General features: G+C 41.4%; 58 protein-coding genes, 1 tRNA gene and 2 pseudogenes (2 of these 61 cut by a window edge). 26 read left to right on the top strand and 35 right to left on the bottom strand.

Annotated elements, in window-relative coordinates:
- From H6G26_RS10095 to H6G26_RS10105, 3 genes are all read left to right on the top strand, one after another.
- Nucleotides 1-1,369, top strand: partial view of a diguanylate cyclase gene (locus H6G26_RS10095; RefSeq protein ID WP_190729119.1) — the 3' portion only. 419 nt of this gene lie to the left of the window's left edge; only the last 1,369 of its 1,788 coding nucleotides appear in the window; the start codon falls outside the window, past its left edge; the stop codon is at nt 1,367-1,369.
- A gap of 748 nt (nt 1,370-2,117) precedes the next feature.
- Nucleotides 2,118-2,954: a 4-hydroxy-tetrahydrodipicolinate reductase gene (dapB, locus tag H6G26_RS10100; protein ID WP_190729120.1), complete on the top strand. Its 837-nt coding sequence runs from the start codon at nt 2,118-2,120 to the stop codon at nt 2,952-2,954.
- Nucleotides 2,955-2,986: 32 nt separating this feature from the next.
- Nucleotides 2,987-3,679 carry a phosphate ABC transporter permease gene (locus H6G26_RS10105; protein ID WP_190729121.1) on the top strand — a complete coding sequence of 231 codons (693 nt, stop codon included), beginning with the start codon at nt 2,987-2,989 and terminating at the stop codon, nt 3,677-3,679.
- Nucleotides 3,680-3,812: 133 nt separating this feature from the next.
- Here the strand turns inward: H6G26_RS10105 and H6G26_RS10110 are convergent, their stop codons facing one another.
- Both H6G26_RS10110 and H6G26_RS10115 read right to left on the bottom strand, forming a co-directional pair.
- A complete protein-coding gene (locus tag H6G26_RS10110) occupies nt 3,813-4,442 on the bottom strand; it encodes a precorrin-8X methylmutase (RefSeq protein WP_190729198.1) in 630 nt (209 codons plus the stop codon).
- A gap of 135 nt (nt 4,443-4,577) precedes the next feature.
- A complete protein-coding gene (locus H6G26_RS10115; RefSeq protein WP_190729122.1) occupies nt 4,578-5,387 on the bottom strand; it encodes a TPM domain-containing protein in 810 nt (269 codons plus the stop codon).
- A 376-nt stretch (nt 5,388-5,763) separates the two neighbouring features.
- Here H6G26_RS10115 and H6G26_RS10120 point away from each other — a divergent pair, with 376 nt between their 5' ends.
- Entirely contained in the window at nt 5,764-6,081 is a 318-nt protein-coding gene (locus H6G26_RS10120; RefSeq protein ID WP_190729123.1) for a DUF2281 domain-containing protein, read from the top strand.
- Nucleotides 6,082-6,083: 2 nt separating this feature from the next.
- Nucleotides 6,084-6,338 carry a type II toxin-antitoxin system VapC family toxin gene (locus H6G26_RS10125; protein ID WP_190729124.1) on the top strand — a complete coding sequence of 85 codons (255 nt, stop codon included), beginning with the start codon at nt 6,084-6,086 and terminating at the stop codon, nt 6,336-6,338.
- Nucleotides 6,339-6,503: 165 nt separating this feature from the next.
- Here H6G26_RS10125 and H6G26_RS10130 read toward each other — a convergent pair whose 3' ends face one another.
- The 3 genes from H6G26_RS10130 to H6G26_RS10140 form a co-directional block, all read right to left on the bottom strand.
- Nucleotides 6,504-7,043: a DUF948 domain-containing protein gene (locus tag H6G26_RS10130; RefSeq protein WP_190729125.1), complete on the bottom strand. Its 540-nt coding sequence runs from the start codon at nt 7,041-7,043 to the stop codon at nt 6,504-6,506.
- An 11-nt stretch (nt 7,044-7,054) separates the two neighbouring features.
- Nucleotides 7,055-7,405, bottom strand: a complete 351-nt coding sequence (locus tag H6G26_RS10135; RefSeq protein ID WP_190729126.1) for a YtxH domain-containing protein — start codon at nt 7,403-7,405, stop codon at nt 7,055-7,057.
- Nucleotides 7,406-7,640: 235 nt separating this feature from the next.
- Nucleotides 7,641-7,976: a hypothetical protein gene (locus H6G26_RS10140; protein WP_190729127.1), complete on the bottom strand. Its 336-nt coding sequence runs from the start codon at nt 7,974-7,976 to the stop codon at nt 7,641-7,643.
- Between the two features lie 892 nt (nt 7,977-8,868).
- On the opposite strand from H6G26_RS10140, the gene H6G26_RS10145 reads away from it, so the two are divergent.
- Nucleotides 8,869-9,864 carry a zinc ABC transporter substrate-binding protein gene (locus H6G26_RS10145; protein ID WP_190729128.1) on the top strand — a complete coding sequence of 332 codons (996 nt, stop codon included), beginning with the start codon at nt 8,869-8,871 and terminating at the stop codon, nt 9,862-9,864.
- Nucleotides 9,865-9,954: 90 nt separating this feature from the next.
- Here H6G26_RS10145 and H6G26_RS10150 read toward each other — a convergent pair whose 3' ends face one another.
- The gene (locus H6G26_RS10150; RefSeq protein ID WP_190729129.1) at nt 9,955-10,488 is read right to left on the bottom strand and encodes a DUF4330 domain-containing protein; all 534 of its coding nucleotides are present in this window, start codon (nt 10,486-10,488) and stop codon (nt 9,955-9,957) included.
- A gap of 378 nt (nt 10,489-10,866) precedes the next feature.
- Here H6G26_RS10150 and H6G26_RS10155 point away from each other — a divergent pair, with 378 nt between their 5' ends.
- Nucleotides 10,867-11,730: a M48 family metalloprotease gene (locus tag H6G26_RS10155; RefSeq protein WP_190729130.1), complete on the top strand. Its 864-nt coding sequence runs from the start codon at nt 10,867-10,869 to the stop codon at nt 11,728-11,730.
- 102 nt (nt 11,731-11,832) lie between these two features.
- Here H6G26_RS10155 and H6G26_RS10160 read toward each other — a convergent pair whose 3' ends face one another.
- Nucleotides 11,833-12,588, bottom strand: coding sequence for a metallophosphoesterase family protein (locus H6G26_RS10160; protein ID WP_190729131.1), 756 nt, complete (start codon nt 12,586-12,588; stop codon nt 11,833-11,835).
- Between the two features lie 251 nt (nt 12,589-12,839).
- On the opposite strand from H6G26_RS10160, the gene H6G26_RS10165 reads away from it, so the two are divergent.
- Nucleotides 12,840-13,124: a DUF2470 domain-containing protein gene (locus H6G26_RS10165; protein WP_190729132.1), complete on the top strand. Its 285-nt coding sequence runs from the start codon at nt 12,840-12,842 to the stop codon at nt 13,122-13,124.
- A gap of 61 nt (nt 13,125-13,185) precedes the next feature.
- Here H6G26_RS10165 and H6G26_RS10170 read toward each other — a convergent pair whose 3' ends face one another.
- A complete protein-coding gene (locus H6G26_RS10170; protein WP_190729133.1) occupies nt 13,186-16,332 on the bottom strand; it encodes a plasmid replication protein, CyRepA1 family in 3,147 nt (1,048 codons plus the stop codon).
- A 415-nt stretch (nt 16,333-16,747) separates the two neighbouring features.
- Here H6G26_RS10170 and H6G26_RS10175 point away from each other — a divergent pair, with 415 nt between their 5' ends.
- The 5 genes from H6G26_RS10175 (at nt 16,748) to H6G26_RS10195 (ending at nt 19,180) form a co-directional block, all read left to right on the top strand.
- Complete coding sequence (locus H6G26_RS10175; protein WP_190729134.1) at nt 16,748-17,029, top strand: DUF2281 domain-containing protein; 282 nt, start codon at nt 16,748-16,750, stop codon at nt 17,027-17,029.
- Nucleotides 17,026-17,400 (top strand): type II toxin-antitoxin system PemK/MazF family toxin, encoded by a 375-nt coding sequence (locus H6G26_RS10180; protein ID WP_190729135.1) that lies wholly within the window; start codon nt 17,026-17,028, stop codon nt 17,398-17,400. The genes H6G26_RS10175 and H6G26_RS10180 overlap by 4 nt, the downstream gene beginning before the upstream one ends.
- A 288-nt stretch (nt 17,401-17,688) precedes the next feature.
- Nucleotides 17,689-18,078 (top strand): hypothetical protein, encoded by a 390-nt coding sequence (locus tag H6G26_RS10185; protein ID WP_190729136.1) that lies wholly within the window; start codon nt 17,689-17,691, stop codon nt 18,076-18,078.
- A 429-nt stretch (nt 18,079-18,507) separates the two neighbouring features.
- Nucleotides 18,508-18,765: a hypothetical protein gene (locus H6G26_RS10190; protein WP_190729137.1), complete on the top strand. Its 258-nt coding sequence runs from the start codon at nt 18,508-18,510 to the stop codon at nt 18,763-18,765.
- A 106-nt stretch (nt 18,766-18,871) separates the two neighbouring features.
- The gene (locus H6G26_RS10195) at nt 18,872-19,180 is read left to right on the top strand and encodes a type II toxin-antitoxin system VapC family toxin (RefSeq protein WP_199326762.1); all 309 of its coding nucleotides are present in this window, start codon (nt 18,872-18,874) and stop codon (nt 19,178-19,180) included.
- A gap of 181 nt (nt 19,181-19,361) precedes the next feature.
- Here H6G26_RS10195 and H6G26_RS10200 read toward each other — a convergent pair whose 3' ends face one another.
- From H6G26_RS10200 to rpmI, 9 genes are all read right to left on the bottom strand, one after another.
- Complete coding sequence (locus H6G26_RS10200; protein ID WP_190729138.1) at nt 19,362-19,715, bottom strand: hypothetical protein; 354 nt, start codon at nt 19,713-19,715, stop codon at nt 19,362-19,364.
- 16 nt (nt 19,716-19,731) lie between these two features.
- A complete protein-coding gene (locus tag H6G26_RS10205; RefSeq protein WP_190729139.1) occupies nt 19,732-20,118 on the bottom strand; it encodes a hypothetical protein in 387 nt (128 codons plus the stop codon).
- Nucleotides 20,119-20,277: 159 nt separating this feature from the next.
- Nucleotides 20,278-21,804, bottom strand: a complete 1,527-nt coding sequence (bchB, locus tag H6G26_RS10210) for a ferredoxin:protochlorophyllide reductase (ATP-dependent) subunit B (protein WP_190729140.1) — start codon at nt 21,802-21,804, stop codon at nt 20,278-20,280.
- Nucleotides 21,805-22,279: 475 nt separating this feature from the next.
- A complete protein-coding gene (locus H6G26_RS10215) occupies nt 22,280-22,849 on the bottom strand; it encodes a peptidylprolyl isomerase (protein WP_100899212.1) in 570 nt (189 codons plus the stop codon).
- 120 nt (nt 22,850-22,969) lie between these two features.
- Nucleotides 22,970-24,952: a primary-amine oxidase gene (locus H6G26_RS10220; RefSeq protein ID WP_190729141.1), complete on the bottom strand. Its 1,983-nt coding sequence runs from the start codon at nt 24,950-24,952 to the stop codon at nt 22,970-22,972.
- Nucleotides 24,953-25,114: 162 nt separating this feature from the next.
- Complete coding sequence (locus H6G26_RS10225; protein WP_190729142.1) at nt 25,115-25,639, bottom strand: tetratricopeptide repeat protein; 525 nt, start codon at nt 25,637-25,639, stop codon at nt 25,115-25,117.
- Nucleotides 25,640-25,747: 108 nt separating this feature from the next.
- Nucleotides 25,748-26,563 (bottom strand): transporter substrate-binding domain-containing protein, encoded by an 816-nt coding sequence (locus H6G26_RS10230; RefSeq protein ID WP_190729143.1) that lies wholly within the window; start codon nt 26,561-26,563, stop codon nt 25,748-25,750.
- 12 nt (nt 26,564-26,575) lie between these two features.
- Nucleotides 26,576-26,932 carry a 50S ribosomal protein L20 gene (rplT, locus tag H6G26_RS10235; RefSeq protein WP_069069781.1) on the bottom strand — a complete coding sequence of 119 codons (357 nt, stop codon included), beginning with the start codon at nt 26,930-26,932 and terminating at the stop codon, nt 26,576-26,578.
- 19 nt (nt 26,933-26,951) lie between these two features.
- Nucleotides 26,952-27,149, bottom strand: coding sequence for a 50S ribosomal protein L35 (gene rpmI, locus H6G26_RS10240; RefSeq protein WP_190729144.1), 198 nt, complete (start codon nt 27,147-27,149; stop codon nt 26,952-26,954).
- 113 nt (nt 27,150-27,262) lie between these two features.
- Here rpmI and H6G26_RS10245 point away from each other — a divergent pair, with 113 nt between their 5' ends.
- Nucleotides 27,263-27,622, top strand: coding sequence for a GrpB family protein (locus tag H6G26_RS10245; protein ID WP_199326763.1), 360 nt, complete (start codon nt 27,263-27,265; stop codon nt 27,620-27,622).
- A 289-nt stretch (nt 27,623-27,911) separates the two neighbouring features.
- Here H6G26_RS10245 and H6G26_RS10250 read toward each other — a convergent pair whose 3' ends face one another.
- The 4 genes from H6G26_RS10250 to H6G26_RS10265 form a co-directional block, all read right to left on the bottom strand.
- The gene (locus H6G26_RS10250; RefSeq protein ID WP_190729145.1) at nt 27,912-29,972 is read right to left on the bottom strand and encodes an RNB domain-containing ribonuclease; all 2,061 of its coding nucleotides are present in this window, start codon (nt 29,970-29,972) and stop codon (nt 27,912-27,914) included.
- A 98-nt stretch (nt 29,973-30,070) separates the two neighbouring features.
- Complete coding sequence (gene rpsR, locus H6G26_RS10255) at nt 30,071-30,286, bottom strand: 30S ribosomal protein S18 (protein ID WP_012411240.1); 216 nt, start codon at nt 30,284-30,286, stop codon at nt 30,071-30,073.
- A gap of 2 nt (nt 30,287-30,288) precedes the next feature.
- Nucleotides 30,289-30,483 (bottom strand): 50S ribosomal protein L33, encoded by a 195-nt coding sequence (gene rpmG / locus H6G26_RS10260; protein ID WP_012411241.1) that lies wholly within the window; start codon nt 30,481-30,483, stop codon nt 30,289-30,291.
- Between the two features lie 43 nt (nt 30,484-30,526).
- Entirely contained in the window at nt 30,527-31,084 is a 558-nt protein-coding gene (locus H6G26_RS10265) for an RDD family protein (RefSeq protein ID WP_190729146.1), read from the bottom strand.
- 986 nt (nt 31,085-32,070) lie between these two features.
- On the opposite strand from H6G26_RS10265, the gene H6G26_RS10270 reads away from it, so the two are divergent.
- Entirely contained in the window at nt 32,071-33,738 is a 1,668-nt protein-coding gene (locus H6G26_RS10270) for an MBL fold metallo-hydrolase (protein WP_190729147.1), read from the top strand.
- Between the two features lie 77 nt (nt 33,739-33,815).
- On the opposite strand, the gene H6G26_RS10275 is transcribed toward H6G26_RS10270, so the two are convergent.
- The 8 genes from H6G26_RS10275 to H6G26_RS10305 all read right to left on the bottom strand — a co-directional run bounded on the left by H6G26_RS10275 (nt 33,816) and on the right by H6G26_RS10305 (nt 39,978).
- Entirely contained in the window at nt 33,816-34,127 is a 312-nt protein-coding gene (locus H6G26_RS10275) for a DUF6679 family protein (RefSeq protein WP_012408115.1), read from the bottom strand.
- A 218-nt stretch (nt 34,128-34,345) separates the two neighbouring features.
- Nucleotides 34,346-34,498, bottom strand: a complete 153-nt coding sequence (locus H6G26_RS10280; protein WP_190729204.1) for a hypothetical protein — start codon at nt 34,496-34,498, stop codon at nt 34,346-34,348.
- Nucleotides 34,499-34,745: 247 nt separating this feature from the next.
- Complete coding sequence (locus H6G26_RS42465; RefSeq protein ID WP_242053653.1) at nt 34,746-34,964, bottom strand: hypothetical protein; 219 nt, start codon at nt 34,962-34,964, stop codon at nt 34,746-34,748.
- 300 nt (nt 34,965-35,264) lie between these two features.
- On the bottom strand, nt 35,265-36,053 hold the full coding sequence (locus H6G26_RS10285; RefSeq protein ID WP_190729148.1) for a Nif3-like dinuclear metal center hexameric protein: 789 nt from the start codon (nt 36,051-36,053) through the stop codon (nt 35,265-35,267).
- Between the two features lie 38 nt (nt 36,054-36,091).
- Nucleotides 36,092-36,841 (bottom strand): hypothetical protein, encoded by a 750-nt coding sequence (locus H6G26_RS10290; RefSeq protein WP_190729149.1) that lies wholly within the window; start codon nt 36,839-36,841, stop codon nt 36,092-36,094.
- A gap of 277 nt (nt 36,842-37,118) precedes the next feature.
- Entirely contained in the window at nt 37,119-37,532 is a 414-nt protein-coding gene (locus tag H6G26_RS10295) for a secondary thiamine-phosphate synthase enzyme YjbQ (protein ID WP_190729150.1), read from the bottom strand.
- A gap of 74 nt (nt 37,533-37,606) precedes the next feature.
- Entirely contained in the window at nt 37,607-38,713 is a 1,107-nt protein-coding gene (locus H6G26_RS10300) for a glycosyl transferase (protein ID WP_190729151.1), read from the bottom strand.
- 71 nt (nt 38,714-38,784) lie between these two features.
- Nucleotides 38,785-39,978 carry an aminotransferase class V-fold PLP-dependent enzyme gene (locus H6G26_RS10305; protein WP_190729152.1) on the bottom strand — a complete coding sequence of 398 codons (1,194 nt, stop codon included), beginning with the start codon at nt 39,976-39,978 and terminating at the stop codon, nt 38,785-38,787.
- A 121-nt stretch (nt 39,979-40,099) separates the two neighbouring features.
- Between H6G26_RS10305 and H6G26_RS10310 the strand changes: the two genes are divergently transcribed.
- The 10 genes from H6G26_RS10310 (at nt 40,100) to H6G26_RS10355 (ending at nt 53,117) form a co-directional block, all read left to right on the top strand.
- Nucleotides 40,100-41,560, top strand: a complete 1,461-nt coding sequence (locus tag H6G26_RS10310; RefSeq protein ID WP_190729153.1) for a TM0106 family RecB-like putative nuclease — start codon at nt 40,100-40,102, stop codon at nt 41,558-41,560.
- Nucleotides 41,561-41,905: 345 nt separating this feature from the next.
- Complete coding sequence (locus H6G26_RS10315; protein ID WP_190729154.1) at nt 41,906-43,090, top strand: esterase-like activity of phytase family protein; 1,185 nt, start codon at nt 41,906-41,908, stop codon at nt 43,088-43,090.
- 286 nt (nt 43,091-43,376) lie between these two features.
- On the top strand, nt 43,377-44,999 hold the full coding sequence (locus H6G26_RS10320) for a serine/threonine-protein kinase (RefSeq protein ID WP_190729155.1): 1,623 nt from the start codon (nt 43,377-43,379) through the stop codon (nt 44,997-44,999).
- Between the two features lie 102 nt (nt 45,000-45,101).
- Nucleotides 45,102-46,625, top strand: coding sequence for a protein kinase (locus H6G26_RS10325; RefSeq protein WP_190729156.1), 1,524 nt, complete (start codon nt 45,102-45,104; stop codon nt 46,623-46,625).
- A 109-nt stretch (nt 46,626-46,734) separates the two neighbouring features.
- Nucleotides 46,735-46,808: transfer RNA gene (locus tag H6G26_RS10330), tRNA-Asp, on the top strand.
- Nucleotides 46,809-46,945: 137 nt separating this feature from the next.
- A complete protein-coding gene (gene gltX / locus H6G26_RS10335; RefSeq protein ID WP_190729157.1) occupies nt 46,946-48,391 on the top strand; it encodes a glutamate--tRNA ligase in 1,446 nt (481 codons plus the stop codon).
- 223 nt (nt 48,392-48,614) lie between these two features.
- A complete protein-coding gene (locus H6G26_RS10340) occupies nt 48,615-49,109 on the top strand; it encodes a hypothetical protein (protein ID WP_190729158.1) in 495 nt (164 codons plus the stop codon).
- A gap of 414 nt (nt 49,110-49,523) precedes the next feature.
- Nucleotides 49,524-51,410 carry an ATP-dependent zinc metalloprotease FtsH2 gene (gene ftsH2 / locus H6G26_RS10345; RefSeq protein WP_190729159.1) on the top strand — a complete coding sequence of 629 codons (1,887 nt, stop codon included), beginning with the start codon at nt 49,524-49,526 and terminating at the stop codon, nt 51,408-51,410.
- 124 nt (nt 51,411-51,534) lie between these two features.
- Nucleotides 51,535-52,434: an ADP-ribosylglycohydrolase family protein gene (locus H6G26_RS10350; protein ID WP_347242454.1), complete on the top strand. Its 900-nt coding sequence runs from the start codon at nt 51,535-51,537 to the stop codon at nt 52,432-52,434.
- A 137-nt stretch (nt 52,435-52,571) separates the two neighbouring features.
- Complete coding sequence (locus H6G26_RS10355) at nt 52,572-53,117, top strand: hypothetical protein (protein WP_190729160.1); 546 nt, start codon at nt 52,572-52,574, stop codon at nt 53,115-53,117.
- A gap of 1 nt (nt 53,118) precedes the next feature.
- On the opposite strand, the gene H6G26_RS10360 is transcribed toward H6G26_RS10355, so the two are convergent.
- The 5 genes and pseudogenes from H6G26_RS10360 to H6G26_RS10380 form a co-directional block, all read right to left on the bottom strand.
- Nucleotides 53,119-53,322, bottom strand: a complete 204-nt coding sequence (locus tag H6G26_RS10360; RefSeq protein ID WP_190729205.1) for a hypothetical protein — start codon at nt 53,320-53,322, stop codon at nt 53,119-53,121.
- Nucleotides 53,314-53,409 (bottom strand): annotated as a pseudogene (locus H6G26_RS10365) (IS1 family transposase); the annotation flags it as partial. The pseudogene H6G26_RS10365 and the gene H6G26_RS10360, both read right to left, overlap by 9 nt.
- A 482-nt stretch (nt 53,410-53,891) precedes the next feature.
- Complete coding sequence (locus H6G26_RS10370; RefSeq protein WP_190729161.1) at nt 53,892-54,434, bottom strand: universal stress protein; 543 nt, start codon at nt 54,432-54,434, stop codon at nt 53,892-53,894.
- Between the two features lie 58 nt (nt 54,435-54,492).
- Nucleotides 54,493-54,645, bottom strand: a complete 153-nt coding sequence (locus H6G26_RS10375) for a hypothetical protein (RefSeq protein WP_190729162.1) — start codon at nt 54,643-54,645, stop codon at nt 54,493-54,495.
- Nucleotides 54,646-54,779: 134 nt separating this feature from the next.
- Nucleotides 54,780-55,116: pseudogene (locus tag H6G26_RS10380) on the bottom strand (IS701 family transposase); the annotation flags it as partial.
- A 193-nt stretch (nt 55,117-55,309) separates the two neighbouring features.
- On the opposite strand from H6G26_RS10380, the gene H6G26_RS10385 reads away from it, so the two are divergent.
- Nucleotides 55,310-56,755 carry an MFS transporter gene (locus tag H6G26_RS10385; RefSeq protein WP_190729163.1) on the top strand — a complete coding sequence of 482 codons (1,446 nt, stop codon included), beginning with the start codon at nt 55,310-55,312 and terminating at the stop codon, nt 56,753-56,755.
- Between the two features lie 97 nt (nt 56,756-56,852).
- Here H6G26_RS10385 and H6G26_RS10390 read toward each other — a convergent pair whose 3' ends face one another.
- A protein-coding gene (locus H6G26_RS10390) for an aminopeptidase P N-terminal domain-containing protein (RefSeq protein ID WP_190729164.1) crosses the window boundary here: on the bottom strand, nt 56,853-57,299 show its final stretch. It continues 864 nt past the right edge of the window; 447 of the gene's 1,311 nt are visible here — the last part of the coding sequence; the start codon falls outside the window, past its right edge; the stop codon is at nt 56,853-56,855.

The raw sequence follows: 57,299 nt of genomic DNA on the forward strand, positions 1-57,299 counted from the left end.
AGTTCAAGACTATTTTAAAGAACCACTGCAAACTGGATTATCCTTTGTTTCTAGCATGAAGCAATCGCCGAAAATTCCCGGCCTTGTTACCCTCTTTTTTAGTAGTCCGGTTCGCAATGCCAAGGGAGATATATTAGGTGTATTACGTGTTTCATACAATGCTACTGTTGTCCACCAGTTAGTAACTCGACAAACTGAAAGGGCTGGGGCAAAATCTTTTGCTATTCTTTTAGATGAAAATAATATTTATTTGGCACATAGCACTGCACCACAACTACTTTTTAAATCAATTGTGCCTCTGTCGTTAGATGTTCTAACTCAACTACAAAGAAAAGAGTATTTACCTAATTCTCCTATTAAACAATTGGCAAGTAATGAGTCAAAACTTAAGCAAGCATTAGATAATGAACAGTCCTATTTAATTGCATCTTTGGAAGCAACAGGTAATCAGGTCAATATGATTGCGATCGCTCGTTTAAAATATAAACCTTGGTCTGTGTTGTTCGCACAGCCCCTTGCTGTTGCCCTAGCACCTGTAGAAAAGCAAATTCACGACACAATGTTGCTATTTGCAATTATCGCTTCAGTAGTGACATTCATCGCTTGTGTCATTGGACAACTGCTAACAAAGCCAATAATTTACCTGACCAATATAGTTTTCCAGTTTACCGCAGGTAACTTAGATATCCGCGCCAAAATTAGCTCAAAAGACGAAATAGGTCAACTGGCGAAATCGTTTAATAACATGGCACTTCAGTTACAAACATCTTTTGAAACTTTGGAACAACGGGTACAAGAGAGAACAGCAGAGTTAGTAATTGCTAAAGAAAAAGCAGAAAATGCAAATCAGAAATTAGAACAACTAGTAAATCTAGATGGTTTGACTCAGGTGGCTAACCGTCGCTGCTTCGATGAACGACTGCAAGCAGAATGGAAACGCCTTGCACGAGAACAACAACCCTTGTCATTGATTTTATTTGATGTTGATAAATTCAAACTTTACAATGACTACTATGGTCATCTTAAAGGTGATGATTGCCTAATCAAGATAGCGCAAACAATGCAACAGATCCTTCATCATCGTCCTGCTGATCTAGTAGCACGTTACGGAGGAGAAGAATTTTTGGTACTCCTCCCCAATACAGATTTAGTAGAAGCGATCAAAGTAGCACAAAGTATTCAACAAGCGATTCAAAATCAGGCCATTCCCCATGCACAGTCTGATATTAAAAATATCGTCACACTGAGTTTGGGTATTACTTCTGTTATACCCACTTGCGACATCAAGCCAGATACACTCATCGCTTCAGCCGATAAAGCACTGTACAATGCCAAACAAAAAGGGCGCGATCGCTATTGTACTCATTAGATTGATCATGCCGTATGCGACTTTCTCTCAAACCTAACCGATCACTTCAAACAACAACTCTGGAGAGTTCAACGAGAACACAAAAAACCCCGACTTGATAGCCGAGGCAGATGGGAGAAGTCTAAATGTCGATGAGAGATAGCTATATCGAAATCTGCTTTTCTTAGCTAACACCAGTTAGATAGTTGAGTTTGGTTTTTGCTAAGTTATGTAAATAAATATAACAACAATATTACAAATAGTCAACTGGACTTGACAGAAAAAGGCTGATAGCCGTTATAAGACCTACTTATCAAGAAAGGCAGAGGGCAGATCGCGCAGCGTGTCGTAGACAAGGCAGGAGGCAGAAGGAATACTGTTTTCTGCTCTCTGCCCGTGACCAAGAGAACTTGGGTATAAGACCCCCATCAAATTTTCAATTTGGTGGCTCAAGTTTTAGGAGGGATCAGAATCCCCTTCTAAACAAAACCTTCTGCCCTCTGCCTCCTGCCTCCTGCCTTCTTCAACAGGGATAGTGTGGAATTGTTTTTGGAGATGTGGTGAATGAAGTAGGGAGAATAAAACGGGTTACTAGCTAAGATAGTGGGATGAAAATGAGAACCGATCTGCTTTGGGGAGTAGAAAAACTGAGCAATTAGCTGCATAAATCAGGGTGGTCGGAATTAAGCCAGAGATTAGAAAAGCTAGCGACTAGATCACCAAAGTCTTTACAATTCCTTTGTTGGCTACAAAAAGTATTTCTCGACCTATGACGAATCAAGCTCCTATCCCGGTTATTGTCAACGGTGCTGCTGGTAAAATGGGCCGTGAGGTGATTAAGGCAGTGGCGCAAGCGCCTGACTTAAACCTAGTGGGTGCAATTGACCACAGTTTGGAACATCAAGATAAAGACGCTGGAGAATTGGCGGGTTTAAGCGAACCCCTAGAAGTGCCAATTACCAATCAATTAGAACCGATGTTGGGGTATGTAGCTGGCGACAGACAATCTCCTCCAGGGGTGATTGTAGACTTTACTCATCCCGATTCAGTTTATGACAATATTCGTAGTGCGATCGCTTACGGTATTCGTCCTGTAATCGGCACCACTGGGTTAAGTCCAGAACAAATTCAAGACTTGGCAGACTTTGCTGACAAAGCTAGCACTGGTTGTCTAATTATTCCTAACTTTTCCATTGGTATGGTGCTATTGCAACAAGCCGCAGTCGCAGCCTCCAAGTATTTTGATCATGTAGAAATTATTGAACTGCATCACAACCAAAAAGCTGATGCTCCCAGTGGTACTGCCATTCAAACGGCGCAGTTACTTGGAGAATTCGGTAAAACTTTTAACCCTGCTATTGTAGAAGAAACAGAGAAATTACCAGGAGCTAGAGGTAGTATCGCAGATGAAGGGATTAGAATTCATAGCGTGCGCTTGCCAGGATTGATTGCTCATCAAGAAGTTATTTTTGGCGCAGCAGGACAGATTTATACTTTACGACATGATACGAGCGATCGCGCTTGTTATATGCCAGGAGTGCTACTAGCAATTCGTAAAGTCTTAGCGCTAAAGTCGTTAGTATATGGATTAGAAAAGATACTTTAAACACACTATTGGGCATTCATTACTCACCACTCATGTTAGTACCTCTGACTCGCCAAAAACTTGAACAAGTTGTCCCTCTAATTGCCACTGGTTTGCAGTACAAGTACTACTGGGGGAAGTTCTCAAATTTTTTGCAACGGCTGTTAATTTCCGTAGTTGCGGTAGTTGTCATTTTGCTTGTAACAGTCGTTTTCAGGCTTGAGTTTGCTTCAATAGAACTTGTGCTAGGGATAATTAGCGCTTTTTTTTGGTTGTGGTATCCGATCTTTCAAGCAAGTATGCGGAATTTACAATGCCGCCGTTATAAGTACGGCGGCTTTTTCCGTGGTCGAGTGCTAGATTGGTGGATTACAGACCAGTTGGTAGGTAAAACCGAAACAGTCAACAACAAAGGCGAATTGGTGATTGTAGAAAACCGAGAAAAACAGATTAACTTAGAGGTGGGTGATGAAACAGGATTTAGCATTGAGTTTGTAGCACCATTACGTTCTGCCTACAAAGTTATTACTCGTGGTCAAATTGCAGAAATGGTAGTTATGTCAAATCGCCCAGATTTGAGCAGTATTGAAGAATTCAGCGATATATATTTTCCTAGTAGTGATCTGTGGGTTAGCGATTATCCTTATTTACGGCGAGATTTCTTTAACGAAGTTAGTCGCCGCTTGCGTGAAGACAAACAACAAAAGCAAAGGCCGCGCCGACGGCGTCGTAGCGTGGAAGAGTAAACTAGTCACTAATCAAAAGATTTACAAACGAGATAATCCAGGTTCCTTGCTCGGCACTGATTAATAAAAATATCTGGATCTTCAATAATTTTAAAATAGTATTTGCCATAGAAAGTCCATAGAGCCGACGTTTTTAACTTCCCCGATTTCCATCTTGTCCATAGGCTTGCCAAGCTAAATCTACCAATCCATCAACGATCGCAGCAGCTACAACTGCATTACCTTTGCGGCTGTCAATTGTAATGTGAGGCACTAGAGAGTCTTGTAAGCGCCCCTTTGCTTCATCAACATTAACAAATCCGACTGGAGTTGCAATTATCAAAGCAGGTCTAATTTCCTCCGCTTCAATTAAATCCAACAGTGCTGTTAGTGCTGTTTGCGCTTGACCAACTACAAAAATGCCCTCTGGATAACGCTTTGCTAAGGTTTCTATTCCCCATGCTGCCCGAGTTTTTTCTTTTTGAGGGCGTGTTAGTGCGTCCATGCTGCAATACACCGGATTAGCAAAGGTGTTTTGAATCTCGTAGGCAATACCTACTTGTACCATTGGAACATCTACCACAATCGTGGTACGCGCGGCTAGCGCTGCTGCCCCTGCTTGCAAGGCACGCTCAGAGAAACGAACCAAAGACTTATACTCAAAATCAGCTGTAGAGTATATTACCCGACGCACAATCTCATACTCTGCGGGTGAAAAGACATGATTTTCAATTTCACCATCAATGATTGCTAAACTTTGAGCATCAGTTACGTGCCATTCCATCTTCGTTGAGGTTCTCAAATATTAGCTTTCAGCTTATCAGCTTCAGGGAGTTAGGAGTTAAGAGTTAGGAGTTAATTAAAAACTCATAACTCAGCATTGGCTCAATGCCCCGCTACTGCTAACATAACTCAGCACTCATAACTCATTACTGGAAGAAGGCCGACTAAAAACAGGAGATAGGTAGGCAACCAACACGCCAATAAGAAACCCAGAGATATTGCGAACTAAAGGTAGCCAGTCGCTTGTACGTGTTACCACTGGCCCAATGCCAAAGGCAATAAACAAGATTCCCCACAAAGGTGAGAAAATTAAAGCCCATTGCCAAGCGAAAATTTGTCCTTTCTCGCGGGGTTGAGCTGCAAATCCACAAATTATCCCACCAATAACTGAGGTAATCAAGGTGAGAATCCACTGCTCTCGTGGCAGTCCGGGGACAACATTGCAACCACCCTTAAGTAAACAGCCTTTCACTGATTCTAAGGCTTGCAGAATGGCTTGGTCTTCGCCTTGTTCGCGGACAAAGAACAAATTACCGAAGCGGGTTTGCAGTTCTATCCAGAAAGTTCGGGGTAAAAGTTCATAAACAGCATCGCCGACGCTAAAACTGAGGATGTTACCGCCACGAGAATCGGCAACTAGTAAAATGCTTTTGTCATCCAAACCCCAATATTTTATGACTGCCCGACCTGGGGTGCGGTCATATTGAGTTAATACTCGCAATTTCCAGCCCGTATCGGCTTCAAACTGTTCTAAATCTTTGACAAGCTTTTCTTCTTGGAGGACAGGAAGAGATTTTGCTAAGTCTACAACTGGGGTAAAAGTGCTAGGGAGTAACTCAGGATTGTCATAAGCCAGTGCTGGGGGAGAATGCATCACCCAAATTGACCCAGCCAGAAAAAATACTGCAATAGATACCAGAATTCGTCGCCAAAAACAAGATTGCATGAACGTTTTTATACAAATATCAACGGTAAAAGCGAACAAGTTGTTTTAAAAGAGTAGTGGAAAAGTGATACTTCTTTACACTTGTTTACTTTACTCTAATCTAAGGGATCAAAGCAAAGCGTTTTTGGGGAGTGGGAATTGGGAGTAGTATTCGTGATATACAGAGATAAGGCGCATTTTGTCAATCAGTCAAAATACTCAATATCTTTTAATAACAATGATAATCGTGGATGGATAGAGGCTTATTAGTTATACATTTCATGCCTATGGTTGCTTTTTTATTATCATTATCATCAGAAAAAATTAACAACTCAAAATTGACTAAGCCATAGCGAAGTTCCCCATACAATAAAAAATGAATGATTAGAGGTGAGAGATGACTAACAAAGAATTATTAATCCAAGAAATAGAAAATTTACCGCCGGAGTTGCTAACAGAAGCACTCGATTTGATACGTTCTATTAAGGTTAACTATACAAAAAAGGAGTTGGAATTAGGTCAGCTTGAACCTATCCCTCTAAGCGATTCTAGAGAAACTTCTAGTGAGAAAGAGCAACTTACATACCGTCCTGCTTCCGGGCGTTCTATTCTTCGACACGCCAGCACTTGGGAAGGTAACGACTTTGAAGAATGCCTTCAAGCAGTATATGCTACCCGTGGTCAAGCTAAATTTGATGACGAAAACCTATTTTAATAATGCATTTACTTGATACAAATCATTGTAGTGCCATTATTTTAGGTGAGCCAAATGTTATCCGTCGCGTGAATGAAGTTGGAGAAAATAACATTGCCACTTGCGTAATTGTCCAGGGTGAACTGACATTCATGATGGAAAAATCCCAACGCAAGGAAAATAATCTGGCTCGCTTGACAGAATTTTTAGAAGATATTCGTATCTATCATAGTACTTGGTTCATAACAGAAATTTGGGAACAAGCACATTTCTCCTAGAAAGACGGCTTCATTAAAATATGCTTCACCTATTTTCCCAAATTGCCAAATACAATGCCAAAGTTTATCCATAAACAAAAAAATCACTTTTTTTTAAGCTAATGAAATAGTACGTTTTGACACAGCAACAAGGAAGATTAGCAATGCCCCATGCCCTTTTTTTGGTCAATCTTCATCATCAAAATTGTTTTCCCAGCTGGCAGCGTCGTTGTAACCGTCATTAGTGCGGTACACTTCTGCTTTGCTCCGGCGATTTTCTTGCTTGAGTACTTCTCGTTCTCGCAACGTTAGTGGTGGTTTTTCATTGCTTGGCAAGCGATCGCCTGTTCGCCTCGTGGGTTTTTGGCGCGTGAAGTTCCTCCAAGCAGCTTTCGCGCCAATCAAGACGCTGCGTGTACCTACTTGCAGATTTTGAGCCTGTTTTTTGGCACTATCAAGACTTTGATCAACTTGTTTCACAACTTGATTAGCACTTTTTACACCTTCACTGACATCATCAGTTAAGTCAGTAATTTCCAAACCAGTCACACGGATAGCTTCTAGAGTGGGCGGTAACTCCCGCGAGAGTGTATCAAATAGCTTTTCTGCACTACGAGCCGCGCGTGCTAACTCCTGCAAAGCTGGTATTGCCGCCACTAGAACCGCAGTCAAACTTGTGGCGACTAAGAGTAAAGAAAGTCCCAACCAAAACAGGGGGTCAATCACGGTAATATCATTTATGAGCGTTCTAATTGCTGGGGAAGAGAATCTGAGTCTTCAACAGATGTTTGCCGCTTCAAGACTTGGCTTTCTCGTTGGCTGGCATCTACACCTGCTGCGATCGCTTCCCGTAACCTATCTAAAGTCTCATCCCAATTTCGTAATGCGCTAGCAGATAAACGATCTGCCTGGATTTGCACACTCGTTGATAAATCTTCTGCCAATTCTGGGATAGCACTGGCAGATTTTTTCAAAATTTTACGCGTTTCGCGCCCTGTGCGAGGAGCCGCAAGCAATCCGGTTAAAGCACCGATGGTAGCTCCCAGCATCAAACCGCCAAAAAATACTCCAGAACGGTTATTAGACATCTTGTTGTTTCTCTCCTTACACCCATTTTAAGTGGGTTTTCTCTCCTTGTAAGACTCCACCGATTTTATTCAGTTAATCTATCGTGACAAAATTTAAGCCAAAAATGTTGCTTTTATTCATTAATTAAAACCATTAATTACTTATAATTCAAAACTCACAGCGTTTCGTCCGCCCCGTGTCACCGCGTCTCTATGTCAGCCCTAATTATAAATGTTCATGTGAACTTGACATAACTCATTTTGCAACAGTTTTTTTCCCGGATGTTAAATCTAGCCTACGAAAATAACGCTGCCAGATTTGCTGTCCTAGCAAAAGTAGACTGATAATTTGCCGCACTTGTTGGATTTGCATTTGTAGTACTTGATTTTTTTGCCGTAATTTATAAATATTATCGTGGCTGATATAAATATTTTCAGGCGCTTTATTAAGTGCTACATGGGTACAATTTTCATAGGCGGTAAACTGATCTGCTATGTATGCTAGCTGCTGCTTGATCTGCCACATCCGCCAAGCCAGATAGAGTAGTATCAGCGAAATGAGGGTGTTAACGAGGATAACTAAAATTACCATTGTTTATCTTCACAATATCAACTTTGAGAAATTGTTCTATATACTTGACTTGGCTCTTAATTTAATGATCAAGAACTAAAGGATAAAAAGTATGGTATGAAGTACAGCCAAGATTATGGCAACAAAAAACAGTTAGATAATGCTCTAAGCATTATTTAAAGCCTTTACTCGGTGAAAATTAGTTTAACAAAGGCTGATGGCTAAAAAATCGCCAATTCGCCAATTCTGTAACAATGATATGTCCACACCTCGTAAAACCACAGCTACAATTGCCTTATGATTCACGACTCGGTTTGCGAAATCAACCCGTATGCTCAATAAGCCCCAGCATTACTATGTTCCGCTCCTTCTCCTGATAATCCTAGACAATTTGTGACCTTTGTGGAATGTAAGCGCAATGGTGTAGCCCCTTCAATAGACGGTGAGAGAACTACACTACACTCCTTACCGCAGGCTCGCCAGTATCACCTTTATTATTGTGCTTTTACCTCTACCAGTTTTCCACTCTATCGCGTGAAGTTAACTAAAATTTTGCCTGTAAAAACCTCATTAGTAGTCTATAAAGGCAACAATGCTTGGTTTATGGTAAGAAAATCAAGTTCTTTTTTCCCCTCTGCTTTCCCTGCTTGTCTCCACACGTCAGTTTTGGATTGCGAGTACTAGTGGTTTACCGAGCAAAAATTGCTGTATGTGCTGTGGGTATAAAGGAAAAGTGGGAAAGGAAAGAGTTCATTAATTCCTCTTCCTTTAACTTTTATAATTTTCTCAGCCGCGGTCTTACCCATCTTCCCTTAACCTTTAACCTCTTTCTTGTTGAAGGCTTCCCCCTGGTATTTTACTAATCTGTTACTGATAATGATTATTTTTTCTATACATCCAGTAGGAGGTGAGGATGTCAAAAAAGTTACCATCCGCTAATTGCTTACGAACCATTTTTGTTGCTTTGACAATTGGATTTGTTGGGTGTGGAACTCAAGCTGCAAGAACTGCATTCACTCAAACTTCCGCACAGGTAAATGAGAATCTTCCTCAAGTAGTAGCAACCACAAGTGTATTATGTGACTTAACCAAACAAATTGCTGGGAATACAGTTAACCTCAATTGCTTAATTGATCCTAGTGCCAATCCTCAATCTTATAAACCAAAGCCGGAAGATCGTAAAGCCATTGAGCAAGCTAATCTTATTCTTTATAGTGGCTATAATTTAGAACCAAATTTGATCAAATTAATTAAAGCTACTAAAAACACTGCACCTAAAATAGCTGTTGGGCAACTTGCAGTGTCTAAGCCACAACAATTTCAGAAAGGCGGAAAGAAGGTAACGAATCCTCATCTTTGGCACAATACCAAGAATGCTATCAGGATGGTGGAGATAATTAATAGTAACCTGAGAAAATTAGAATCTAGCAATGCAGAAGCTTATACTAACAATACTAAAAGAATCACAAATGAACTCACTCAACTAGATAGCTGGATTAAGTCAAGAATTACTAGTATTCCTGCTAAAGAGCGCAAGTTAGTTACAACCTCTAACGCACTGAGTTATTACGCCAAAGCATATGGTATTCCATTAGCAGGGGGATTGCAAAGTATTAGTACTAACGGAAATTTGACACCTACAACAAAAGTTAAAAATTTGGTTACAAATATTAAACGAGCTAAAGTATCAACAATTTTTTCTGAAGCGGCAATTAACCCTAATTTGCTTGAATCTGTAGCCAGAGAAGCTGAAGTTAACATTTCTGACAGAAAGTTGTATACTGAGGGACTTGGTGAAATAGGAAGCGAGGCAGACACTTATCAGAAAATGATGATTACTAATACACGCACAATTGTAGAAGGTTTAGGAGGAACGTATTTAATGTTTAAAATTAAACCTCCTAAGTAATTCTAGTTTTAATTAATCTGATAAACCGAGCTTTTTAGATTACATAAAATCCGGTTTATCAGTCTATTTTTGAGGACTAAAATGAGAGCGCTACTTGTCTTTTAATCTGATATCAATAACAGTTGCATTGAAGTTGTAGTTAAAGCCTTCCAACTCAAATGGCATTCCAATTTTAACTTTACTATTACCCAGAACTGGACCATTCTCAGTTACCTGGGCTTTGCCATCTAAAGTCAAAAGCAAATCTGTACTAAAATTGTTGGTTTTTGGATCTGGTAATTCTTTAACAGTGCCATCAGGTTGGAAAACATTGACTGTTCTAGGTAGTTGTTGAATGGATTTAATCTCAATCTGCCCGTGGGGTTGATTGCGGATAATCACATTAGTTTTTCCACCTTTTTTTAATCCTTTGTCAAATAGTTGTTCAGGGTCACGGACATTCAAACCACGAACTACTAAGTCTACTTCTATAGGTACTGTTTTTGAGCCGATTTGGGCAACAGAACCAGAAGTGCCAGGAAAGACAAAGATGCCAAATATAACTAGCAGAATTACTAGGGCAGCACCTAAATCTAAGAGGTTGATTTTGCCGAACAAGCGACCTTTTGAATCTAAAATAGCCATAAAAAATTTTACGAGGTAATAGCGAAGTAATTGATTGTAGCAAGAAGGTTTTCGATAGGAACGGCAATTTTACCTATTTGGTAATAACTTAAAGCGGCTTGGTGTTGCGGTTATGCGACAGTTCACAAGTTAGTGCGGCAGCTAACCCTCAAATTTTTGCCCGTTAAGACTGAGGCACCCAGAATGTAATATCTAGTGTTTCAGCTTATCTGTAGAGGGAATCTCCTAATCCTTGAAATACGGTAGATTTGCGTAAATATTATCTGTATTACAACTCCTTTGGTCTTGAGTTAAGAATGCAACTTAGAATACTCTAAATCCGTCTCATAACTTGTCCCATAATTTTATGTTCTCCCGAAATAATCTTTAGAGCGTATTATGTTCAATTGGAAAGGTTTTGTTGCAAGTTACCGTGTGTGGCGGCGTCGCTGGTTTTATCCCCTAATTTCGGTGGTAGTCGCCCTGAGTCTGTGCCTGAGTACACCCCTGCCTGGAAGAACTTTAGACTTCTTGCCTCTTATATTGCAAGGAGTCCAGGTACTTCAGCTTTCTAATATATCCGATCGCCAGGAAACTGATATTGGTAAGCAGATTAATCAGCAAATAGTGGGGGGTCAAGTCAAACTTTACCGGAATTCTGAAGTTAATCGCTATGTAGAACAAATTGGTCGGCGTTTAGTAGCTAATAGCGATCGCCCCAACCTACCATTTACCTTCCAAGTAGTTGATGATGATGCTATTAATGCCTTTGCGACTTTAGGAGGTTATGTATATGTCCACACAGGTTTGCTGAAAGCCGCAGATAATGAAGCAGAACTCGCAAGTGTAATTGCCCATGAAATTGGTCACATTGGCGGGAAACACCTGGTTAAACAGATGCGGCAAAGAGCGATCGCTAGTGGTTTAGCAACAGCAACCGGTTTAGATCGTAATATAGCCGTGGGCATTGGTGTAGACCTTGCCTTGAATCGTCCCCGCAGTCGTCAAGATGAATTTGATGCCGATCAAAGAGGATTACGAACTTTGACACGCGCTGGTTATGCCCAGTCTGGGATGGTTTCTTTTATGCAAAAGCTACTGAAAAAGGGTGGTTCTACTCCGACATTTTTGAGTACGCACCCCGGAACTAGCGATCGCATTGATAACCTCAGACGTGCAATTAAATCGCAACCTAGCAAAGGAAATTATGGGTTGGATAATGCTAGTTATAAAGCTAATATTCGACCATTAGTAAGGTCTTGAGGTATTAGGCATCGGGCATTGGGCATTGGTTATTCCCTTTGTCTCCCTCATCCCCCTCATCCCCCTCATCCCCCTCATCTCGCCATCCATCTCGAATATTGCTTAATTCTTATTGCGGCGATCGACTTTGATTTTGGCTGGATCAACTCTGATCACCCCATCTTCTAAGGGCATAGTACGGAGATAGTTTTTAAAGATGTTAACTTGATAAACCAAGTTATTCGTGACATCCAGTCCAGTCAACCAGCCACTCCGGGGATGATAAGCGCCAGTATCTATATCTAGCCATCCCTGCCCTTGTGCTAGTTTGCCAGGAGAAACACCCGGCAGAGTAAAGGTAATGGTGTGACCGATGATAATAAGCTTATCTGGAAAGTATGGTTTTTCAATGCTATGAAATTCCTCTCGTATCCAGCAAAGTTGATCGGCAGTTTGCTCTCTCACCAACTTGGAAGGGTCAACACCAGCATGAGTTAACCAAATATCCCCCAAGTCGAGATATGTAGGCAAACTCTTGAACCAATCTAGATGATCATCAGGGATTGAAGCTTCATGGTAACTGGCTACGGTAGCTTGCCCCCCACTGTACAGCCATGCTTGCATGGTTGGCGAGGAAGTTCTTTCATTGGTCAGAATGTTTAATAACATCTGCTCATGATTTCCCAGCAAACATGAGTAGTTATGCCGCTTGACAAAATTAACTACTTGTGAACTATGAGGCCCGCGATCAATTAAGTCTCCCAGAAAATAGATTTGATCGTCTGATGTGGGGGCGATCGCCTCCAGCAATGTCATCAAACCTTCATAGTGGCCATGCACATCCCCAATTACAATTCGTCTGGGGCTAATTTCGCTCATTGTCTCTTAGCTTCAATAGTTTGGCTAATACTTCTGCTACAGTTTAAGCTGTCTGGTTTCCGTAATGGAAGGTAAAAATACTGAATAAGTTTTATTTTAATTTAATTATTCCCTCATAAATAAAATTAATTTGTGACAGCAATCAGGTAAAGTGCAGGATCTTGAGTGCTAAGAAAGAAAATCAGCAAATTTCATTCGCGTTTAGCTTAAATTTTAAGCTGTTGCTGTATCGTTCATTTTCTATCTCAATAATGTCTAAAGCTTTTTCTGCTGATATTAGTTCGCGCATCTGTAAGCACATGAATGATGATCATGCTGATGCCATAGTTCTTTATGCTAAGGCTTTTGGTGGTGTAACAGATGCGAGGGCAGCACAAATGCTGTCAATTGATTCACAGGGTATGGATTTAACAGCGGAAGTGAATGGGGAAGCTATACCAGTTCGCATTCAGTTTGATCATCTTTTAGCAGATGCGGAAGATGCCCATCAAACTTTAATTGCAATGGTGAAGCAGGCGCGGGTGAAGACAAATTAGAAATTGGGCTAATTGTATAACTAATGCTTGGCTATCTTTAGACACGCCGTTTCGCTTTACCTTAGCTGTCAAGGATATTGGCTACTGTGGCATAAGCCTTGGTTTGGATAATTTCAAGCTTCCAATCTGAAGAATAATCAGGCAACTCATAGCCAACACTCTTAACATGAGCCAACATTAACTTATCCCGTTGATGCCAGACTGCAAATATTTTATCCCTGCCATCATAAAGTGTTTCTAGGTCGATTTGATAAACCTCATTTACCCGCTTTAGTTTCAAGCCCAGTAAATTTAACAGTCGGCTGAGTATTTTTATTGCTGAAACCTGCTCTTTCTCCCCGACTAAGTTAATCCCAAGCGCTCTTTTAATATGCTTGCTGTGCTGAAAAACAATATTTTTTAGCAATATTAAATCTGGATTACTTTCAATAAATTCTCGTTCTGCTTCGAGAAACTGAAGCATTCCCAAAGCTCTCATAGCCTCAACCTTGAGTGTGTAAGTTTTTAAATCTGGGAGAAAAACTTTACCTTCACCCCAAGACAATTGCTGATGCCATTCTTGCTGATCTCTGACGTGAAAATACTCGCTTTCATGAGTTAGATAATAATGAATTAACAATTGACGATAATATCCTTGGTCATCCTGCAATTTCAGCCAAGGGGTAACTTCTATACCATACCTTTGCCTGAGAACATATTTATTAATTTGGTTGCGTTCTGCATCACTCAAGGAATGTTTCACTAATAGCTGCTCATATTCTACATAATCAATATCTTTAGCATTAGCTACAGCAGTTGCTACTGAGAGTTGATTTTGCTGCTTAATCTCTTTAATTTTGCGTTTAATATCTTTAGCTTTTTGACGGCTTTGCGCCCAATCTTTTTGAACTTTGACAATTTCTAAAATTAATCTTCTGCGGGTAGCTAAATCATCAGCATCAGTTGCCAAAAACGCAAGGCGTAAATCTCGAATAATATTATTGTGAACAGCGTTACTCCGCATCTGAATTTGATGTCCATCAGCAATCAAACCATCTTGCATCGATTGACGGTAGAGGCGGATAGAGGCATTTACCCGTGCAGATAACTTAGCCCAAGTTCGCAAATGAATCGGGTCATGAACTAAAGGTAAATCCACATCTATTTTATGTAGTGGACTAAGCAAAGCTAAGTTTTCTTTTTGATTTTCTTGATACCAATCAGATAGCAAGCGATAATTTGTACTACCACTACCAATTAAGCCAATACCTCGTTTCGCGCACCAGACAACACGCGGCACATCATCCCTCACTCTTGCTAATGCTTGTCTTGCTTCCGAGTCAGGAATTACCCCTTGAAAAATACCATAAACTCGGTCGAAATGTTGGACATCAATACTAATTCCTGTACCAAGGCTAGGGGTAACAAAAACGCCGTCATATTCAGAGATTTTTTGATTGATTGCTGCGATAAAATCAACCGCTTCGTGGCCAGGTGTGTTTGTAGTGTGGCTACTAACTACCAAAGTTTTAGGAAATTGCCTTCGTAATTTTTGTAACCGCTCTTTCAGATAACGTTCAATTGTTTCGCAACTGTAACGCCCAGCGCGGCTATCGGTAGTAACATAACATTTACGTCCAGCAAGTAAATCCAATTCCAGTTGGTGAATTAGCGGTGTTGGGTTCGGCGAATCATAAAAAGTTACATCCCAACCATGCTGAGGTTTCCACTGGTTTAGAACTACCCAAGGTGTTAATTTAATTCCTGCTAATCCCTGTAAATATTCAAGTGATACATCTGATAAATCAGCATCTTGGGCAATCACTAACCCTCCAGTTGTTAAAACTGTGGAAATTAATTGCTGGAATAATTTTAATATTTTTACACGTTTATGTTTACAAGTATTACTATTTAATAGATGCCACAAAGATTGCTCTACTTCATCCAGAATTACTATTGCTCCCCGCCAATTTTCCGGGTTAAGTTTCCAAATAGAATCAACGCACAATCCAAGAGATTGCTGAGGTGAGAGTGAGCGGAGAATGGGAGGAGCGGGGGTAAGTGTTTTATCAATCCTTTTCTTTGTATCTTCTTTATGTGTTCCCCATTGAATACCAATTTTTTCACACAAAAATCTTCCTAGTAGGATTCTGTGAGTAATTAACAAAACAGGTTGATTTATAATTTTTGCTTGCTGAACAACGGCTTGCAGTGCTGTAGTTTTACCTGTTCCTTTTGCTGATTTGACTCCTACTAATCCAGAAGTTGGGAAAGGTATTTCACTTATATAAGGCCGATTCAATGTGAGAGCCGCAGGAATAGTTAACTCAGTGTGGGGTTTGGTTTGAGCAAGATAAATTTCTAAATCAACACTTTGGCGATAAACTTTATCAAAACTAGTTGCACCTTTCGCAACGATAAACTCATCTACTCCTTTTTCGATTCCTGGAAGTTCGATGACTTTAACAGTGCAATTTTTTTGCTGGAATAAGCAACCAAGTTGAGAAATCGCATTATTTACAGCAGCAATTGTTTTAGGTTGAGTTTCAAAATCAAAGCAAATATAAAAACTACGTTTTGTAATTGCAAACGCTGCTAAATCAGGAATTAGCTGACGACGGGTAACTTTGCCAAATTCATCTTTAACAACCCGATAACCACTGGTAATTCCGGGAATAGCAATAGCTGCATATCCTTGCGTTAACAGTGTGGCTGCTTTCTTCACACCCTCGCATAGAATCAGGGAAATATTCTGTTGCATCACCCATTGCCAGAAGCCTTCAGCTTCACCATCAGCAGTAATGATGATATTGTCAGGCATGACGAGATTGTAACGTCCAGCGACTTGCTGCCACACTTGCAGCGTTACTCGCAAACAAAACACCCGCGTTGGCGTGCTGGGGGGATGCTCGTATTTGATAGACTTACCATTGTGATTCTGTCGGGGTTGGTTTGGCTTAAAGCATCCCCATTCCATCATTTGCCAATTATTCAAAGGGTCTAGCCCCGAACACCACCAACCACCTTCAGTGATATGAGCATAACGCTGCAACCATCCACTTTTCACCATTCCGGTATTGGTGCGAGGGAGTAGCTCAGAAATCAATAGGTACTCATAAGCAGTTACGCCTTGGAGTGACCTAAAATTGAGTTGCACTAGGTGTAAGTCTATACCACTACTCTTGACTAATTCTTCAAGGTGTTGGGGGTGTAAATAGTGCAGATGCATAGGGAAAGGCACGAAGGTAAGTCAATGAGATTAAAACATTAACATGCATCTGCTTTTTTTCTATAAGAGAGATTGCGAGGGTTTTATGATCTTTTTTTTACTTCGTTATGGGAGACACATCGGTTCGGACTTTAGTAGGCTATTCTGCCTATTAGATCCCCGAAGTAATAATTTTGTATTGTGATATTTGTTCGCTATTAATTTTTATTTATCAGTAAATTTTTCTGTTAAGGAATGCGATCGCTTGAGGGGTTGCAGCAGCGATCGCTATAGGTTAACATCTTGCAAGACAAGCTTTGCCAGGATTCATAAATGCATAGTAGGTTGTCGTCAGATATTACTTTTGGGATAAAAGCCTATTATTCTGGCTAGAAGCGATGAGTTACACTATTAAGCAAAGATGGTGTCTGTAAACATGGATTCTCTCAAAGAAAAGATTTTAGAGAAACTAGAACGCCTTCCAGAAAATGCACAGCAGGAAGTTCTAGATTTCTTACAGTTTCTAGAGTGGCGAAAAGAGAATCGTCAGGTATGTCAGTTATCTGTAGTCAATGAAGAATCGGATGCAGGATGGCTAGAGACTGACTTATCAAATTTGGGTAGCTATGAACCTTATGATTGGCAACCCGGCGAACTAGATAAAGGTTTACCTATTAAGTATGTTCCTGGAATGGGAATAGTCGTTGTTGAGGAATGACTACTCGTTCTTTACAGTTTGGGGATGTTGTAACAGCACGTTTTCCTCAACAAAACCCTCAAGGTCGTGAGCAAGAAGGTTATAGACCTGCAATTGTTGTCGGGTTCCCAAGCCGCTTGGGGGTATCTCGCTTTTCGTTAATAGTTGTAATTCCCATGACTACTGATAGAGGGCAAACGTGGGCAATCGCTTCACCAGATTTATATCCACGTTTTGCAGCAGGAGTTGCTGGGTTAAGGTCGCCATCTATTGCTTTATTAGATCAGGTCAGAGTTTTGGATTTTAACCGTATTGTTGATTACCGGGGGAGTTTAACATCTGACGAGTATGAACCTATTTTGATTGGAATTCAGCGCATAATTAGTCCTTAATTTTATCACCCAAAATGGTTAAATTAAGAATAATTTTACTAGGTATAGAACAATAGCAAAACCCAAAAACTGTATTGTTAATGTTGGGTTTTGTCCCTCAAGTTAACCTACGCAAATTACTGGCAAAGCTCAAACTTCACAATAGTTATAATAAATTTTACAATAAATTAACCATTTATTAGTGAGATTGACTTATAAAAAGCTAAAGGGATTAAAATTTTTACTGAAAAAGTTTTTAGTAAATTTAGAAATCAAAAAATTAGGATAATACAACAAGGAGAATTTAAAATGTTTCGGAGCCTGATTGCACTTATCGTTGCATTAGTTCTTACTATTGCTGGAATTACGGAGCCTGCTTACGCTGACTCAAGTAACTCAAATCTTTTGTTTGTAGATAGTAATATCATCAATAATTCAGGATATGCTAATGTAAATAACTGGAATGATTCATTCAATTCTCTTCATTTTCCAGAACTTGAAAATATAGGTGAAAAAATTTTTGATACTGTTGTGGATGGATTTATAAAAACAGGTGGGTTTGCTATTGGAGGAGCATTGGCCTGCTACGCTTTAGATGGAATCGCTACAACGATCTTCCCGCCAGCAGCAGCAGCAGTAGCTTTTTGCCCAGTTGTAGGGGCTGCGTCTGGAGGAGCTAAAGCATTCGCTGGGATTTGATAAGTAGGGTAGGTATTTCTCGCTCCAAATTATTCTATAAATCCTCGTGTAATAAAGCAAACCCTCTAACAACTTCAAAAATAAGATAAAGGCATCCACAAAGGATGCCTTTTATTTTTCAGGATTCTCCCTACCCAATCTACGCTCCTACAGCTTCCTTCGCGGCGTACAACACCTCAGCATTGATTTCTTTGAAACCGCGATCGCAGACAAATTTATTGGTGGTGTTATAGTTTTATATTCTGCTAACTGAAATCATTACTGAATAGCACGTAAAACTTATAATTCACATTTGACAAATAGTTGCGATTGTCCCCAAGCTAGACAAAGACTTTCTTCCACTTGCTATTTGGGCATATAATATTATAAGCATCATAGTTAAATACTCATTTATAATGTTATTTTTATCATTCGGAATTGGTGAATAAAATGGCTAAAACATTAACAATACAGTTGTCAGATGACTTAGAAAGTAAATTAACTGCTCAGGCGCAAAAGCTGAATCTATCTTTAGAAGATTTAATCCTGCAATCGTTATCTCAATCAGCTAAACAGGAAAATATCTCCGAATTAGATCCAATTTTACCTTTACTCGGTACATTGGAATTTAATAATTCTGATGTAGGAGAAAACCACGATCAATATCTCCAGCAAACTTTGCAGCAGGAGTTAAAAATTGGCGAATAAAGTCTTTATAGATACATCGGGGTGGGCTAATTTATTTATTGCAACTGAGTCCTACCATGAACAAGCAAAGCAGTAGTTTCAACATAAACGTCAGCAAAATCAAGCAATGGTAACAACTAATTATGTTGTTATTGAACTGGTGGCTTTGCTAAATAGCCCTTTACGCGTACCTCGTCCGCAGTTATTTAAATACGTAGAAGCTGTCAGAACTGCTCCTTATATCAACTTAATTTATATTGAACCAACAATAGATTCAGCAGCTTGGGAGTTGCTCAAAACTAGAGAAGATAAAGCTTGGTCTTTGGTGGATAGCACTTCTTTTATAATCATGCAACAGCTTGGCATTAAAGAGGCATTAACCACAGATAAGCACTTTGAACAAGCTGGCTTTATTCGTCTGCTGAAATCAGAATAAGTAATAATAAAAGGCATTTATTAAGATATGCCCTTTATTATTAAAAATCGCTAACCCGTTAACTTACGCGCCGACAGCTTCTTTCGCGGCGTACAATACCTCAGCGTTGATTTCTTTGAAACCGCGATCGCAATTAATTTATTGGTGCTGCACTAAATTTATATTCTGTTACGTGAAATCATTACTGAATAGGACGTAAAACTTCTAATTCACTAGGATGAGTTAAAACTTTGCCTAATGGCTCACTGAAATAAACAACTTGATAATTAGGTGCAAGTTCTGTTTGCAATTCCTTCCAAAGACTAATTCCTTCTTCTTCAAAAGCCGCTTCAGCCTCTGCACTCAAATCTGGTGAGTTAGCAGGATCTTGCCAATTTAATGTTGCATTGTAAGCAGATGCCCATTTTCTCAGATGGCTAATGGTTTCTTGACTGAGGGGCAGTTTTGCTGGATCGATATTACCAACTTTATCAGCATCTGCCCACCATAAAGGGTCGCACCCATAATCAGCCATTAGTTTTATCTTTACTGCCATAGCTATTCAGGTGAAATTATGGTAAAGAGGCGGGATTAGCTCCGACTATATAACCATTATCGCCTACACTCACTGCTATGTATTGTGTTTGTCCATTAAAAATTACTTCATAGATTTCCCGGCGAGGTTCTATCGTTCCTTGATAACCAAGAAACTTTCCTCTTGTCACAGCAGCCATAACAGCATCAGGGATTTCATTCTGAGAGATTCCGCGTCTGGCAAAATCATCTTGATGTTCCTTTAAGATGTGTGATAATCCGCTACCTCTTCTACCAGCTTTGCCCTCTTCTAAAAATACGATTTTGCCATCAGCTTGCTTGGCAATCCGCACAACTTTTTCTGGACTGTGCTTAATACCAGCCTGACACAGTGCCGCAAACAATGCCGCTTTGTCATCATTCATATTTAATTTAGTTATTTTAAATAGTTATTGAAAAAATATATAAAAATTAATATTAAATCTATAATATCTCATAATTTAATTTTTATCACTAAAGCAAAAAAATGGGGTAAAGAGTATACATAACTCCTCACCCCTCAATCTTCTCGATTAACCGCTAATCTAAGCCCCGACAGCTTCTTTTGCGGCGTACAAAACCTCAGCGTTGATTTCTTTGAAACCGCGATCGCGGGCAAATTTCTCAGTATTTCGCTTCACTTTGCCGCGAACAAATCCAGGAATCTTATTCAATTCTGCTTGACCATCTTTTGTCCAATTCAAATCAGAATCAGCAGAAATTCCTCTAGTAATAACTTCTTTGGTATCGTGACCACCGAAGATTTCTAATAGGTGATCTTCCATTCCCAAAGTGAAGGAATTGTAGATCAAATCTGTAATCTGATTCGTGCCTTCGTAACCCATAAATGGTTTGTAACCAATGGGGAAGTTTTGAACGTGGATTGGTGCTGCAATTACGCCGCAGGGAATATCCAAACGTTTACCAACGTGGCGTTCCATTTGAGTGCCGAAAATGGCAGAGGGTTCGACACGAGCGATCGCATCCCCAATTTCACCATGATCTTCGGAAATTAGCACTTCATCGCAATACTCGCTAACCTGTTCGCGGAACCAGTCTGCATCATATTTACAGTAGGTTCCAGCCCAAACAACATGAATTCCCATTTCTCGCGCCAGAATCTTGGTGATGGCGGCGGCGTGGGTGTTGTCACCAAATACTACAGCTTTTTTGCCAGTCAAGTTTTGACAGTCAATCGAACGGGAGAACCAAGCAGCCTGAGATACATGCAAGGTTTGCTCATTGATAAAGTCTTCATAGTCAACTTCTGCACCTTGAGCGTTAATTACCTGCTGAATCTTGCGAATACAACGGGCAGTTTCCACTACGCCCATTGGCGTAATGTCTATATAAGGTGTGCCAAATTGTTCTTCCAGGTAACGCGCTGTGGTTAAACCGAGTTCACGGTAAGGCACCAGGTTAAACCAGGCTTTGGGCATCTTCTTCAAGTCGTTCACCGAAGCACCTTCGGGAATTAAGGTATTTACCTCAATTCCTAAGTCAGCCATTAGCCGTTTCAGTTCGGTGCAGTCGTGATTGTTGTGGAAACCAAGGGTAGTAGTACCGATAATGTTCACCGAAGGTTTCGCAGTTTTGCCCTCAGCCAATTCACCCCGCCTCCGGGCTTTTTCAATGTAGTATTGGACGATTTGATCGAGAGTGCGATCGGCGGCTTGCAGTTCGTTGTAGCGGTAGTGGTTCACATCCGCCAGCATTACGTCTCCTTTTGCTTCCAACTGCGCCCGTTCGACAAAGTTGTGCAGGTCTTCTTGCAGAATGCTGGAGGTGCAGGTGGGAGTTAATACAATCAAATCTGGGTGTTCCTCAGCATCTTTGCGGACGATATTATCTACTACCTTCTCTTGGGAGCCGCGTGCCAAAACGTTGCGATCGACGACACTGGTTGTTACCGGAGTGAAATCCCTCTCCCGCGATAGCATGGAGCGCATGACGTTAAAGTAGTCGTCGCCAATGGGGGCGTGCATGATCGCATGGACATTTTTAAAAGAGCTAGCGATTCGCAGAGTGCCGATGTGGGCTGGGCCTGCATACATCCAGTAAGCCAATTTCATGTTTGTGTTCTCCCTTTTCAATAGAAATAACACGGAGTCCGATAAGAGTGGACTATAAGTGTTTGATTATTATTAAATCGTTTCTGATTGTCTCAAAAGTTGTATCCCTGATGAAGTGAAGACTTGTAAGGATTTTAGCTGCGCTGTGTAGGCGTACGCATCGCTCAAACCTTGTTCCTGATTAGAATCTAGCTTCTGAATTTAACAATATTACTGTTGCTTTTTTAAAATAAATCTTAATTTTTCGGCAAATTTGTTTTCAATTTTGGGCGGTGTGTTAACCATCACCAATAAATTTAGAAAATTTATGTACAACTTCTCCAAAATTACAAACATCCTTTTAAAGGATGTTTGTAAAGAATCAGATTGTATTAATATTCCCACTAACCCTCCTTAAAAAAGGAAAAAATGCGGGAATAACACTAGTGCTATTTCTTCATTCAAGGGAATAGAAATTAACCTAGAGAGGTATTAATTACTGCCGAAAAATTTCTACTTTTTCTAACACTACGTCTTGATTCGGACGATCTCTAGTTGTAGGCACATTGGCGATACGGTTGACTATATCCATACCTTCGACAACTTTACCAAAAACACTGTGTTTGCGGTCAAGATGAGGCGTTGGCCCTTCTGTAATGAACCATTGCGAACCATTAGTACCGCGTCCTGCATTTGCCATTGAGAGAATACCGGCGCTAGAGTGTTTCAATTCAGGATGAAATTCATCTTCAAATTGATATCCCGGACCACCAGTACCCCAACGGTTGGCCATATCTGGATAACGAGCCAGGGGATCGCCACACTGAATCATAAAATCAGGGATGACTCGGTGAAAGCGAACTCCATCGTAGGCAGGAGTCCCTTTCTGAGATTGACCTGTTTTAGGGTCTTTCCAGTCGATTGTCCCGGTTGCTAAACCTACAAAATTTTTGACGGTGTTGGGGGTTTTGTCTTCCTCCAAACGAACTATAATTTGACCCAAGGAAGTAATTAAACGAGCGTGCAGTGTGCCATCACCGGGAATATTAATTTCTGGAAAATCCATGAGCTATCCTATGAATGAAAACTGCTAGTATTTGACCTACGATAAGCTTATCAGCATTCAAGTTACAGGTTTACAGATTATGAAAAAACTGAACCAAGGAAACTTTAGAAAACGAATATTTTACTCTGGTAAATTAATCGCTGGATTACGGCTAAAGAATCCTCTAGGGATTAGCTTAAAGCCAACTCGGTGAACAGGCATCACAGGCCAATCTTCCGATCGCGGAATATGAGTTACGCCCATTGTGTACCACAGCACGATATCTTCACCCGTCAAAGATTCATCGTCTGCAATATATTTAGGTAAACCCTGTCCTGGTTGAGTTTGGTTTGGATAATCGCCGCCAGCATAGAGTTCAGCAGGTTTATATTTTGTTACCCAAACGTGGTGAGTCGCAAATTCTGCCTTTTGACGGATGTTTGAGCCTTCCATAGGAAAAAATATGGAGTTTCCACCAGGCATCAGCATATATCCAGGTGCAGCCCCTAGCGTATTTTTCTTATCTGCACTAACAATCATCCATTCTCGACTGCTTTTCATATCCAAATCGCGGACAGCAGCCGTTTCTTTTGTGAGTGGGGTTTCTGTAATTGCGATCGCATTTCCTAAAGGATTTTTCTCATCCATCGGCAAAGCTTTCACATTCATTTCCATCACAGAATTAGCTTGCCCATCGACATCGAAATCTAGGCGATAGTTGAAAAAGTGCTGGTGATTTACTCCGAAGATATTCTTAGCAATTAACTGACCATAGGAATCATCCTCAGATTGCTTTTGAGCTGCCGTTCCCTGCGCCAGTACGATACCCGTTAATTCATTTTGGACTTCCAAAGTCCCATCTTGGTGAAATATCCAATTAATGCTGTAATCATAGTTGTCAATGGCCGCAGTCATAGTCATGACTAATTCTCGACTGCGACGGACATCATTGCGCTGAGTGCCATAGTCATAGTGCTTCCAGAGAATACTGTTATTTCGCTCGTATATGCCGATTACTCCTGGGATGACATAAGGTTCTCCATCGCCATTAGCAAATACAGCATCCAGCAAAAGACCGTTTTCGGGAATTTCCTTACCTAACTCCATTGTGGTTGCTAGGGAACCAAAGTTGTATTCTCCAACATCAAATGCATTCCTAAACGACCAAGTGGGATCTGGATCACCGTAAGGCACTACCGTTTCTGATAAGCTAGCGCGGTATAAAACTGGTCGGACATTTTCCCCGTCGCTGTGTGTCACTTGGTAAAGTACTAATCCACTGCGGGGATGCATTACATAGCGAAACTTCCAACCTTGCCAGCTAATTTCATTGCCTTTAATCTGGAAACTTGCACCATTTGGTTGGAGAATTTTTAATGCTTTAAGTGGTGAAAGTAATTTACCCAAGGACTTTATATCGTAGTTCCAGTTTTCCTTGGAAAAAGGAACTATCCCTCTATCCACGAAACTGGAAATTTTACCTGTGTTCAAATTAACGGTTCCCAATATTCCTTCAATTGGACTGCCGTAATAATTCCAGCGATCGCCCTTGTAGTAGAATAAACCCCGACAAAGACGGTTTCCTGCTGTTTCTTCCTGTTTACTCAGGATTCCTGGGGTCCAACAACTGATTTTGACTTGGTTGAAATTTGTAATTCCCCGCTTTTGCATCGCTGTTTGCCATCGGGGATCGGATTTAAAAGCTTCAGTTGCCAGTTCATATTCTGAAGCGACGATCGCAGGTTGAACAGAGGATATTTCTTTCCAAGAACTTAAGGTTTTGCTTGTTAGATCAACAATTCCTTCATAGGTTTTATTTTGCAATGGCTCATAGATTACCAAAAAAGCATTTCGCCCAAAAGCTTTACCAGGTGTAAAATTTAGAACTTCTTCTTTATCTGGTTCTTGTAAAGCAATAAGTGGAAAAGCTGCCATTTCGCTCAAAGTTTTTTCTCTTTTGATAACCGAAACAGCTGTACTAATTTCTACCTCAGTTAGCGAAGTGATAGGATGAGAAATCGAAGGCTGTTGAGCCGTTAATATTCCCATCAGTCTTAGTGAGATAGAAACGACGACAATAATGGCAATAGCTAGCCACAAAAAACGCTTTAACCGCTTAATCATCTTTTACATTCTTACAAAAGACGTATAGTTATCTATTTCTAAGCCGAAGCTTGAAACCCGATAACTTAAGAAGCTAAAGCCAAATTAATTTGTTAACAATTAGGGGAGCTGGGGACTAGTGAAAAGTTTATTCTCCCATACCCCATGCCCCATGCCCTACATTTAGGCAGAAACTAAACGGCGTAAAGATTCAGCACGGCGTTTAGCAATAGGGTTATTTGGAGCAAGTTTTAGTGCTTCTTCGTAACTTTGTAACGCCTGAGCAGTTAACTTTTTCTTCTCGTAAGCGTGACCAAGATTATTCAACCCTGTTACGTAGTCTGGTTTAGATTTTAGGGCTTCTTTATACTGACGAATTGCTAGGTCATATTGCTCTTGGATAAAATAAACATAACCCAGCCCGTTGTAAATTGGTGCAATATTTTCTTCTCCCTCTTCTTGGGCAGCTTTGATAGCTTTTTGAAACAGCGCGATCGCTTGGGAATATATTTTTTTTTCTGAATAAATACTGGCTAATTCATAATATTCTTGAGCCGTACCCTTTTCTTTCTCTAACTTCTTTCGCAATCTTGCAAAGGAGCCTTCAATCTTGCGAGTTTTGAAAATCTGGCGAAAAACACTCACGGCTGCAAGTGTGAGTATAGTCACAAAAATTGAAAGATAAACAACGGCTAGACTGTTATCCATTGCTGCAAATATAAATATTAAAAGTTGTTTCTGTAATCTATTATCAGTCTATTGTCCTTTGTCAGTTGTCATTTATCCTTTATTATTCACCAATGACTAATGACCAACTTATGGTAAACCCCAATATTGAGAACGTTGCTGGAGCCAACCTTCTGCTAAGTAACGAGCGATCGCTTCATTCACATTTCGTCTTAACTTATCGTACTGCAATCCCTTGGGCATGACTACAGACAAGGGTTCAGTTGATAGCTTGGTTGGCAGTAGCCGATATTGGGGATATTGTTGCACCCAACCGCTTAAAACACTAGCATCTGCGGCAAAGGCTATGGCGGCATTACTTTCTATTTTCTCTCGTGCTTCTTGATAAGAATTCACTCCTACCAACTCGGCGTTTGGCACATAGTACCGCACTTGAGCAATGGTACTGGAGTTATTCAGTACGGCAATTTTTTGTTTTGCCAAATCACTAAACTTCTGCACAGAGGCATCTTTTGTAACTAGTACAGTGCCATCCAAATAGTAGGGAACACTTAAACTAACTATGCGGGCGCGTGATTCGGTTGCTGTTACCCTAGCGATCGCAAAATCAACTTTCTTGTCTAAGACTACAGACAAGCGATCGCGATTCGCTACAGGTTCCAATTTGACAGCCTCGGCTTTACCAAGCAAGTCAAGTGCCAATTGGCGTGCCAAGTCAATTTCCAAGCCTTGCAAATTACCCTTGGCATCTCTAAATCCCAAGGGACGCAAGTTATCTTTAACGGCAACAGTTAGATAGCCCCGTTGCTGAATTTCTGGCATTTCGGCGGCAGATGCAGTTAATCCTGCCCCCACTATAGAAAAGCAAGATATCCAAAAAATAGTGGCGGATAATACCAGATGTAACCGAGTAATTGCTTGCCATCTGTTACATCCGTTATACATCCGTTGCCACCTTTATCCTTTAGCTTGATTTGCTAGTTCAGCAACTTTGCCGAAGCTAGCTGGATCGAGGACTGCTAATTGTGCCAACATCTTGCGATTTAGTTGGATATCAGCTTTTTTCAAGTTACCAATCAACTGGCTGTAGCTCAAGCCGTGTTGCCTTGAAGCAGCGTTGATGCGGGTGATCCAGAGGCGACGAAAATCGCGCTTTTTCTTTTTGCGATCGCGGTAGGCACTCCGTAGCGCCTTCATCACTTGTTGGTTGGCAGTTCTAAACAGAGTTGAGTGAGAACCGCGAAAACCTTTTGCTAGTTTGAGAATTTTATTGCGGCGCTTCCGAGCTACATTACCGCGTTTTACCCGAGTCATAACTTATTTCCTAAAATACTTACAAATATGGGAGCATCAAGTGCACGTTAAGTTCATCGCGTTCATGTACAAGCGCACTCTGGCGCATACTACGCTTTTTGTCAGAAGATTTATGTTCTAAAAGGTGGCTTTTGCCAGCTTTACGACGGACGATTTTGCCGGTGCCGGTGGCACGGAATCGCTTCGCTGCGGCTTTACGAGTCTTTAGTTTAGGCATTGTTTAGCTTTAATTCGACACGATCCATTATTATACTAATAAAATTGCTTGAATGGTAATTAAATAAACGATTTAACCAAGTACCACTGTTATAGACAAAATTAATTTCACCAATGGATGAAGTAAATATAGTCGAATATGACCCACGGTGGCAGACTTTGTTTGCACAAGAAGCCGAGCGTATTTGGCAGGTACTAGGCAATGACTTAGTTGTGGAAATTGAACATATTGGGAGTACGGCAGTCCCAGGAATGGCAGCCAAACCAGTTATTGACATTATGGTAGGAGTCCGTTCCTTAGTAAATGCGAAATCTACTGTTCCGATATTAGAATCTTTGGGATACGTTTATTGGCGTGAAAACCCAGATCCTGGACGGATGTTTTTTTGTGAAAGGAATGCCACCATACGGAAAGCAACGTACTCATCATGTTCATATAGTCGAGGTGAAGAGCGAATTTTAGGAGGAGCATAAGCTATTTTGCGACTATCTGAGAAGGTATCCTGAAGAGGCGAAACGATATGAAGCTTTAAAACGCGATTTGGCGGCAACTTTTCGGAGCGATCGCGAGGCTTATACTAATGGTAAAAATGACTATATCCGGGCTGTGATGTCAAAAGCTCAGTATGAAATTCGTAATTGAATCAATTGGGAACTAAATCCTCAACTAATTTAAGATCACCAAGAAAGACAATTACGCGCGAGTGTTTCACCAACAATTACGAATTACGTTAGTGAGTATTCGAGCGTCATTACGAATTAGTTAATTCGCTGCTGTTTGGGCTTCTTGATAAACTATTTCTTGAAACTGGATCATATCTTTTTGCGGATCGGCGTGGCTGACTTTCACCAATATCTGTTCGCCCAACTTCACAGAACGTTTGAAAACCATTGGCAACTGCAAGCCCAAATCTTCTAACAAAATTAGAGCCAAGTTACTATCTTCTCGCAGCCACATCAACACTGTTACTTCCCAAGTTTCCTCTGGATGACGGCGTAAATACTCCAGAGCATAATATCTATTAGTTTGACGTTCCACCATCGTCACCTCTTGGGTGATGCTGGTAACTGTCATCATCACTTCTTTAAGTTGATCTGCGGTAAATGGTAAAACTTCACCCCGCAAATGGGCTTTAAGTTGGAAGTGGGTAAGTAAGTCACTGTAACGACGGATGGGAGAGGTTGCTTGGGTGTAGGTATCCAAACCTAAACCAGCATGGCGCAGAGGCGTAATGCTCATTTCGCTCTTGGGCATACAACGACGCATAGCGCAGGCGCGAACGAATCCGGCGGGAAGTAGGAGCAATTCCTCTTCTGGGGGTAATTCCGGTTGCGGCTGACCGCGAAAGGGCAAAGGTATGTTATGAGCTTTACCATAACGAGCCGCCACTTCACCGGCAACAATCATCATTTCTGCCACTACTTGCCGCGACGGGGAATCATCCAAAATATCAATGTTGATCTCATCATCTTTGACTTTGATCATCGCTTCCGGCATAGTGATGCTAATTGCCCCTTGAGCGTAACGCCAAGCTTTGCGCTTTTGCGCCCAACTAGCGATCGCTGCAATTTCTGGTTCTGCCTGTACCCGCAATTGCAGCATTTCATCTACATCTTCGTAGGTGAGGCGATAAGTCGGCTTAATCGAACTAGTATGAATGCTGTAATCTTCTACTCCCCCAGTTGTATCTAAAATAATTCCAAAACTGAGGGCGCAACAAACGCGCCCCTGGATCAGACTCATTGGCCCAGTCGCTAATACCTCTGGGAACATCGGAATCATCCCCGTAGGTAAATAGACTGTACTACCCCGCTTTCTCGCTTCCAAATCTAATTCATCTTCTGGTACTAACCATCGAGTCGGATCGGCGATATGCACCCACAGGCGTTCCCGCCCATCGGGTAGTACTTCCCAACTCAGACCATCGTCGATCTCTGTGGTAGTTTCATCATCAATGGTGTAGACCTTCAGGTGAGTCAGATCAAGGCGGTTTGTATCTGAGTCAATTGGCGGGAAATCCCAACGCTGTTGCGCCACTTCTAATACCTTATTAGGAAATTGGATCGGAATTGAAGAACGACGCAGGAACAAGTTTTCATAAGGACTCCAGCAACCCAAATCCACCAACAGCTGAAAGGCTCCTTGGGGTGTTGTGGGTCGTCCCAGCATGGTCATAGTTTCTAATACTGGAGCGCTTGGCGGATAAGCACGAGCCAAGGAGTCATAATTGACCCCTGTCCGCACGGTGTCAGCAAGCAGTGCTGCGTATTTTTCGAGTCCTTCTAAGCGTTGGCGATCGTGGCGCCCCCACTCTACTGCTTCACCTTTGAGTGCCTGCTCTACACGAGTTAAAAATTCCTGCTGTCCCTTAGCTTTTAGTGCCTCTACTTCCATCTGGTGCTTGCGTTCTGCCACCTGAGCAGCTGTTCGCGGCTCGTAAGCGTCTCCTTTTTGCTTGAAATAAAGTTTGTCGTCTGATAACAAGCAATGGGCGGCATAACAAGGAGGCGCGTCTGATGCTGAAAATAGCAGATTCGCCATTTGGTCTGGGGTGACTGTTTCCCCATCTTCAACCAGTAGTTCCCAAGCCACTTCTAAGCTTGATGGATCTAAATAAGGCTTGACCTCCTCCAGAAAATTGGCAATCTCTGAGGGCTTGTACGTCTGTCCGGTAACTGTATAAGTTATTTGTCTTGGCGCGAGGCTGTGGGATTGACCACGTTCGTCTACCACAAACCAGCGGGTTTTACCGTCTGGACGTTCTACGATGCCCAAACGGCGATCGCCTTGAACCCTAAATTCAACTAGCGTCCCCTTCTCCACAACTCTCGCACTTTAATTTGGTGAACAGTTTAAATAGTTTTAAGTTAGGAGTTAGGAGTTTTGATTTTTAACTCATCACTCATAACTCATCACTCTTTTTAGCCTTCCGCATTAATAAATGGCAACAAAGCCACAATCCGCGAACGTTTAATTGCTAATGTCAACTCTCGCTGTTGCTGAGATGTAAGCCCAGTAATCCGACGTGGCAATATTTTACCCCGCTCGGTGACAAACTTACGCAGTAAATCAACATCTTTATAATCGATTGGTTCTCCTGGCTTGATCGGAGAAAGGCGACGACGGAAATAACTCATTTCTACTTAATTTCCTTGTGAACAGTATGTTTGTTGCAGTGGGTGCAGAACTTTTTCAGTTCTAGCCGGTTAGTGGTGTTGCGGCGATTCTTGGTGCTGGTATAACGTGAAACACCAGCAGAACGCTTGTCTGAATTTGTCCGGCACTCAGTACACTCTAGTGTGATAATAATGCGGGCACCTTTACTCTTAGCCATAATCTTACAAACAGTGAAGCCTGAAGAGAATTAACACAAATAACTATCTTCTCACATTCCGCCGCATATTATCAACTAATCTTTTGATTTTTATGTCAAGCGAGTAGCCACGACGCGACGAAACGATGAAAGTTCCGCAATAGCGATCGTGTAAAGCCTGCCGCATCTGGGCATCAGATAAGGCAGTGCCACAATCAATTGCTAGGGGAAGTACTAGCAGTATAACAGTGGGATTGGCTCTAATATTGCTCAGGGCAATTGACACTAAAAGGGCACCCAAGCCGACGATCGCCTCTCGCTTCACTAGTGAGAGCAAATCTGGAATTCTTCCCACTACTTCCCCATCTTCAACTTCCAAGACTTTTAAATCGAATGCCCAACGCCCTAAACTCTGCCCTTGATTGTTGTATACCACCAGCACCCGCAAAATCAGCCAAAGTATCACAAAAACTAGGATTTGCACAAATTGAATCCCGATATCGCCGCCTCCCAGTAGGGAACTGACTAACCAGACACCAAGGAAATCAAGCCCCAATGCCATACCTCGCCGCCCAATTTCAGCCTTGGGATAGTGTTTTTGGGGAAGTCGTTCGATAGTCATACAACACAGGTATTTTTATTTAGGGGTTGGGAAATAATTGCTCCTGTTTTTAATATTAAGGTGATGGCTTGGGTTTGGCGTTTAGGCTATAACCGGATTGGCAACAGTTAAGACAATCAATCCTAACTACTGAGGATTTTGAGGGGCTGTAGAGGATTACTCCTTGTCATATTGCTTCACATTTAAATGGATAGACAGGTGAACCGAAAAGTTCTACAATCTGACTGATTGCGGTAAATTTACCTATTGCCCAATCCCCATAAGCATAGTAAAGATTTTCTAGTGATTACGTTTGATTGCGGAAGCACTAAATTAATATAAGGAAGTCTTGAGTAAAGGGCAGCAAACAAATGGATGTAAAGCTGATTTTAGCTGGATTAACAGTTATATTTACGCTTTCGTGCTTGTTTTTTGGCACGAAAAATGGATTTTATGATTCAGATAACTATCACGGCAATGGCTCTGCACATTGAAAAAAGTCTGTAGACGCTTGAGCGACTTCCTATAGGATAAGTTGGCTCAGATAGCTCAGAACTTGCAAAGAGAAAATAAACAAGAAGCATCCTTGAGCTAGTAGTTTGATGGCTTCTCGTTAGTCCACCTTTCCGAACCAGTGCGGGTTCGGTGGAGGCGTCCTCCCCAATCAAGCCGCCAAAGGCGGCAAGGCAGAAGGCAGGAGGCAGAAGGCAGAAGGAACACCTCTCCCATGAAGGGAAGAGGTTTGTGCAAGGACGCATCTTTTCTCGTGCTGTGTATCTCGAAAAGAATATTCCTACTTTTTCGCGCCACTTGCGGGCGAGGTTTGTACCTTTTCTTCCAACTGAGCCTCCTGCCCTCTGCCTCCTGCCTTTCTTCTATCTAAAATCTGTATTTTCAGGGTGTAGGGGCGCACGATAAAACTTACCCCTAAGTCACAAAACCAAAATTTGTGTAATTTTTGGCTTTTGGGATATGTCCATGATGATGAGATTTGAGGGGAGGACAGTATGAAGGATAATCTGTCGGCATCCTCTCGCGTAGATGCTGCGGAAGTGGGTACTGAATTAGAATGTTTGCCCTATAGTGTCCAGCATTACGATGAGGGTGTGTGTTTATTGGTGAAGATGGGCCCACACCGTATCCTGTTGGACTGTGGTTTGGAGGATATTTCATCGCTGGTTAAAGGGCTTACTAAGTCGGTAGGTGGAGCTAGTTCGTCCCTACCGGCAGATTTAGTTTTGATTAGTCATGCCCACCCAGATCACGCCAGAGGCTTACTGGCACTGCATAAAGCTTTTCCAAAGTTACCTATTTATGGTAGTGAAGTAACCAGCAAGTTACTGCCGTTGAATTGGCTAGACCAAGATGCTGAGAAAATTTCCGAATTTTGTCATGCCTTGCCGTTGCGATCGCCTGTGGAATTCCAAGATGGTTTGGTGGCAGAATTATTTCCCGCAGGGCATCTACCGGGGGCAGTGGCAATTCTCCTTACCTACACCACAAAGCAGCGTACTTACAAGCTACTGTATACAGGAGATTTTTTCCTGTCAAACTCCCGGTTGGTAGAAGGTTTGCGTTTAGAGGAACTGCGAGGATTAAACTTGGATGTGCTAATTATTGAAGGCAGTTATGGCACATCCCGGCATCCTCACCGCCGCAACCAAGAAAATCAACTAGCAGAGCGAATTAATCGCGCGATCGCTGACCATTGTTCCGTGATCCTTCCCACTCCTGCTTTAGGATTGGGTCAAGAATTATTAATGCTCTTACGCTCTCATCACCACTTCACCGGACGAGATATAGATATCTGGGTAGATGGTGCTGTTGCTATTGGGTGTGATGCCTATTTAGAGTTGCTAACCCACCTTCCCCCATCTGTACAAAACTTCGCCCGCCATCAACCCTTGTTTTGGGATGAACGGGTGCGTCCGCGCGTGCGTCGTTTACAAGCAGAACATCGTCCCACTGTGGGTAAGTCTCCTTGTATAGTCCTTACTGACTCTACAGATGATTTGGGTAAGCACTGCCAACTAGACACTGGCCCTTGGCTGATTCTTTTACCAGAAAAAATTGATATAAAAGTTAATAAAGAATATTTAGCACCCACCACTGTCGAAACCTATCTCTTAGCTCAACATAGTGATGGCCCTGGTACTACGCAGTTAATTCATAATTTACGACCCCAGCACGTCATTTTTGTCCACGGTTCTCCTGCCTACTTGGCAGACCTGACTAGCTTAGAGGAGTTGCAAAACCGCTACCATATCCATTCACCGGCGGCTGAAACTTTAGTAGAGTTGCCTATTGGCGATACATTTTTACAACCGGCAGCCCCAGAAACGAACTACGAAGGCGAACTGACAGAGTTGGGAACAGTAATCACAATCACCTTAGCCGATGTGATTACTGCTGATCCTCGTTGGCGGCAATTTGCTGATACTGGTTTAATCGAGGCTCGTTGGCAAGGGGAAGAACTAGTATTGAGGGGATTGTCTCAACGAGAATTGCTCAACCAAAATAGCGATCGCTATACATGGACAGATGTAGACTGTTGCGGTACTTGCCGACACCAAAGGGGGCAGCGATGTTGGAATCCAGCTTCCCCGTTGTATAACTTTAAGGTAACTCTAGAAGGTTACTGTCCTGCTTTTGAAGGTTTAAATGATAGCCAATAGTCATTAATCCGGTGTCCTTGGTCATTTTTAATTAATGACAAATGACGAATGACTAATGACTACTAACTAATGACTGATTATTCTGGATTCGAGTCAGTGTAACGGTTGTGGATGCGTTCGGCTTCGGGACAGTCTTCAGTCATCAAAGGTTCCACATTACCGCGTGGTACTGAAGCCAGTTTTTGCGTTACAGCACCAATGCTCTCGAGGCGAACCATTTCTTCCCAAGAACAAACTTCGTCCTCTTCTTCTGTTTCATAGCGTAGGGTCACTAAATCTCCCTCTATGTCGATGATGCGGGCGCGTTCAATCCAGCGTTGCTGGTCCCGCAAGAAAACACATACCTCGCGCCCATCGCAACAGAGTTGATAAATCTTGCGGTGTAGCATGTATTGTTTCTGCCTTTTTAAACAACGTAGTTAAACCTGTCAAAATCTGGGTTCTACCCCATTACATTACACCTTTAAGAGGTTAATTTCACCGTTCAGAACAAGTATGCTTCATAACTCAATCCCAAGACTTGCTTGTAGTTGTCAAATATTAGGAAATTTTAAGTCATAAATCAATGGTTGCTCTAGCAATGAACTCAATCTCCCTCTGGCTCATTCTACCGAATGCCTGCTTCATAGAAGTCAAACAATTCGGAACCTGTTCTAACCAGGTTCATATTTGCTGGTGAGTCCTTCTTACCATTATGTAATAAAGAATACTCCAAAACAATCGTTGATTGCGGTTGTTTAACTTGCCTAGTTTTACTCATTGGCATTACTGGGAAGTCCGGGGATTTGGCTTTACTTTTACCCATGTGTATCTGATCTTAACTCATTCTCTTGCTGACCTTGATGGTTTTCAACAATAAGACTCAAAGAGTTTTAAGTTTTTAAGATTTTTGCCTGATAATAGCTAAGGAAAAGACAACGGAGTAGGTGAAAGAAGCAGAGGGCAAAGGAGATGAGGGGCAGAGAGTAAAGACGATAAAAAAATTACCCTCTGCTTCTTTTGGAGTATCAGCAAGATTTATACGGTAACGGAAATTGCATAAGCACGTTCGACGAGGACGCTTCTCGTTTAATTTTACCTACGCGAACTGCATCGTATAGGGCTGCGAGGGCTGACAAATCCTCTTCCTTCCAGCATTTAGTGACCAGCACTTGATGAAGTAAACCCTCAGATTCAACACTAAGATATCCAGTTTGGAAAGCAGATTCAACGAGTGTGCGAATCATCTTGGTTAGGGGTTAGGGCAGAGTAAATAAATTCCTTACCTCAAGTGTGAAACATTTTCCTTTGCTACTAGTTGATATGGAACATGAATATCAGGTGATTATAATTACACGTAATTAGTGATTTCAATCACAACAATAGGCTATAGCATTAACTTTAGATGCATTTACCTGTAAATATACTTAAATAAATCGTTATAAAAATCTTTAGTACCGATCTTGAGATGGCACATAATTTAAACACATTAAAATATAGAAAAATCTTTAAGTAAATATCCAACAAATATAGTGAAACATACGCAATCAAGCAAAAAACTGGCGGAAATCTTCATCCTGTTGACTTAATTGCACCCAGTCTAGGTTTAAGGAGTGGAATTTTTGCACCAACCGATCGCAAGCCGGACGTTCGGTAGCGTAATGTCCGGCATCGATTAAAATGAGATTGCAATCGCGGCTTTCTTGAAACTGATGAAACTTACAGTCAGAAGTCAGATAAGCTTGGGCACCAGTTTTGACGACGGCTGAAATAAAACTAGCCCCCGAACCACCCAAAACAGCAACTCGTGAAATTGTTTGCTGTAAATCAGTAGTTGGAGAAAAAATCAAATTAGGAGAAGCAAGTCGGGTTTGAATAGCTGCGAGTAATTCCTGTAATGTTAGAAATGGCTCTAGCAAACCAACACGACCATATCCTAACCCTGCTTGTGTCGGTACTATAGGAGTAACTTCTTTAAGTTCTAAAATCTGAGCCAAAACGTCAGCAGTACCATCCTGCACTTGATCAAAATTTGTGTGAGCAGTGTAAATACCAATATTGTGGGTGAACGATAACCGTACCATTTCTGCGATCGCTTCACCAGTGCGTAAAGATTTGGGGGGAGTAAAAATTAAGGGATGATGAGCAAATATTAGATTAGCATTCAGAGCGATCGCTTCCTGCATTACTGCCAAAGTCGGTGTCAAACATACCAAAACCCGTGCTTTTTCCTGCAACACTCCTGGTTCAATCTGCCAGCCGCAATTATCCCAGCTTTCACACCAAGCGGGATTTGCCCACGCTTCAAACCAAGTAATTAAGTCAGCAATTTTCATAAATATTTTCTTCAGCAATTTTTAATTTTAATTGCTAATCAGTGTTTCTGTGGTTGAATATTTAATTCTAATGCTAATTGCTGGCGTATTTCTTGGAAAGGTTTGTTCCAGACAGGGCTAGCATTCCAGTTCCATACTGCTACTGGGATAAGTCGCTCCTCAGCCAGATAAGTTAGCAGACGACATTCATCTTCTGGTTCACGAGAAAATGTGAAGGGATTGCGGTAACCTGTGTCACATAATTTATAAGATGCGACCTGACCATAACTAATACGTTGTAAAATTTCTTTACCTTTATTGAGCAAATAATCTAAATAAACCGGACTAAAAGGCTCTATATGGGCGCGTTTTTGTGGCTCTTTTTGTACCCATCTTGCCCACTCAAACCCATACATAAAATCGTGAACGTAACGGAAGCGAATTTCTGTTTTACTTCCAAACATTTCGATCAGAGAAACCATCTTTTCACCAAAAACCTTTAAAAAAGTGATAGCACCCTCATCTGCTACTAAAGCCTGTCTAAGCGTACTACTGACTAGAAAATCAAAATCCCAAAATATGTTTTCTGGAAAGTTTTGTAACTGAGTATGAACTATATTTTCGAGAGTTTCCTGAAGGGTTAAAATAATTTCAATTTCGGTGTTTTGTTCAGTAATCAAATTTCCCAATTCTGCAAAACTAGTAATTAAGGTCTTTTGGGGATTAAGTGATAACAACTGAATCGACTGTTGGGCAAGGATTTCATCAATATATTGGAAAGTATGAGTTGGTGTCAGTTCTTGCTTCATAGTAATTGAAATAGCCCAGACAGCTTAGACTAAATATTAGTTTAGCTCGAAAGAATTAGGTTTTTAAATACTCATAAATAAACTTTACTTTTTAATTTACAAATTGACACGAATTATTTAAGGTGTCTCTGATTAATTTTCAGAACAAAGCGATCGCGGCGAAATTTATTTCATGTATATCACCGCGAGTTTATGAGATTATAGCCAAAGGGTAAGCGGGATAACCAGAGTATTTAAACTCTACACAACTCTATTTTAAATAAAACTTGAGAATTGGCTATCCAGAAATATGGATAACCAATTCTCTGAAATGACTGCGCTGGCGATGTTCCCAAATATAAATTCCTTGCCAAGTTCCCAGTACCAAATGACCACGGTTAATGGGGATATGTTCAGAAGTGTGGGTGAGTGCGGTACGAATATGTGCCGGCATATCATCGGGGCCTTCTGCATCGTGAATGTATTTTCCCGATTCTGGCACGAGTTTTGCCATAAAGTTAGCTAAATCCACAAGAACATCAGGATCGGCATTTTCTTGAATGACTAAACTGGCTGAAGTGTGGCGTAAAAATAGAGTACAAAGACCAGTTTCAACTCCCGATTCTGCAACTGTGGCTTCAATTTTTGCAGTGATATTGTAAAAAGATTTACCAGTGGTGGAAATTTTTAGTAGCTTTTGGTAGTGAGTCATTTAAAACACTGTTATTGATGTTGGTAAGAGCTAATTAGCGGTTTAATCTGTTAGATGTTGCCATTGTTCCAATATTAATTTATGTTGTTTTGAAGAACTTTATTCGGCTCGAAATAATTAATTACAGCATGAGCGATCGCTTCATTACCATCCTTCGCAATTGGTTGAGATTGCTTTGGCGATTGAGGTAACTCACACAGAAAATCCCAAGTTCCTTGAAAAAACTCAGATGGGGTAATGATTTGATGCTGGTTATAATTTGTTATGCCTTCTATTAGAAAAGTTGCTTCGGCAAAGTCCTCACGGGGGATGGTAACAATAGGTACTCCTAAGAGTGCGGCTTCAGCAAAAGTACTGTAACCAGGTTTAGAAATGACTCGCCCACAAATAGGCATAAAATCTACAGGGCGGTATTTGCGGTCATCAATTTTTACTAAATTAGGTAAATCAGGGGCAGATTGATCAAAGATAATAAATTGCCAATCTGGGAATCGCCGCAGGTTATCGTAGGGAATTTGCTGTAAACCCAAGCCGCCAAAGGTCAACAAAATAGTTTTTTCGATTGGTGCAGTTATTCCCCAAAGAGAACGTAAATCATCAGCAGAGTGACGGGGGGAACCGCCTGTTAAACCGACATTTGTGATATTGTTAAAAGCTTGCATCGGTTCGTAGAAGGGTAGACGAAACAGGCGATCGCACTTTGAATACCAATCACTAATCCAATCTGCAACTGCGGTAAATTCACCTCCCCAATCTCGGTAGATAAAGTCCCAGCCAAAGTTACTCATCATCCAGCAGGGAATGTTTGCACCTTTGGCAAACCCAGGAGCAAGGAAGGGAATATCTGCCAAGATGAGATTAACGCGATTCTGACGGATAAAATTAACCTCTGAGGCAATGAGCGAATTCTGATGCTTTTTAATATCCAGCAACTTTTCTAAAGTCGCTACTTTATCCATTGTCAAACTATCAGCTTGCACCACACCCAAATCAAATGCACGAGGACGATAGATAAAATCGCCTTCTATATAGCACTCTAGCAACCAGCGCGGGGCAGTAGTTACCAGAATTAGCAGAACTTCTGGACATAATTTTTGAATTGTCCCAGCTACAGAAGCCATGCGAGTAGCATGACCAAAGCCGTGGTTAGTTATCGCTAAGTATAAGATTGGGCGTTCCATTTTAAGTTAGGAGTTAAGAGTTACAAGTTAAAATCATAATTCCCAAATTGATAACTTATAACTCCTAATTTTTAACTAATTTTGCAAAAACTTTGAATCGCCTCAACCAATTGGTCAATTTCCGATTCTAAAGTAAGGTAATGGATAGTGGCACGTATACAGCTAGGATCGGCAATCGTCCGAGTTAATATTCTTTGTGACTCTAAAAATTGCACTAACTTGAGATTAGCTTGAGGCTGATTATTTGCAATTTGGAACGAGACTATACCGCTTTCTGGTGGGGAAGTTCGTAAACACTTGACATCAGGTAATGATATTAAGCGCCGCCAGAGGTACTCACTGTTTTGACAAATTTGCTCGTAACGTTCCTGTGAGGTTCCCCATTGCTGATGGATTGCGATCGCTTCCTTTAACCCAACATACAATGGATAAGCTAATGTAGACACTTCATATCGTCGCCCATCTGGAAGCCAATCCACAGGCTGAGATTGGCTATCCACAATAATGCCATTCAAGCCAATAAATGTAGGTTTTAGGCTTTCTCGTGCTTCTGGTCGCACATACAAACCACCAGCACCCGCAGGGCCACATAACCATTTATGACCAGTAAAAGCATAAAAATCTACACCCAATTCTGTCAAGTTTAAAGGCAACAAACCAACAGATTGGGCAGCATCTATCAATAGAAAAGAATGATTATTTCTGCATACTTCGGCAATTTTATCAAGAGGTAAAACTTGACCAGTATTCCAGAAAACATGACTTAATATTACAAGACGGGTATTAGGGCGCAAGTGCTGGGCAATAACTTTTACAGGGTCGCCCTCATTTAAAGTCGCTTTGAGAGGACAGGTAGTAACTTCCACAGCAAATCTCCGCGCAATTTCCTGTGATGTGGCAATTACGCCTGGATGTTCGCAGTCTGAGAGCAGCATATGATCGCCAGCACGCCACTCAACACCCCACATGGCGATATTACAGCCAACAGTGACATTCTGGGTCAGAGTAATTGTTTGACTTGGTATATGTAACTCCGAAGCGATCGCTTCTCTTGCGGCTTGAGTCTGCGGTGCTATCCAGCGATACGCCTCATTGCCAAAGGGACCTATTTGCTGAACATAAGCCTGAGTTTGAGTCATAGCATCCATTGCCCTTTGGGGCATCGGGCCTTGTCCTCCATAATTGAAATAAGTCTTATTCGCTAAAGCGGGAAATTGCTCTCGATGGGTATGCAACCTGGTTTGTGCGACAGAAGTACTAGTCATACCAATTTTAGATTGTAGATTTTGGATTAGTCATTAGTTTCTCATCTTCCTCATTCTCCCACTCCATTATTAATTGTCTGAGTTACTGCCAGATTGTGCTAATTCTTGTTAACTTAAAAGGATGCTAATTAATGCTGAACTTCTACTGCAATACCAACGCTGTAAACGCCGGACTTTTCTAGATATCCACGGTGACAAAAGTCAGCGCGATGCTCCCAATGAGTTGCTGCAAAAACTGCAACAGGACAAAATCGCTCATCAGCTGAGTGCTTTGGCACAGATGACTTATCACCAACCAGATTATTCATACGGAAACTGGGAAAAAGCAGAGGAAGCAACTTTAGAATTGATGCAGCTTGGGGTTGAATACATTTATAAAGGAGTGCTGTTAGCAAATTATTCTGAAGGATACACCTTACTGAGCCGTCCAAATTTACTTGTGAAACAACCAGGACAGTCCCATTTTGGAGATTGGATGTATGTCCCGGCTAATATTGAACTAGGTAAACGCCCTAAGCAAGAATATCAAGTTGTCGCTGCATTTCATGCCCAAGTGTTGGCAACAGTCCAAGGAGTTGTACCAGAAACAGCTTTGCTCATATTGCGAACGAAAAATTCCAATTATGCGGTGGATCTGTTCAAATGGACACCACGGATGCAGCAGATTCTAGAGGAGTTTATTGAAGTTTTAGAGTTACCGAATCCCCCAGAAGTGTTTATTTCTCGGCAAAAGTGCAATCTTTGCCATTGGTATAGTCAATGTTATGCGATCGCTCAATCTGAAAAACACCTTTCACTATTACCAGGCGTAACACCTCTTCGCTACACTCAACTCCAAGACATAGCCATCAGAACAGTAGAATCTCTTGCTAACACCAGTCCCACCACCTTAGAAAACCTAGTGGGTTTCGACCGCGAAGTAGCACCTAAGTTAGTAGTGCAAGCTCAATCTGCACTGGAAAGACGGCCCCTAGTTTTACCCTACCCGCTACCAATAAAAGATATTACCTTCACAGCCCCCGTAGAGCTTTACTTTGACATTGAAGCACAGCCAGATTTGGATTTAAATTATCTTTTGGGAGTTTTGGTCGTTGATAGACTTGCTAATACAGAACAGTTTTATTCGTTTTTAGCAGATAAACCAGAAGACGAAGAATTAGTTTGGCAGCAATTTTTGGATTTGGTTTGGCAATATCCCGAAGCGCCAATTTATCATTTTTGTGTATACGAGTTTGATACAGTCAAACGGTTGGCAAGGCTTTACAACACTCCTTCCTCGTTAGTCCGTCCTGTACTAAGTCGATTTGTGGATGTATATGAACAATTAACTCAAAGTGTAGCATTGCCCGTAGAAAGCTATGCCCTCAAAGCGATCGCTCGTTGGTTAGGATTTGAGTGGCGAGAAAAAGAAGCTAGTGGTGCTAAATGTATTTACTGGTATGAACAGTGGCTAGAAACAGGCGATCGCACCTTACTAGAAATTATCCAAAGTTATAACGAAGATGATTGTCGCGCAACCCACAAAGTCAAAGATTGGCTTGTAAACTTTTTTCAGGATGAATATGGTTTGCGGCTAGCTTAAGTAATCTCGTATTTTATCAAGGTTTCCAATTGGCTGTAATACATATTATTTGTAGCAGTTCACAAATGTGCAATCCTGCATCCTTTAGCCTGATATAGCTTTTCTTAATCACATCATGTACATCAGAGCAAGCTCATCGCTTGCGGGTAAGGGTTCTTGTAGCACACTCAACTGAGAACCGCTGTATCTTGTTTAAGGGACTTCCAAAAAATAAATTATCCCAAATTATTTATAGATTTGTAGGGGCGCAAGGCCTTGCGCCCTAGGTTCGCGGAGCGTTCCCAGGGATGGGATGTTTTTTTAACAGAAAGTCCCTTATAATTTTCACACTTCAACAAAATATCTATGCAGCTAATTAAAAATATCTTCGCAATTCCACGGATTATTTACTTTTTTATCCCAATTATAATTATTTTTATCTTACTCCAATTGTTACCCATAAATGCTGCTGAAGTTAGTAGCATAGAGTTTATTGGAGAAACCACCTTAGCGAAAGGTTTAACTTTCCAAAAAACTGAAGTTGGAGGTTTATCTGGAATTACCTTTGATGCAAAAAATAATCTTTATTATGCTATTTCTGATGATCGGGGACAAAAAGCTAATGCCCGTTTATACACTCTAAAAATTGACTTAGGCAAGGGTTATCTACAAAAGGGTAGAGTTGTCCCTGTTAGCCTTACCACATTATTAAATAAAAATGGTCAAACATTTCGCTTTAGTGAAACTGATACAGAAGGTATTGCATTAACTAATAAAGCAAGTGTGTTTATTTCTTCTGAAGGGGATGCTGCAAAATTAATTAATCCTTTTATTAAAGAGTTTTCCCTAGCTTCTGGTAGAGAAATTGCAACACTTCCTATACCAAACAAATTCTTGCCACATAAGACTTCTCAACAAGGTATCGGCAACAATTTGGCTTTTGAAAGCCTCACAATCACACCCAATAAAAAGCATCTATTCACAGCCACCGAAAATGCTTTAATTCAAGATGGTGTAGCAGCTAAACCTAATATCGGTACTCCTTGCCGAATTTTGCAATACAACTTGCTCAACAACCAGCCAGAAAAAGAATTTCTTTACCAAACAGAAGCAGTTTCCCCCTTTTTAAATATCACTGGCAAATTCGCTAGTGGATTACCTGATTTACTTGCTCTCGATAATCAAGGACACTTTCTAAGTCTAGAACGGTCTTTTACTGGTTTAGGATTTGCTATTTCTCTGTTTCAGGTTTCTTTAGAAGGAGCTGATGATATTCATAAGATAGACAGCCTTTTAGCCATTGACATCAAAAATATTAAGCCAGTTCAGAAAAAACTTCTGTTAGATTTAAGAACCCTAGATGTACTGCTAGACAACATCGAAGGCTTAACTATGGGCCCTAAACTACCCGATGGTCAGCAATCATTAATTCTCATCAGTGATAATAATTTTAACTCTCTGCAACGTACCCAGATACTAGCTTTTAAAATTAAAATTGAAACACCACTAATCAGATTATTACGCCGTTTACTCCCGAATCTCAACCGTTAACGGTACAGGCTGATCGCGTCTTTACTACCATTGACTTTTTCCTGTGTATTCACGGAATCTACTAGCCAGCTTTATCTAGCTTATTTATAGTTTCCGTGTAATTTCTCAACCGTATTCGTGAATAAATATGTTACACAATATTATAGGAAGATGTTCAGAGAGATTAACCATAATTAGAAGATATGATTAATTTCCTAAAAATTGTGATACTTTCCAAATTTAAATTTAATAGTTATCTAGAGTTGTTAGAGTGCTTTGCCAACAATATTTTTCATAAATGAGTTTTATGTTACCCAATAAAATTGAGAATTTGGTAGGGCAAAAAGCAGAATTAGATGATTACATTGGACAATTTTTAAATAATCGCTATTTAATCAGAAATTTAATTGGCAAAGGAGGGATGAGTAGAGTTTATTTAGCAGAAGACACTGCTAAAGGAGGTATGCTGATCGCAGTCAAAATATTATCATTTAATTTGGCTAATCAGCATATGTCCCAACGCTTTGCCAGAGAGATTTTTATTGTCGCTCAATTAGGTCGTAAAAGTAAAAATATTGTTCGTATCTTAAATTATGGTTTTACCGAGGATAAAACTCCATTTTATGTAATGGAATACCTGCAAGGAAAAAATCTCAAACAAGTTCTCAAAATTCAGCCTTTAATAATATCGAAATTTTTGGAGATTTGTAATCAAATTTGTTTAGGCTTACAATGTGCCCACCAAGGTATCAGTCTCAAAGGAGAAATTTATCCTATTGTTCATAGGGATATTAAACCAGAAAATATATTTATTGTTGAAAATACTAAACAAAGAGAAATTGTCAAAATACTCGATTTTGGTATTGCTAAGTTTTTAACAGAGCGAAGTGGCATGACGCTGACAGATTCTTTTATTGGCAGTTTGCCTTACTGTTCTCCAGAACATATGGAAGGGCGCAAATTGCTAGATGTGCGTTCTGATATTTACAGTTTGGGAGTATTAATGTTTGAGATGCTAACAGGAAAGCATCCATTTCAAACAAAAAGTAACTCTTTTGGTACTTGGTATCAAGCGCATCGCTTTCAAATTCCACCTACGCTTGAGGAAGTAAATCCGCAAGTCAAAATTCCGCAGGTGTTAGAAAAAATGGTGATGAGTTGTTTAGCTAAAGAAGTAAGCGATCGCCCTCAAAATATTAACCAAATATTAGAAATTTTAGAAAAAGTTAATACTCAAATTAATGACATTACTCTTGATAATAATAGTGACAATATTAAGCTTTCAATTCCGGTTCAATTAGTACCCGCAACTTCATTATCAGAAAAAGACTGTTTACAGAAAAATTGGCCTAAGAATAAACCAATTGCACCAATTGGGTTTCCTCATTTATTACAAACAACTCATAGAGCTATACCTACTTTTTGGGCAATGTTACCCAAACAAGAGATTACACAATTTTTGGATAAGATACATAGCACTGAATTTATTAGTAAAATGGATGTTTACCCGATGCTATTGTGGGTAACATTGCTATACGATTCCCAACCTTCTTTGGCTAAGTGGCTACCTTATTTTCTGGATTTGAAAGATAGTAAAGGACAGAGTATAGCACGTAGTTTAGCAGAAGTGGGGTACTATCATCTACTATTTTTTACCCTAGAAGATCCAAATGGCTGCTCTCATGTAACCACTTTAACCCTCACGGCTAACCAGCGACAGCAACTTATAGATTGCTTAGAAATGAGCCAAAATTCAAATGAATCAATTTTGTCTAATCAAGCCAAAAATATTCTCAAAATAGATTACGAAAAGCTGAAATTAGAAATTTTACAAAAGTTAAGCATACATCATAAAGCTGAAAAAGAAGGCTTAAAAAATTGGATGGCTAAATTGTTGGAGATTTTTTTTAAATTTTTATTACGTCCTTGAAAGTCTACGATTAAAATCAAAATCCTTGCTACCAATTACCTAGTGATATTTTTATGCGTGTATTGCTAACTTTAAATGAACTCATCAGCAGAGGTAAAGAAAGTGAATCAAAGCCCATTTACATCTCCAAGTAGTACGGGCTTGCTTGCCAATCGTTATCAACTCAAGCAATTAATTGGCAGTGGTGGCATGGGCGAAGTTTTTTTAGCAAATGATATTTTGTTAGGAGGTATACCAGTTGCTATCAAGTTTTTGACTCAGACTGTAGTTGACAGCAAGATGCAACAAGATTTTGTTCGTGAAGCTTTAATGAGTGCAGCTTTGAGCCAAAAAAGCTTACATATAGTGCGGGCGTATGATTATGGTGTGAATGAAAAAGGAAAACCATACTATGTTATGGAATATCTATGCGGTAAGAGTTTAAAGGATTTAATTCCGCTCTCCTTGCCCATGTTTTTGACTCTCTCCCGCCAAATTTGTTTGGGCTTACAGTGCGCCCACCAAGGCATTAATATTGATGGGAAAATTTGTCCCTTGGTGCATAGAGATATCAAGCCTGCCAATATATTAATTATTCCCGATCCGATATTGGGTCAGTTAGTTAAAATTCTCGATTTTGGGATTGCTAGATTTTTAGATTATGCATCAACATCTAATACAAGTAGGGGATTTAATGGCACTTTACCCTACTGTTCTCCAGAACAATTAGATGGGGAAAAGTTAGATAGCCGCTCTGATATTTATAGCCTGGGTGTGATGATGTTTGAAATGCTCACAGGCAAAAAACCTTGGCAACCAGAAACTGATTATTTTGGCGCTTGGTATAAAGCACATCATTTTGAACAACCAAAAGCGATCGCAGATGTTAAACCCACTCTTAAAATACCTCAGAAGCTAAATAACTTAATCATGTCTTGTCTTGCAAAAAAATCTTGCGATCGCCCACAAACTATCGCTCAAATTTTGCAAGTCTTAAATAGCTTAGAACAGCCAAATTGTCCCACTTTACCTACAATACCCTCTAGCTCCATCCTTAGCCGTCCCTTAGATTCTGGATTATCAATCACAGTAGAACAAAGCTGCCGTCAACTTTCGTGGCCTGAAAATAAACCAATTCAAGAAATTGTTTTTCCCCAGGTTATAAACGCTGCCCAGGGAGCGATGGCAACACTATGGTTGATGTTGCCTAAACAAGAAGTCAAAAACTATGCAGTTTCTACCCGTTACAACCAATTTATCTTCATAACATCCCCTCACCCAATGCTGTTGTGGGTGACTGTACTCTACAATCGAAAAGTGGCTCCTAAGTGGCTACCGTGCTACTTAGATATGAAAAATCCCCAAAATCTTAGGCTGGTAAGTTTCCTGGCTGAAAATGAACACTATCCTTTGATTTTCTTTACTTTGGAAGTACCACATTCCTGCACCAACGTTCTCAGCAGTCGCATCGAGCCAACTCAGCAACAAATGTTGAGAAACTGGGTACAACAGAGTCATCGTCTACCACCCACTTCTGCGCCCCAGGTGAGCAAACAGCTATTAAAGCACCAATATAAACTAATACAATCCCGGATGTTGCAGCATCTTGAATCAGAGCCACAGGTCGTATTATCAGGATCTATTTAAGGAAAATTCGCACATTGGAGAGGCAGGACAAGAATAATTCCTAATTTCCAACTCCAAAACACTTGACAAGCAGAAAAAAAATAGTGATAATAGCAAAGTTGCCAAACAAGGGACTGTAGTTCAATTGGTTAGAGCACCGCCCTGTCACGGCGGAAGTTGCGGGTTCGAGCCCCGTCAGTCCCGTTCTAAATTTATGAAAAGTGAATCACCGAACTAAACTTCGGTGATTTTGAATTTTGAATTACCCAAAGGGATGACTCAGAATTCAGGGTTTGAATATAAGCTACATTTATCATGCTTTGCGAAAGAGAGAATCAACTGTGACCGTTAGAGTCCGTATTGCGCCGAGTCCAACTGGAAATTTACATATTGGTACAGCTAGAACAGCTGTATTTAACTGGCTATTTGCCCGTCACCACGGCGGTAAATTTATATTGCGAATAGAAGACACAGACCTAGAGCGATCGCGTCCCGAATACACCGACAATATTCTTGAAGGACTGCGCTGGCTAGGACTTAACTGGGATGAAGGGCCATTTTTCCAATCTCAACGCCTAGATCTTTATAAAGAAGCAGTACAAAAACTGCTAGATCAAGGATTAGCCTATCGCTGCTACACCACTTCTGAAGAACTAGAAACTCTAAGAGAAACGCAAAAAGCTAGAGGCGAAGCTCCTCGCTATGACAACCGTCACCGCAATCTCACGTCAGAACAACGCGCCGCATTTGAAGCAGAAGGTCGCTCCTCTGTAATTCGCTTCAAAATCGAAGATGGGCGAGAAATTGTCTGGAACGACCTAGTAAGGGGAAAGATGTCTTGGCGAGGTAGCGATTTAGGTGGTGATATGGTCATCGCCCGCGCCTCAGAAGAAGGAAGCGGCCAACCTTTATACAACTTTGTAGTTGTAGTGGATGACATCGATATGCAAATCACCCATGTCATCCGGGGAGAAGACCACATTGCCAATACCGCCAAGCAAATTCTGCTGTATGAAGCAATGGGTGCAAAAATTCCAGAGTTTTCTCACACACCGCTAATTTTGAACATGGAAGGGCGCAAGCTTTCTAAGCGGGATGGAGTTACTTCCATTTCTGACTTTAAGCAAATGGGCTTTACTGCTGAAGGTTTGGTGAATTACATGACATTGCTGGGTTGGTCACCACCTGATTCAACTCAAGAAATATTTACCTTAGAAGCAGCAGCCAAAGAGTTTGGCTTTGAGCGTGTAAATAAAGCAGGTGCAAAGTTTGACTGGGACAAGCTGGATTGGTTGAACAGTCAGTATATCCATAAGACGCCAGTAGATAAACTCACAGATTTACTCATACCCTATTGGCAAGCGGCTGGGTATAAATTTGATGGTGGAAGAGAACGCCCCTGGTTAGAACAGCTAGCAACTTTAATTAGCCAGAGTTTGACTCGTTTAGTAGATGCAGTACCTCAAAGCCAACTGTTTTTTACTGACACAGTTGAATTTAGCGAGGAAGGTAGTACACAACTCAAGCAAGAAGGTTCTACTGCTGTCCTTGAGGGGATTGTCACAGCTTTAGAAAATCAGCCGCAACTGTCAGAAGCCGCGGCTCAGGACATTATCAAACAAGTGGTGAAAGAGCAAAAAGTCAAAAAAGGCTTAGTAATGCGATCGCTCCGAGCAGCCTTAACTGGAGATGTTCATGGCCCCGACCTCATCCAATCTTGGTTACTACTAAATCAGATTGGTTTAGACAAATCGCGCTTGAGTAGGGCAATAACGGAAGCTAATTAGCGATTAATTCCAGATTTTAGAAATCTTTGAGATTTTAGGGGCGCACAAATGTGCGCCCCTATCCATAAGGTAAAGCAACTATAAGAACAAGAAATCATTGACTAATTACTAATGAATTTGCCCCAATTTCAAATTTAAAATAGGTAGTCAATTCTCCTCACATTGGGAACTTGGTGTGTAAAATTCATGTCTTCCAAAATACTTAGAAGCGAACGTAATTACAATGCTGACAAAAGCGCTCAATAGAGGGATGAGATTATGGTTCATAATGGTTACACTCTTCATCACATCGACAGTTAATGCTGCCGTTGATGCTCAGGAAGCGCCAACAATATTTGGAGATGTCACCATTAGCCCTCAGTTTTCGCCAGACCCCCTGACAGTTCGCGGGATGAGCGGTGGTTCAATATCTGGCAATCAAGTAGGTGGGAGAAGCGAAACAGCCACTGGCCCTTGTACCGGATTTGTTGATGAAACACCAGATCATACATTAGCGCTAACAAGTAAATTTGACTACCTGAAGCTGCAAGTGCAAAGTCCTGAAGACACCACCATGATTATCAAGGGGCCCGGTGGTACTTGGTGCAATGATGATTTTGATGGCAAAAATGCCGGCATGATTGGTGAATGGCTGCCTGGAAGTTACCAAATTTGGGTTGGTTCCTACGAAAAAGGTAAGTATCTTCCTTACACTCTAAAAATTACAGAAGTTAAGTAGGGAATGGGACAAGGAGAATTGGGGACAAGGGGAAAGACTTGTTGCAAGTTCTCACAAGTTACCTTGTCCCCTTGTCCTCCTGCTCCCTGCGCCTCATCCCCAACTTCCTGCTTCCTGATGATGATTGTCAGGGGCTAAAACCACACGAGGAGCATTGTGAAGAAATTCTCCATAGCTTTGCATCCCGTTGCCTCCCTTTTCTCGTGCGATATTGTATTAAAATTAAGTTAACTTTGATTAAGATTCTTGTTGGCATTGCCATAATGCGTCAATCGCTCTATGGCAGTGCATATAAGAGATCCAATTAAACAAAATGGATTTATAGACATCCGTTTAACAGCTTAAAGTGACAGAGTGATTCACATTCAGTTGCTAATGCTAACGAGTTGTATAGGCATCTAGAGGCAAATTAAAATGAAATTCTCTTGGAAAGTTGTAGTACTCTGGACGTTGCCGGCTTTGGTAATTGGCTTTTTCTTCTGGCAAGGGGCCTTTGCAGGCGCTCCTACTGACATGAGTAAGAATGCAGCCAATACCCGCATGACTTATGGTCGCTTTCTAGAATACTTGGATGGCGATCGCGTCACCAGTGTGGATTTGTACGAAGGCGGTAGGACAGCAATTATAGAAGCCCGCGATCCAGACATCGAAAATCGTGTCCAAAGGTGGCGTGTAGATTTGCCTGTTAACGCTCCTGAGTTAATTAGCAAGCTCAAAGAAAAAGACATTAGTTTTGATGCTCACCCGATGCGGAATGATGGCGCAATTTGGGGATTGTTGGGCAATCTCATATTTCCAGTTTTATTGATTACCGGGCTGTTCTTTTTGTTCCGCCGTTCTAGCAACCTCCCCGGCGGGCCAGGTCAAGCGATGAACTTCGGCAAATCCAAGGCGCGTTTCCAAATGGAAGCGAAAACCGGGGTCAAATTTGACGACGTAGCTGGGATTGAAGAAGCTAAGGAAGAATTGCAAGAAGTTGTCACTTTCCTTAAGCAGCCAGAAAGATTTACTGCTGTAGGCGCACGGATTCCCAAGGGAGTGCTGTTAGTTGGGCCTCCTGGAACTGGTAAAACTTTACTAGCAAAAGCGATCGCTGGTGAAGCAGGCGTACCTTTCTTTAGTATTTCCGGTTCGGAATTTGTGGAAATGTTCGTTGGTGTGGGTGCATCCCGTGTCCGCGATTTGTTCAAGAAAGCTAAAGACAATGCCCCCTGTATCATCTTCATCGATGAAATCGACGCTGTTGGACGGCAACGGGGCGCTGGTATCGGTGGCGGTAACGATGAAAGAGAGCAAACCCTTAACCAGTTGCTCACCGAAATGGACGGGTTTGAAGGTAATACAGGCATCATTATTATTGCTGCCACCAACCGTCCCGACGTACTAGACTCAGCATTGTTGCGTCCCGGTCGCTTTGACCGACAAGTAACTGTCGATGCACCCGATATCAAAGGGCGTTTAGAAATCTTGCAAGTCCATTCACGCAACAAGAAACTAGACCCTAGTGTATCTTTAGATGCGATCGCTCGCCGCACTCCTGGATTCACTGGTGCTGACTTAGCCAACTTACTCAACGAAGCAGCAATTCTTACTGCTAGAAGACGCAAAGAAGCTGTCACCCTCCGCGAAATTGATGATGCGGTGGATCGGGTAGTCGCTGGGATGGAAGGCACTCCCTTGGTAGATAGCAAGAGCAAGCGTTTAATTGCATACCACGAAATTGGACACGCTTTGGTTGGGACTTTGTTAAAAGACCATGACCCAGTACAGAAAGTTACCTTAATCCCAAGAGGACAAGCGCAAGGTTTGACTTGGTTTACTCCCAACGAAGAACAAGGGTTAATTTCTCGTTCTCAGTTGAAAGCCCGGATTACCGGTGCTTTGGGCGGTCGCGCTGCTGAGGAAGTAATTTTTGGGGCTGCGGAAGTTACAACTGGCGCTGGTGGAGACTTGCAACAGTTATCGGGAATGGCACGGCAGATGGTGACTCGTTTTGGAATGTCAGACTTAGGACCACTATCGTTGGAAAGCCAGCAGGGTGAAGTATTCTTGGGTCGTGACTGGACAACCCGCTCTGAGTATTCCGAATCTATTGCCTCTCGCATTGATGGACAAGTCCGAGCGATCGTGGAAGAATGCTACGAAAACGCTAAGAAGATTGTCCGTGACCATCGCACTGTCACAGATCGCTTAGTCGATCTGCTAATCGAAAAAGAAACCATTGACGGCGATGAATTCCGCCAGATTGTGGCTGAGTACGCTGAAGTACCTGAAAAGCAACAGTACGTACCGCAACTGTAAGCTCTTAAGTAAAAATCTTGAGCTATTGCTCAATTTAAATGGGGATGGTGTTAACTATCCCCATTATTTTATGTAAAATTATAATACAAAAATACTACATAGCTTTTTAGTCTAGGAGTGAATTGTGCCAACAACAAAAGATCCTCGCCTCCTTTGCGCTCAATCCTCCCTTGAAGGTTTATCAGTGGGTGATGCTTTTGGAGAGCGATTTTTTCTCCATCCAGATGTGGCAGAAAGTCTGATTGTCGCCCGTGCCATCCCACCATCACCTTGGTACTATACCGATGACACCCAAATGGCGCTTTCGATTGTGGCAATTCTTCAAGAATATGGAGAAATTAACCAAGACAGGCTGGCAGAAAGCTTTGCCAAGCAATACGACAGCGAACGGGGCTATGGTGCAGCAATGCACGGACTACTAACGCGAATACTGGATGGCGAACCCTGGCAGAAGGTGGCGAGTAGTCTATTTGGCGGACAGGGTTCCTATGGAAATGGGGCGGCGATGCGGGTTGCACCTATAGGGGCATTCTTCGCTGAGGATCTGGATTTGGTTGTCAGCCAAGCTCATTTTAGCGCCGAAGTAACTCACAGCCATCCAGAAGCGATCGCTGGTGCAATTGCCGTAGCAGTTGCTGCTGCTTGGGCGGCGAGATTACAAGGTTCTATACCCAGTAAACAAGAGTTTCTTAACTTTGTTTTACCTTATGTACCAGAAAGTGAGGTAAAGTCAAAAATCCGCCTTGCTTGTGGTTTGTCGGAGAGAACACCAGTGCAATCAGCAGCTACTATGCTGGGAAATGGTACTCATATCTCAGCACAAGATACAGTCCCCTTTGCACTATGGTGTGCTGCCCAGCACCTTAATAACTACGAAGAAGCACTGTGGTTAACTGTAAGTGGCTTAGGAGATAGAGATACTACTTGTGCGATCGCGGGTGGTATTGTGGCGGTCTCTACAGGTGTAGAAGGTATTCCCACGGCATGGCTGCAAGCACGAGAGCCTTTGCCCAAGGGTAGATAAAGAAACAATCATACTCTTCCGTCCCACTGGGCAAATTGAAGTAATATCAGAATTTCGCCAATCACTAACTTGAAAATCCGAAACTGGTAGCCCAGGTGATGTATACAAAAATCTACCCACTTCTATTCGCACAATTTATGAATAGTAAAGCTAAATTATTGACTCTTGCTTCCTTAACGTTGGCAGTTTCTTCTCTAACTGTCGGCACAGTTGTAGCAAGAACGAAACTTACAAATCAGGCAAAACTGTTTATCAATGGAATCGGTACAGTAAGAGTTGGGATGACTGTTTCCCAAGCGGCAAAGGCTGCTGGTATTAAGCTAGTGGGTGATCGACCTAATAACAATTGCTACTATGTTAAGCCACAAAATGAACCCAAAAATGTTTCGTTCATGGTGACAAAAGGTCGCATTTCTAGAGTAGATGTGCGGCAGAATACCCAGATTACTACCCTCAAAGGTGCAAAAATTGGCCACACCGAAGCGCAAATTAAGTCTCTTTACCCAGAACAAATTCAAGTTACACCTCATAAATACGTCCAAGGCGGACACTACTTGACATTTATCCCCAAAGACCGTGCTGACCAAAACTATCGCGTTGTCTTCGAGACTGATGGTAAGTTGGTTATGCAGTTTCGCTCAGGTAAACTACCAGAAGTTGAATTTGTCGAGGGCTGCTCTTAATTTAATAACTTTCTATTATTGCTCCTAGTGCCAAAAGTGACGATTGCACAGATTCCGTCAAACCAACAGCCCCTATAATATTCATGCCTTCATAGGGTCTAGGAGTTCTGAGAATTTTCAGACATTCACCTGTTTCGATATTCCATAAGCGGATGGTTTGGTCTTCACTGCTGCAAGCAAGAATTGGACTTTTAACTCTAAGCATTTCCTCTGATTTGGAGTAACAAAAAGTCTTGCGATGTAATCGAGCAAGATTTTGTCTTAAACGGCTGTTTTCTCACATTACTCTCATCACGCAACCGTTGATTTTCTGACTCCAAGTCTTTAACCTTTGAATTTAATTCCTCTACGAGGTTCAATAATATCTCTACGTTGCAAAGCATTAATTCATCTGCAATACCTGAAGGGTCGATGGTTTGCAGTAACTCTGATACTGACTTGTCACTCGAAAGAAGCTTTTCCTTTTGCGTCATGTGTCATATTTTATGGCACTGTGTCTACCTCGCTCACCTTATTTTCCTCCGCATACCCCTAATTATTGAGCCGATACGTTTGACGCACTATCCTATTTTCTTGTCACCAGTTACCTACTTGTAGTTTGGCTTGTCGAGGTTAAAGGAACCAAAATATCATTCTTCCTTCACTTCCAAGACTTTTTAGGGTGGGTTTGTTCGGCATATCAGAGCGCTCTGATAAATACGCAATAGTTTCACTCCCTGAATATTTCGCTGACTACTCCAACTTTATAGTAGTTTCAGTTTCGCTTTAATTATATCAATCCGATGCACTAACTCTGCTTGATTCGTCTTGAGCAGATTCAGTATTCATTTTTGATATGTTTTGCATAGTCAGGACTGAGCAGGGAGCATTGTGGAGTACGTAATTGCTGACACTACCTAAGGCTAACTCACTCCAACCAGATAGACCCTGACGTCCAACTACGATTAGGTCAGCACCCCAAGTGGAGGCTAAGTTACAGATGGTTTGACCAGGATTACCAGGGGATTGGATGAATTCTGTACTCACGCCTGCTAGAGTTGCTTCATCCGTACACGATTGTAGTAGCTCTAGACCTTGCTTTTCCAAAACCTCCCACTGCTGTTGATTGAACTCCAAAGTTTTTTTACTCATCACGGGATATGGATAGTAATCCTGCCTGGGAAGTATAGGTATATTTATTTTGCTCTGTTCTTCACCCGACAGAACATGCAACAGCATAAGGCTGCCCTTGCTCGCTCTTGCTAAGAACAAGGCTTTATCAAAGACATCCTTGGCGGATGCAGAGGTGTCGATTGCAACTAGAATCTTGTGAAACATATAGACTTCCTCCAAACTGTTGTGACTCCATATAAGAGCTGATTTATATAGGTTCTCTTTAGGCAGCAAGGCGCTTCAACATCAAGCGCACCATTGCCGTTTCGCTCATCAACTCGCTCACGCCTGGCAATAGTTCATAGTCCGTGGCTTGTGCGATGCAACCAGGGAAACCACTCAAATGTACACTCGACAACCCAGGTTTTGGCAACACCTGAAATTATGCTTCGATTCGCTTGATAATTTCAACTTTGGTACCACAAATCTGCAAAAATGCTTGGGTTAACTTCTCCTTACTGTAGCCCTAGTCTATCTAAATCACAACTAACGTAGATCAATCTTAGTTTTTTTCTTTCTATCTCCTGTCTCATCAATAATTAAAATGATTGGTCTACCTTTTAGTATCTGTAAAATTAATTAGTTATAAACACAAAGCTTTTAACTTCTCTACATCCCAAGATGATGTTTTTAAGTGCAGGATGTAGCCCTTGATAGTTATCTAATCCGACAATTTTTGCTATTTTGGGGAGGCTTTTGGGTTTTAAATCAGAAATACATCCTATATTCCTATATGTAGATACTTAAATGCTTCAAAAAGCCTAACATCTGAAAACAGCTTTTCATACAACAGACAATATTCGTCCACAAAGTTGATGGTTTGTACGGGTGAGCGAGGCTCTACCATACTCTGTATCTCAATTTTATTTTTGTATATTATTATACTAATAATGGAGTGACACAACAGGGCTAATAACCCCTTATTCCCTAACGTATCTTTCAAAAAGATTGTCCCAGTAGGCTGATGCGCGCCTACTGTTCTCTACATTAAACCAGCAATTAAGCCCGCGTTAACTCTTTTTAAATTTTGGCTATTTAGTATGTTCCAGGAAGTAGAAGACGAAAGCTTACTAAAAAAGATCCCTCTCCCCATTCAGGAAATACCAGAGGATAGGGAATTAACAGAAACGGTAATTCTTCCCACAAATCTGCCTATTAAACTTTCCAAACCGCAAATTCGCACAAGTCTCAAGGCATTAACTCTCGAGAGTCTTTTTGCTGCGGTTTTTTACAGTATCATCGGTTCAGCGTTGCTCAGTAATTTCTTGCTAGAGCTGGGTGCCGGTCCAGTAGAAATTGGTCTGCTCGCCTCTATTCCTCAGCTGGTGAATCTGCTCCAACCGCTAGGAGCTTATTTGGTAGAACGAAGTAGCAGCTTCAACTGGTATTGCATGAGCATTTTCATCCCGGCGCGGCTACTGTGGATAATTCTCGTGCCAGCGATTTGGTTGGTCAGCTCATCTTACCGTATCACTGGGCACCAAGTGGTGCTGTTGACATTGGGAATTATGTTGGTGGCTAATATCATTGAAGCCTTCGCCCGTGCTCCCTGGATGACCTGGACGGCTGTGTTAGTACCTGGGCGGTTGCGGGGGCGGTATTTTGGCTTTCGCAATAGTGTTCTCAGTTTGATGAATCTCATCGGTGTGCCGTTGCTGGGTTTAGCAGTATCGATCTGGCCTAGTGGAACACTCCAAGGCTACGGTGCAATCTTGGTTCTAGGAATTGCGGTTGGGCTGCTTAGTCAGGGCTGTCAGTTCTGGATGAGCGATGTGAACCCGCAGCTTTTAAAAGTCGTGGGGTCAGATATACCCCAACCATACCGCAGCGGGATACATCTTCGCTTCCTCAATGATGCCAATTTTTTGAAGTTACTGCTTTACCTTGCCATCTGGTGCTTTGCCGTTAACGTCAGCGCTCCCTTTTTTAACCTCTATATGCTAGATGACCTGGATATAGATGTCAGCTTAGTAACAATCTATAACGGTTTAGGATCTGGTGCTAATATGCTGCTGCTGGTTTTCTGGGGTAAACTGTCTGACCGGATTGGGAATCGTCCCATCATGTTATTAGTAGGAATCTTGGTAGCGGTGACGCCTCTATTATGGCTAGTAGCTGGCAATGATTCAATTTCCCTTTGGATATGGTTGCCCTTTTTACACCTGCTGGGATCTGGGACGTGGGCGGCCATAGACCTGTGTACCAACAATCTGATGATGGGAGTGGCACCGGTAACAAATCAGTCTACTTACTTCGCGATCGCCGGGGCGGTTGCTGGTGTCACTGGAGCAATAGGAATCATAGCTGGTAGCTTTCTCGCGACTCTGCCTGGTGCCGGTGGCTTACTGGGGCTATTTGTTCTTTCAACCGTCCTACGGACGGCTGCTCTCTTGCCCTTAGTTTTTGTTCAGGAGCAAGGCTCTGTACCTCTGGATCAGCTTTGGCGAGTCCTATTCTCAGTTAAGCAGCAAAGAGTACCGACTTAACAATATTGAAGGGGCGGCTTACTTTGTTGAAGGCGGGTTTTCTAACGTCTCCCAATCTGGGAGAGAGACTTTGAAATTAGCCCCCCTTCTCCCTTTTTTATCTTTCTACTTCATCTACTGCTTTGGGAACTCCCGCAGTTAAAACTTCATGTCCATTAGATGTAACTAACACATCATCCTCAATGCGAATACCAATACCAACCCATCGAGCATCAGTCTCTGGCTGGTCTTCTGCTAGTTTGGTATCAGGCACAATATATAGTCCCGGTTCCACTGTCAGAATTTGACCTGGTTGCAAAATCTGCGGTTTGTCTTCACCGTGCTGGTAAACTCCCACATCATGGACATCCAAACCTAACCAATGGCTGGTGCGATGCATATAATATGGCTTATATTTCTCTTCTTCAATTAACTTATCAATTTCACCTTTGAGAATGCCAAGTTCAACTAAACCTTCTGTGAGGACACGCACTGCTGTATCATGAACTAATTTGAAGGGGTTACCTGGTTGTACTTGAGCGATCGCTTGTTTTTGTGCTTCTAA

It is taken from the genome of Nostoc sp. FACHB-888 (genome assembly GCF_014696655.1).
Taxonomy (GTDB): Bacteria; Cyanobacteriota; Cyanobacteriia; order Cyanobacteriales; family Nostocaceae; genus Nostoc.

Excerpts from the sequence above, each read along its gene's own strand:
- dapB (WP_190729120.1), top strand. The coding sequence starts at position 2,118 with ATGACGAATCAAGCTCCTATCCCGGTTATTGTCAACGGTGCTGCTGGT.
- H6G26_RS10105 (WP_190729121.1), top strand. The coding sequence starts at position 2,987 with ATGTTAGTACCTCTGACTCGCCAAAAACTTGAACAAGTTGTCCCTCTA.
- H6G26_RS10110 (WP_190729198.1), bottom strand. The coding sequence starts at position 4,442 with ATGGAATGGCACGTAACTGATGCTCAAAGTTTAGCAATCATTGATGGT.
- H6G26_RS10115 (WP_190729122.1), bottom strand. The coding sequence starts at position 5,387 with ATGCAATCTTGTTTTTGGCGACGAATTCTGGTATCTATTGCAGTATTT.
- H6G26_RS10120 (WP_190729123.1), top strand. The coding sequence starts at position 5,764 with ATGACTAACAAAGAATTATTAATCCAAGAAATAGAAAATTTACCGCCG.
- H6G26_RS10125 (WP_190729124.1), top strand. The coding sequence starts at position 6,084 with ATGCATTTACTTGATACAAATCATTGTAGTGCCATTATTTTAGGTGAG.
- H6G26_RS10135 (WP_190729126.1), bottom strand. The coding sequence starts at position 7,405 with ATGTCTAATAACCGTTCTGGAGTATTTTTTGGCGGTTTGATGCTGGGA.
- H6G26_RS10140 (WP_190729127.1), bottom strand. The coding sequence starts at position 7,976 with ATGGTAATTTTAGTTATCCTCGTTAACACCCTCATTTCGCTGATACTA.
- H6G26_RS10145 (WP_190729128.1), top strand. The coding sequence starts at position 8,869 with ATGTCAAAAAAGTTACCATCCGCTAATTGCTTACGAACCATTTTTGTT.
- H6G26_RS10150 (WP_190729129.1), bottom strand. The coding sequence starts at position 10,488 with ATGGCTATTTTAGATTCAAAAGGTCGCTTGTTCGGCAAAATCAACCTC.
- H6G26_RS10155 (WP_190729130.1), top strand. The coding sequence starts at position 10,867 with ATGTTCAATTGGAAAGGTTTTGTTGCAAGTTACCGTGTGTGGCGGCGT.
- H6G26_RS10160 (WP_190729131.1), bottom strand. The coding sequence starts at position 12,588 with ATGAGCGAAATTAGCCCCAGACGAATTGTAATTGGGGATGTGCATGGC.
- H6G26_RS10165 (WP_190729132.1), top strand. The coding sequence starts at position 12,840 with ATGTCTAAAGCTTTTTCTGCTGATATTAGTTCGCGCATCTGTAAGCAC.
- H6G26_RS10170 (WP_190729133.1), bottom strand. The coding sequence starts at position 16,332 with ATGCATCTGCACTATTTACACCCCCAACACCTTGAAGAATTAGTCAAG.
- H6G26_RS10175 (WP_190729134.1), top strand. The coding sequence starts at position 16,748 with ATGGATTCTCTCAAAGAAAAGATTTTAGAGAAACTAGAACGCCTTCCA.
- H6G26_RS10180 (WP_190729135.1), top strand. The coding sequence starts at position 17,026 with ATGACTACTCGTTCTTTACAGTTTGGGGATGTTGTAACAGCACGTTTT.
- H6G26_RS10185 (WP_190729136.1), top strand. The coding sequence starts at position 17,689 with ATGTTTCGGAGCCTGATTGCACTTATCGTTGCATTAGTTCTTACTATT.
- H6G26_RS10190 (WP_190729137.1), top strand. The coding sequence starts at position 18,508 with ATGGCTAAAACATTAACAATACAGTTGTCAGATGACTTAGAAAGTAAA.
- H6G26_RS10195 (WP_199326762.1), top strand. The coding sequence starts at position 18,872 with ATGGTAACAACTAATTATGTTGTTATTGAACTGGTGGCTTTGCTAAAT.
- H6G26_RS10200 (WP_190729138.1), bottom strand. The coding sequence starts at position 19,715 with ATGGCAGTAAAGATAAAACTAATGGCTGATTATGGGTGCGACCCTTTA.
- H6G26_RS10205 (WP_190729139.1), bottom strand. The coding sequence starts at position 20,118 with ATGAATGATGACAAAGCGGCATTGTTTGCGGCACTGTGTCAGGCTGGT.
- bchB (WP_190729140.1), bottom strand. The coding sequence starts at position 21,804 with ATGAAATTGGCTTACTGGATGTATGCAGGCCCAGCCCACATCGGCACT.
- H6G26_RS10215 (WP_100899212.1), bottom strand. The coding sequence starts at position 22,849 with ATGGATTTTCCAGAAATTAATATTCCCGGTGATGGCACACTGCACGCT.
- H6G26_RS10220 (WP_190729141.1), bottom strand. The coding sequence starts at position 24,952 with ATGATTAAGCGGTTAAAGCGTTTTTTGTGGCTAGCTATTGCCATTATT.
- H6G26_RS10225 (WP_190729142.1), bottom strand. The coding sequence starts at position 25,639 with ATGGATAACAGTCTAGCCGTTGTTTATCTTTCAATTTTTGTGACTATA.
- H6G26_RS10230 (WP_190729143.1), bottom strand. The coding sequence starts at position 26,563 with ATGTATAACGGATGTAACAGATGGCAAGCAATTACTCGGTTACATCTG.
- rplT (WP_069069781.1), bottom strand. The coding sequence starts at position 26,932 with ATGACTCGGGTAAAACGCGGTAATGTAGCTCGGAAGCGCCGCAATAAA.
- rpmI (WP_190729144.1), bottom strand. The coding sequence starts at position 27,149 with ATGCCTAAACTAAAGACTCGTAAAGCCGCAGCGAAGCGATTCCGTGCC.
- H6G26_RS10245 (WP_199326763.1), top strand. The coding sequence starts at position 27,263 with ATGGATGAAGTAAATATAGTCGAATATGACCCACGGTGGCAGACTTTG.
- rpsR (WP_012411240.1), bottom strand. The coding sequence starts at position 30,286 with ATGAGTTATTTCCGTCGTCGCCTTTCTCCGATCAAGCCAGGAGAACCA.
- rpmG (WP_012411241.1), bottom strand. The coding sequence starts at position 30,483 with ATGGCTAAGAGTAAAGGTGCCCGCATTATTATCACACTAGAGTGTACT.
- H6G26_RS10265 (WP_190729146.1), bottom strand. The coding sequence starts at position 31,084 with ATGACTATCGAACGACTTCCCCAAAAACACTATCCCAAGGCTGAAATT.
- H6G26_RS10270 (WP_190729147.1), top strand. The coding sequence starts at position 32,071 with ATGAAGGATAATCTGTCGGCATCCTCTCGCGTAGATGCTGCGGAAGTG.
- H6G26_RS10275 (WP_012408115.1), bottom strand. The coding sequence starts at position 34,127 with ATGCTACACCGCAAGATTTATCAACTCTGTTGCGATGGGCGCGAGGTA.
- H6G26_RS10280 (WP_190729204.1), bottom strand. The coding sequence starts at position 34,498 with ATGAGTAAAACTAGGCAAGTTAAACAACCGCAATCAACGATTGTTTTG.
- H6G26_RS42465 (WP_242053653.1), bottom strand. The coding sequence starts at position 34,964 with ATGATTCGCACACTCGTTGAATCTGCTTTCCAAACTGGATATCTTAGT.
- H6G26_RS10285 (WP_190729148.1), bottom strand. The coding sequence starts at position 36,053 with ATGAAAATTGCTGACTTAATTACTTGGTTTGAAGCGTGGGCAAATCCC.
- H6G26_RS10290 (WP_190729149.1), bottom strand. The coding sequence starts at position 36,841 with ATGAAGCAAGAACTGACACCAACTCATACTTTCCAATATATTGATGAA.
- H6G26_RS10295 (WP_190729150.1), bottom strand. The coding sequence starts at position 37,532 with ATGACTCACTACCAAAAGCTACTAAAAATTTCCACCACTGGTAAATCT.
- H6G26_RS10300 (WP_190729151.1), bottom strand. The coding sequence starts at position 38,713 with ATGGAACGCCCAATCTTATACTTAGCGATAACTAACCACGGCTTTGGT.
- H6G26_RS10305 (WP_190729152.1), bottom strand. The coding sequence starts at position 39,978 with ATGACTAGTACTTCTGTCGCACAAACCAGGTTGCATACCCATCGAGAG.
- H6G26_RS10310 (WP_190729153.1), top strand. The coding sequence starts at position 40,100 with ATGCTAATTAATGCTGAACTTCTACTGCAATACCAACGCTGTAAACGC.
- H6G26_RS10315 (WP_190729154.1), top strand. The coding sequence starts at position 41,906 with ATGCAGCTAATTAAAAATATCTTCGCAATTCCACGGATTATTTACTTT.
- H6G26_RS10320 (WP_190729155.1), top strand. The coding sequence starts at position 43,377 with ATGTTACCCAATAAAATTGAGAATTTGGTAGGGCAAAAAGCAGAATTA.
- H6G26_RS10340 (WP_190729158.1), top strand. The coding sequence starts at position 48,615 with ATGCTGACAAAAGCGCTCAATAGAGGGATGAGATTATGGTTCATAATG.
- ftsH2 (WP_190729159.1), top strand. The coding sequence starts at position 49,524 with ATGAAATTCTCTTGGAAAGTTGTAGTACTCTGGACGTTGCCGGCTTTG.
- H6G26_RS10355 (WP_190729160.1), top strand. The coding sequence starts at position 52,572 with ATGAATAGTAAAGCTAAATTATTGACTCTTGCTTCCTTAACGTTGGCA.
- H6G26_RS10360 (WP_190729205.1), bottom strand. The coding sequence starts at position 53,322 with ATGCTTAGAGTTAAAAGTCCAATTCTTGCTTGCAGCAGTGAAGACCAA.
- H6G26_RS10370 (WP_190729161.1), bottom strand. The coding sequence starts at position 54,434 with ATGTTTCACAAGATTCTAGTTGCAATCGACACCTCTGCATCCGCCAAG.
- H6G26_RS10385 (WP_190729163.1), top strand. The coding sequence starts at position 55,310 with ATGTTCCAGGAAGTAGAAGACGAAAGCTTACTAAAAAAGATCCCTCTC.